The 57,671-nt window shown below is 25.9% G+C and carries 61 protein-coding genes and 1 pseudogene; 7 read left to right on the top strand and 55 right to left on the bottom strand.

What is annotated here, in order from left to right:
* Positions 1–203: 203 nt before the first annotated feature.
* The 3 genes from topA to CLOACE_RS00295 form a co-directional block, all read right to left on the bottom strand.
* Positions 204–2,297, bottom strand: a complete 2,094-nt coding sequence (topA, locus tag CLOACE_RS00305; protein WP_070109046.1) for a type I DNA topoisomerase — start codon at positions 2,295–2,297, stop codon at positions 204–206.
* An 83-nt stretch (positions 2,298–2,380) separates the two neighbouring features.
* Positions 2,381–3,463 carry a DNA-processing protein DprA gene (gene dprA, locus CLOACE_RS00300; RefSeq protein WP_070109045.1) on the bottom strand — a complete coding sequence of 361 codons (1,083 nt, stop codon included), beginning with the start codon at positions 3,461–3,463 and terminating at the stop codon, positions 2,381–2,383.
* 59 nt (positions 3,464–3,522) lie between these two features.
* On the bottom strand, positions 3,523–5,049 hold the full coding sequence (locus tag CLOACE_RS00295; RefSeq protein ID WP_070109044.1) for a YifB family Mg chelatase-like AAA ATPase: 1,527 nt from the start codon (positions 5,047–5,049) through the stop codon (positions 3,523–3,525).
* A 113-nt stretch (positions 5,050–5,162) separates the two neighbouring features.
* On the opposite strand from CLOACE_RS00295, the gene CLOACE_RS00290 reads away from it, so the two are divergent.
* Entirely contained in the window at positions 5,163–5,534 is a 372-nt protein-coding gene (locus tag CLOACE_RS00290; RefSeq protein WP_070109043.1) for a YraN family protein, read from the top strand.
* 53 nt (positions 5,535–5,587) lie between these two features.
* Here CLOACE_RS00290 and CLOACE_RS00285 read toward each other — a convergent pair whose 3' ends face one another.
* The 21 genes from CLOACE_RS00285 to CLOACE_RS00185 all read right to left on the bottom strand — a co-directional run bounded on the left by CLOACE_RS00285 (position 5,588) and on the right by CLOACE_RS00185 (position 22,410).
* Positions 5,588–6,394, bottom strand: coding sequence for a ribonuclease HII (locus tag CLOACE_RS00285; protein WP_070109042.1), 807 nt, complete (start codon positions 6,392–6,394; stop codon positions 5,588–5,590).
* Positions 6,395–6,413: 19 nt separating this feature from the next.
* The gene (gene ylqF, locus CLOACE_RS00280; protein WP_070109041.1) at positions 6,414–7,262 is read right to left on the bottom strand and encodes a ribosome biogenesis GTPase YlqF; all 849 of its coding nucleotides are present in this window, start codon (positions 7,260–7,262) and stop codon (positions 6,414–6,416) included.
* 15 nt (positions 7,263–7,277) lie between these two features.
* Positions 7,278–7,805, bottom strand: coding sequence for a signal peptidase I (gene lepB / locus CLOACE_RS00275; protein ID WP_070109040.1), 528 nt, complete (start codon positions 7,803–7,805; stop codon positions 7,278–7,280).
* A 51-nt stretch (positions 7,806–7,856) separates the two neighbouring features.
* Positions 7,857–8,204, bottom strand: coding sequence for a 50S ribosomal protein L19 (gene rplS / locus CLOACE_RS00270; RefSeq protein ID WP_070109039.1), 348 nt, complete (start codon positions 8,202–8,204; stop codon positions 7,857–7,859).
* A 148-nt stretch (positions 8,205–8,352) separates the two neighbouring features.
* On the bottom strand, positions 8,353–9,072 hold the full coding sequence (trmD, locus tag CLOACE_RS00265) for a tRNA (guanosine(37)-N1)-methyltransferase TrmD (RefSeq protein WP_175429415.1): 720 nt from the start codon (positions 9,070–9,072) through the stop codon (positions 8,353–8,355).
* Positions 9,069–9,569, bottom strand: coding sequence for a ribosome maturation factor RimM (rimM, locus tag CLOACE_RS00260; protein WP_070109037.1), 501 nt, complete (start codon positions 9,567–9,569; stop codon positions 9,069–9,071). The genes trmD and rimM overlap by 4 nt, the downstream gene beginning before the upstream one ends.
* 42 nt (positions 9,570–9,611) lie before the next feature.
* On the bottom strand, positions 9,612–9,839 hold the full coding sequence (locus tag CLOACE_RS00255) for a KH domain-containing protein (RefSeq protein WP_070109036.1): 228 nt from the start codon (positions 9,837–9,839) through the stop codon (positions 9,612–9,614).
* A gap of 36 nt (positions 9,840–9,875) precedes the next feature.
* Positions 9,876–10,115, bottom strand: a complete 240-nt coding sequence (gene rpsP / locus CLOACE_RS00250) for a 30S ribosomal protein S16 (RefSeq protein WP_070109035.1) — start codon at positions 10,113–10,115, stop codon at positions 9,876–9,878.
* A 34-nt stretch (positions 10,116–10,149) separates the two neighbouring features.
* Positions 10,150–11,505, bottom strand: coding sequence for a signal recognition particle protein (gene ffh / locus CLOACE_RS00245; protein WP_070109034.1), 1,356 nt, complete (start codon positions 11,503–11,505; stop codon positions 10,150–10,152).
* A gap of 10 nt (positions 11,506–11,515) precedes the next feature.
* Positions 11,516–11,872 (bottom strand): putative DNA-binding protein, encoded by a 357-nt coding sequence (locus CLOACE_RS00240; RefSeq protein ID WP_070109033.1) that lies wholly within the window; start codon positions 11,870–11,872, stop codon positions 11,516–11,518.
* A gap of 102 nt (positions 11,873–11,974) precedes the next feature.
* On the bottom strand, positions 11,975–12,886 hold the full coding sequence (gene ftsY, locus CLOACE_RS00235; protein WP_070109032.1) for a signal recognition particle-docking protein FtsY: 912 nt from the start codon (positions 12,884–12,886) through the stop codon (positions 11,975–11,977).
* 11 nt (positions 12,887–12,897) lie between these two features.
* Positions 12,898–16,452 carry a chromosome segregation protein SMC gene (smc, locus tag CLOACE_RS00230; protein WP_070109031.1) on the bottom strand — a complete coding sequence of 1,185 codons (3,555 nt, stop codon included), beginning with the start codon at positions 16,450–16,452 and terminating at the stop codon, positions 12,898–12,900.
* Between the two features lie 15 nt (positions 16,453–16,467).
* Positions 16,468–16,563, bottom strand: a complete 96-nt coding sequence (locus CLOACE_RS00225) for a DUF4044 domain-containing protein (RefSeq protein ID WP_101495350.1) — start codon at positions 16,561–16,563, stop codon at positions 16,468–16,470.
* 165 nt (positions 16,564–16,728) lie between these two features.
* Positions 16,729–16,989 carry a stage V sporulation protein S gene (locus tag CLOACE_RS00220; RefSeq protein ID WP_070109030.1) on the bottom strand — a complete coding sequence of 87 codons (261 nt, stop codon included), beginning with the start codon at positions 16,987–16,989 and terminating at the stop codon, positions 16,729–16,731.
* Positions 16,990–17,052: 63 nt separating this feature from the next.
* Complete coding sequence (locus tag CLOACE_RS00215; protein ID WP_070109029.1) at positions 17,053–18,147, bottom strand: elongator complex protein 3; 1,095 nt, start codon at positions 18,145–18,147, stop codon at positions 17,053–17,055.
* A gap of 1 nt (position 18,148) precedes the next feature.
* Positions 18,149–18,844, bottom strand: a complete 696-nt coding sequence (gene rnc / locus CLOACE_RS00210; protein ID WP_070109028.1) for a ribonuclease III — start codon at positions 18,842–18,844, stop codon at positions 18,149–18,151.
* 119 nt (positions 18,845–18,963) lie between these two features.
* On the bottom strand, positions 18,964–19,209 hold the full coding sequence (acpP, locus tag CLOACE_RS00205; RefSeq protein ID WP_084027497.1) for an acyl carrier protein: 246 nt from the start codon (positions 19,207–19,209) through the stop codon (positions 18,964–18,966).
* A 106-nt stretch (positions 19,210–19,315) separates the two neighbouring features.
* Positions 19,316–20,323, bottom strand: a complete 1,008-nt coding sequence (plsX, locus tag CLOACE_RS00200) for a phosphate acyltransferase PlsX (RefSeq protein WP_070109116.1) — start codon at positions 20,321–20,323, stop codon at positions 19,316–19,318.
* A 128-nt stretch (positions 20,324–20,451) separates the two neighbouring features.
* Entirely contained in the window at positions 20,452–20,634 is a 183-nt protein-coding gene (gene rpmF / locus CLOACE_RS00195) for a 50S ribosomal protein L32 (protein ID WP_070109027.1), read from the bottom strand.
* A 21-nt stretch (positions 20,635–20,655) separates the two neighbouring features.
* Positions 20,656–21,147, bottom strand: coding sequence for a YceD family protein (locus CLOACE_RS00190; protein ID WP_070109026.1), 492 nt, complete (start codon positions 21,145–21,147; stop codon positions 20,656–20,658).
* Positions 21,148–21,213: 66 nt separating this feature from the next.
* Positions 21,214–22,410 carry an acetate/propionate family kinase gene (locus CLOACE_RS00185; protein WP_070109025.1) on the bottom strand — a complete coding sequence of 399 codons (1,197 nt, stop codon included), beginning with the start codon at positions 22,408–22,410 and terminating at the stop codon, positions 21,214–21,216.
* Between the two features lie 200 nt (positions 22,411–22,610).
* Here CLOACE_RS00185 and CLOACE_RS00180 point away from each other — a divergent pair, with 200 nt between their 5' ends.
* Both CLOACE_RS00180 and ylbJ read left to right on the top strand, forming a co-directional pair.
* Entirely contained in the window at positions 22,611–23,825 is a 1,215-nt protein-coding gene (locus CLOACE_RS00180) for a nucleotidyltransferase (RefSeq protein ID WP_070109024.1), read from the top strand.
* A gap of 67 nt (positions 23,826–23,892) precedes the next feature.
* The gene (gene ylbJ, locus CLOACE_RS00175; protein WP_070109023.1) at positions 23,893–25,050 is read left to right on the top strand and encodes a sporulation integral membrane protein YlbJ; all 1,158 of its coding nucleotides are present in this window, start codon (positions 23,893–23,895) and stop codon (positions 25,048–25,050) included.
* Here the strand turns inward: ylbJ and CLOACE_RS00170 are convergent.
* The 7 genes from CLOACE_RS00170 to CLOACE_RS00140 form a co-directional block, all read right to left on the bottom strand.
* A complete protein-coding gene (locus CLOACE_RS00170; protein ID WP_070109022.1) occupies positions 25,033–25,557 on the bottom strand; it encodes an ATPase in 525 nt (174 codons plus the stop codon). The two genes, ylbJ and CLOACE_RS00170, sit on opposite strands and share 18 nt — an antisense overlap.
* A 27-nt stretch (positions 25,558–25,584) precedes the next feature.
* The gene (gene coaD, locus CLOACE_RS00165; RefSeq protein WP_070109021.1) at positions 25,585–26,073 is read right to left on the bottom strand and encodes a pantetheine-phosphate adenylyltransferase; all 489 of its coding nucleotides are present in this window, start codon (positions 26,071–26,073) and stop codon (positions 25,585–25,587) included.
* A 1-nt stretch (position 26,074) separates the two neighbouring features.
* Complete coding sequence (gene rsmD / locus CLOACE_RS00160; RefSeq protein WP_070109020.1) at positions 26,075–26,632, bottom strand: 16S rRNA (guanine(966)-N(2))-methyltransferase RsmD; 558 nt, start codon at positions 26,630–26,632, stop codon at positions 26,075–26,077.
* Between the two features lie 260 nt (positions 26,633–26,892).
* Positions 26,893–27,111 carry an alpha/beta-type small acid-soluble spore protein gene (locus CLOACE_RS00155; RefSeq protein WP_070109019.1) on the bottom strand — a complete coding sequence of 73 codons (219 nt, stop codon included), beginning with the start codon at positions 27,109–27,111 and terminating at the stop codon, positions 26,893–26,895.
* A 132-nt stretch (positions 27,112–27,243) separates the two neighbouring features.
* A complete protein-coding gene (gene recG, locus CLOACE_RS00150) occupies positions 27,244–29,286 on the bottom strand; it encodes an ATP-dependent DNA helicase RecG (protein ID WP_070109018.1) in 2,043 nt (680 codons plus the stop codon).
* A gap of 60 nt (positions 29,287–29,346) precedes the next feature.
* A complete protein-coding gene (locus CLOACE_RS00145) occupies positions 29,347–30,969 on the bottom strand; it encodes a DAK2 domain-containing protein (protein ID WP_070109017.1) in 1,623 nt (540 codons plus the stop codon).
* A gap of 14 nt (positions 30,970–30,983) precedes the next feature.
* Complete coding sequence (locus CLOACE_RS00140; protein ID WP_070109016.1) at positions 30,984–31,334, bottom strand: Asp23/Gls24 family envelope stress response protein; 351 nt, start codon at positions 31,332–31,334, stop codon at positions 30,984–30,986.
* A gap of 187 nt (positions 31,335–31,521) precedes the next feature.
* Between CLOACE_RS00140 and rpmB the strand changes: the two genes are divergently transcribed.
* Positions 31,522–31,713: a 50S ribosomal protein L28 gene (gene rpmB / locus CLOACE_RS00135; protein WP_070109015.1), complete on the top strand. Its 192-nt coding sequence runs from the start codon at positions 31,522–31,524 to the stop codon at positions 31,711–31,713.
* 45 nt (positions 31,714–31,758) lie between these two features.
* Here rpmB and spoVM read toward each other — a convergent pair whose 3' ends face one another.
* The 18 genes from spoVM to CLOACE_RS00050 all read right to left on the bottom strand — a co-directional run bounded on the left by spoVM (position 31,759) and on the right by CLOACE_RS00050 (position 46,983).
* Entirely contained in the window at positions 31,759–31,830 is a 72-nt protein-coding gene (spoVM, locus tag CLOACE_RS12105) for a stage V sporulation protein SpoVM (protein WP_101495353.1), read from the bottom strand.
* 11 nt (positions 31,831–31,841) lie between these two features.
* Entirely contained in the window at positions 31,842–31,997 is a 156-nt protein-coding gene (locus tag CLOACE_RS11685; protein WP_175429413.1) for a hypothetical protein, read from the bottom strand.
* Positions 31,998–32,133: 136 nt separating this feature from the next.
* Complete coding sequence (locus tag CLOACE_RS00125; RefSeq protein WP_070109014.1) at positions 32,134–32,772, bottom strand: thiamine diphosphokinase; 639 nt, start codon at positions 32,770–32,772, stop codon at positions 32,134–32,136.
* Positions 32,769–33,422, bottom strand: a complete 654-nt coding sequence (rpe, locus tag CLOACE_RS00120) for a ribulose-phosphate 3-epimerase (RefSeq protein WP_070109013.1) — start codon at positions 33,420–33,422, stop codon at positions 32,769–32,771. Before rpe ends, CLOACE_RS00125 begins: the two co-directional genes overlap by 4 nt.
* A complete protein-coding gene (rsgA, locus tag CLOACE_RS00115; RefSeq protein WP_070109012.1) occupies positions 33,419–34,288 on the bottom strand; it encodes a ribosome small subunit-dependent GTPase A in 870 nt (289 codons plus the stop codon). Before rsgA ends, rpe begins: the two co-directional genes overlap by 4 nt.
* Before the next feature lie 16 nt (positions 34,289–34,304).
* A complete protein-coding gene (gene pknB, locus CLOACE_RS00110; RefSeq protein WP_070109011.1) occupies positions 34,305–36,221 on the bottom strand; it encodes a Stk1 family PASTA domain-containing Ser/Thr kinase in 1,917 nt (638 codons plus the stop codon).
* Positions 36,211–36,948, bottom strand: coding sequence for a Stp1/IreP family PP2C-type Ser/Thr phosphatase (locus CLOACE_RS00105; protein WP_070109010.1), 738 nt, complete (start codon positions 36,946–36,948; stop codon positions 36,211–36,213). Before CLOACE_RS00105 ends, pknB begins: the two co-directional genes overlap by 11 nt.
* Positions 36,949–36,951: 3 nt before the next feature.
* Positions 36,952–38,001, bottom strand: a complete 1,050-nt coding sequence (gene rlmN, locus CLOACE_RS00100; protein ID WP_070109009.1) for a dual-specificity RNA methyltransferase RlmN — start codon at positions 37,999–38,001, stop codon at positions 36,952–36,954.
* A 10-nt stretch (positions 38,002–38,011) separates the two neighbouring features.
* Positions 38,012–39,337, bottom strand: a complete 1,326-nt coding sequence (rsmB, locus tag CLOACE_RS00095) for a 16S rRNA (cytosine(967)-C(5))-methyltransferase RsmB (protein ID WP_070109008.1) — start codon at positions 39,335–39,337, stop codon at positions 38,012–38,014.
* A gap of 23 nt (positions 39,338–39,360) precedes the next feature.
* A complete protein-coding gene (locus CLOACE_RS00090; RefSeq protein WP_070109007.1) occupies positions 39,361–40,041 on the bottom strand; it encodes a zinc metallopeptidase in 681 nt (226 codons plus the stop codon).
* Between the two features lie 21 nt (positions 40,042–40,062).
* The gene (gene fmt, locus CLOACE_RS00085) at positions 40,063–40,992 is read right to left on the bottom strand and encodes a methionyl-tRNA formyltransferase (RefSeq protein WP_070109006.1); all 930 of its coding nucleotides are present in this window, start codon (positions 40,990–40,992) and stop codon (positions 40,063–40,065) included.
* Positions 40,993–40,994: 2 nt separating this feature from the next.
* Positions 40,995–41,447: a peptide deformylase gene (gene def, locus CLOACE_RS00080; protein WP_070109005.1), complete on the bottom strand. Its 453-nt coding sequence runs from the start codon at positions 41,445–41,447 to the stop codon at positions 40,995–40,997.
* Between the two features lie 43 nt (positions 41,448–41,490).
* Entirely contained in the window at positions 41,491–43,704 is a 2,214-nt protein-coding gene (gene priA / locus CLOACE_RS00075; protein ID WP_070109004.1) for a primosomal protein N', read from the bottom strand.
* Positions 43,705–43,778: 74 nt separating this feature from the next.
* A complete protein-coding gene (coaBC, locus tag CLOACE_RS00070) occupies positions 43,779–44,966 on the bottom strand; it encodes a bifunctional phosphopantothenoylcysteine decarboxylase/phosphopantothenate--cysteine ligase CoaBC (RefSeq protein ID WP_070109003.1) in 1,188 nt (395 codons plus the stop codon).
* A 2-nt stretch (positions 44,967–44,968) separates the two neighbouring features.
* Positions 44,969–45,187 (bottom strand): DNA-directed RNA polymerase subunit omega, encoded by a 219-nt coding sequence (rpoZ, locus tag CLOACE_RS00065; RefSeq protein WP_070109002.1) that lies wholly within the window; start codon positions 45,185–45,187, stop codon positions 44,969–44,971.
* The gene (gmk, locus tag CLOACE_RS00060) at positions 45,168–45,800 is read right to left on the bottom strand and encodes a guanylate kinase (RefSeq protein WP_070109001.1); all 633 of its coding nucleotides are present in this window, start codon (positions 45,798–45,800) and stop codon (positions 45,168–45,170) included. Before gmk ends, rpoZ begins: the two co-directional genes overlap by 20 nt.
* Positions 45,800–46,078, bottom strand: a complete 279-nt coding sequence (gene remA / locus CLOACE_RS00055; protein WP_070109000.1) for an extracellular matrix/biofilm regulator RemA — start codon at positions 46,076–46,078, stop codon at positions 45,800–45,802. The genes gmk and remA overlap by 1 nt, the downstream gene beginning before the upstream one ends.
* Positions 46,079–46,101: 23 nt before the next feature.
* The gene (locus tag CLOACE_RS00050; RefSeq protein ID WP_070108999.1) at positions 46,102–46,983 is read right to left on the bottom strand and encodes a YicC/YloC family endoribonuclease; all 882 of its coding nucleotides are present in this window, start codon (positions 46,981–46,983) and stop codon (positions 46,102–46,104) included.
* A gap of 432 nt (positions 46,984–47,415) precedes the next feature.
* Between CLOACE_RS00050 and CLOACE_RS00045 the strand changes: the two genes are divergently transcribed.
* From CLOACE_RS00045 to thrB, 3 genes are read left to right on the top strand one after another with little or no spacing between them, the layout of a single operon-like run.
* A complete protein-coding gene (locus CLOACE_RS00045; protein WP_070108998.1) occupies positions 47,416–47,853 on the top strand; it encodes an ACT domain-containing protein in 438 nt (145 codons plus the stop codon).
* Between the two features lie 15 nt (positions 47,854–47,868).
* On the top strand, positions 47,869–49,116 hold the full coding sequence (locus CLOACE_RS00040; RefSeq protein ID WP_070108997.1) for a homoserine dehydrogenase: 1,248 nt from the start codon (positions 47,869–47,871) through the stop codon (positions 49,114–49,116).
* A 14-nt stretch (positions 49,117–49,130) separates the two neighbouring features.
* The gene (gene thrB / locus CLOACE_RS00035; RefSeq protein ID WP_070108996.1) at positions 49,131–50,021 is read left to right on the top strand and encodes a homoserine kinase; all 891 of its coding nucleotides are present in this window, start codon (positions 49,131–49,133) and stop codon (positions 50,019–50,021) included.
* 187 nt (positions 50,022–50,208) lie between these two features.
* Here thrB and CLOACE_RS00030 read toward each other — a convergent pair whose 3' ends face one another.
* The 6 genes and pseudogenes from CLOACE_RS00030 to CLOACE_RS00005 form a co-directional block, all read right to left on the bottom strand.
* On the bottom strand, positions 50,209–51,534 hold the full coding sequence (locus CLOACE_RS00030) for an APC family permease (RefSeq protein WP_070108995.1): 1,326 nt from the start codon (positions 51,532–51,534) through the stop codon (positions 50,209–50,211).
* A 291-nt stretch (positions 51,535–51,825) separates the two neighbouring features.
* Positions 51,826–53,304 (bottom strand): stage IV sporulation protein A, encoded by a 1,479-nt coding sequence (spoIVA, locus tag CLOACE_RS00025; RefSeq protein WP_070108994.1) that lies wholly within the window; start codon positions 53,302–53,304, stop codon positions 51,826–51,828.
* Between the two features lie 155 nt (positions 53,305–53,459).
* Positions 53,460–54,458 carry an NAD(P)H-dependent glycerol-3-phosphate dehydrogenase gene (locus CLOACE_RS00020; RefSeq protein WP_070108993.1) on the bottom strand — a complete coding sequence of 333 codons (999 nt, stop codon included), beginning with the start codon at positions 54,456–54,458 and terminating at the stop codon, positions 53,460–53,462.
* Between the two features lie 2 nt (positions 54,459–54,460).
* Complete coding sequence (gene der / locus CLOACE_RS00015; protein ID WP_070108992.1) at positions 54,461–55,780, bottom strand: ribosome biogenesis GTPase Der; 1,320 nt, start codon at positions 55,778–55,780, stop codon at positions 54,461–54,463.
* 2 nt (positions 55,781–55,782) lie between these two features.
* A complete protein-coding gene (locus tag CLOACE_RS00010; RefSeq protein WP_070108991.1) occupies positions 55,783–57,117 on the bottom strand; it encodes a DUF512 domain-containing protein in 1,335 nt (444 codons plus the stop codon).
* A gap of 277 nt (positions 57,118–57,394) precedes the next feature.
* Positions 57,395–57,523 (bottom strand): annotated as a pseudogene (locus tag CLOACE_RS00005) (PhoU domain-containing protein); the annotation flags it as partial.
* Between the last annotated feature and the right edge of the window lie 148 nt (positions 57,524–57,671).

Raw genomic sequence — 57,671 nt, 5'->3', positions numbered from 1 at the left:
CTATTTATTATTATAATAATTTTATATATAATTACATTTAATTATTGCGACTTTTTAAAATATTTAGAATTATTTCTCATCTCTTAACTATAATATCATATAGTTTTTTTAATTTCAACAATCATCACAGTAATTTTCGACATTTTTATTTAACTTTTAAATTTTTATATTATTTTTTATATGCTAATTAAATATAAATAAATTTATTCTTTATTGTTATCATTTTCATATTCCCTATGTTTACATTCTTTATTAGAACATTCTAAATAATTTCCTTTTGTTTTACTATATCTTTTTACCATATAGCTTTCACAATCAGGACATTTTTTTGTAGAAGGTTCAAACCAACTTATAAAATCACATTCAGGATAGTTACTACAGCCAAAAAATTTTCTTCCTTTTTTACTCTTTCTAACTATTACTTTCCCTTCACATTTAGGACAAGAAGCTTCTATTTCTTTTATAATTGGCTTAGTATTTTTACATTCAGGATATCCAGGACATGCTAAAAAATCCCCAAACCTTCCATGTTTTATTACCATATTTTTTCCGCATTTTTCACATTTTACATCTGTTACCTTTTCCTCTATAGTTATTTTTTCTATTTCTTTTTCAGCAATTTTTATTGATTCTTTTAACGGAGTAAAAAATTCATCAACTACATTTATCCAATCTTTTTTTCCATTTTCTACTTCATCTAACTTATTTTCCATTTCAGCTGTAAACTCTGCATCAACTATTTGTTTAAAATATTGGCTTACTATATTATTTACTATGAAACCAAGTTCTGTAGACTTTAAACTCTTATTTTCTCTTTCTACATATTTTCTATCCAATAATGTAGATATTATTGGTGAATAAGTACTTGGTCTACCAATTCCATTTTCCTCTAGAGTTCTTACTAAAGTAGCTTCTGAATATCTTGCCGGTGGCTGTGTAAAATGTTGTTTACCTTCTATAGATTTTTTAATTAATTTTTCCCCTTCTTGTAAATTAGGAAATTTTACAGAATTTTTTTCTTCTTCTGTATTATAATCATATACTTTCATGAATCCATCAAATTTTATACTAGATCCGCTGACTTTAAGACCATATTCTCCATTTTCTATATTTACAGATATAACATTCATTATGCAAGATGACATTTGACTTGCCATAAATCTAGTCCAAATTAAATTATACAATTTAAATTGCTCATTGGATAAATTATCTTTAGCTACTTCAGGAGTTATTTCTATATTGGTAGGTCTTATAGCTTCATGAGCATCTTGTATATTTTTTTTGCTTTTAAAACTTCTTGGAGATTTTGGAATATAATTTTTTCCAAATTTATCTAATATATACTCTTTCGCATTAGATTGTGCTTCATCAGATATTCTAACAGAGTCGGTTCTCATATAAGTTATTAATCCTACTGTTCCATGACCCTTTATATCTATTCCTTCATATAGTTGCTGAGCTACAGACATAGTTCTTCTTGTAGAAAAATTCAACTTTCTATATGCATCTTGTTGAAGTGTACTTGTAGTAAATGGTGCCAATGGATTTTTATTCTTAGTTCCTTTTTTTATATTTTTAACAATAAACTCACCTTGATTTAGCTCATTTATAATTTCATCGCTTTCTTCTTTAGAGTTTATTTCTACTTTTTTACCTTTTTTAGTTGTTAACTTAACATTAAATACTTTGTCCTCTTCTTCTTTTCTAATAGCACATTCTATAGTCCAGTATTCCTTAGGTACAAATTCATTAATTTCATTTTCTCTTGAACATATAATATTTAATGCAACTGATTGAACTCTTCCGGCACTTAGCCCCCATCGTATTTTTTTCCATAAAATTGGACTTATTTTATATCCAACTAACCTATCTAATATTCTTCTTGCTTGCTGAGCATCTACTAAATTTAAGTTTATTTGTCTAGGCGATTTTATGGCGTTTTTTATTGAATTTTTAGTAATTTCATTAAATTCTATTCTGCAATTATCATCTTCATTTAATTTTAATATATGAGCTAAATGCCAAGAAATAGCTTCTCCTTCTCTATCTGGGTCAGTAGCAAGGTATATTTTGTCGCTTTTCTTAGCTTGTTTTCTTAATTTATCTAATATTTCCCCTTTACCTCTTATTGTTATATATTTAGGCTTATACTCATTATCTATATCAACACCTAATTGACTTTTAGGAAGATCTCTAACATGCCCCATAGATGCTTCTACCATGTAATTTTTTCCTAAATATTTTCCTATAGTTTTTGCCTTTGCAGGTGATTCAACTATAACTAATTTTTTTCCCATTATATTATCCCTGAACAATATTAATTTGTCAGAGAACGTCACCCCCTCTGTTGGATTGTTAAAAAATAACCTTATATACTATTTTAAATAGTTTTTTTTATTCTAACATAATAATTTCCACTTATACAAGTTACTAAATTTTTAAACTGCAATTCAAATAATAACTCATATAATTGTTTTATGTCAACCTTACTTTGTGTAATAATATCATCAATATGTATGGGACTGTAATCAATTAAAGAATATATCTTTTTTTCTAAACTATTAATTTCTATATTATCTTTATTAATAGATTTATCTGTATATTCATAATTTAACAGTTCAAAAATATCTTTTATAGAAGTTACAGGGTAAGCACCTTCTTTTATTAATTTATTTGTTCCTTTACTTTTACTAGAAAATAATGACCCTGGCACAGACATAACATCTTTTCCTTGATCTAGAGCAAAATCAGCTGTTATTAGTGATCCACTTTTTTCTCCTGCCTCAACTACTATTACAATATCACTAATACCACTTATTATTCTATTTCTCATAGGGAAATTGCGTTTTAAAGGTTTTGTGCCTAATGGAAACTCCGATATAACACAGCCTTTTTCACAAATTTCATTATATAGATATTTATTTTCTTTAGGATATATAATATCTATGCCTGATCCTAATATGGCACAGGTATATCCTTCTTTTGATAGACAGACTTTATGAGATATGCAATCTATACCTTTGGCTAAACCACTTATTATATTAATATTATTTTTACTAAGTTCTTCACTTATAATGCTACATATATTTTTACCGTATATTGAACATCTTCTTGCTCCAACTATGGCTACATTTTTATTTTTATTTATTTTAGTTATATCACCTTTATAAAATAATATACTTGGGGAACTGTCATAATGTTTTAGTTTTTCCGGATAATTTTTATCATTAAGTTTTACTAGTTTTATATTATTATCCATACAATATTGATACATATTATCTATTTTTTCTTTTTCCCAAGAATTTTTTAAATATAATTTAATTTTACCATCTATTATACTATCTTTATCTCTATTTATAATATCATACCATATATTTTCTGTAGAATTAAAATATTTAAGTAAATACAATTTTTCCTTGTTAGGTAATTTCAATAAACTAAACCATATATCATACTTATTCATTTTTTTCTCCTTAATTAACATTTTATTATATTTACATAATAATAAATATGTATATAAAACTATACTATTTTATTATTAATAAATTTTCTATATTGCAAAGCTTCTATTATATCTTGTTTTAATATATTTTTATTTTCATTTAAATCTGCTATAGTTCTTGCTAATTTTAATATTCTAGTATAAGCTCTATTACTAAGTCCAAATTTAGTATAAATTTTTTCTAACAATTTATTGCTAGTATCATCTAATTCGCAGTACTTTTTTATTAATTTCCCATTCATATCTGAATTGTAATATATATTTTCTTTTTCAAATCTATTAAGCTGCAATTTTCTAGCTTTTTCTACTCTTTTTCTCATGTTTTCTGAACTTTCACTACTAATTTTGCTATTTATCTCTTTATAAGATAATGAATTTACAAATGTAAATACATCTATTCTATCTAATAAAGGACCAGATAATTTAGCTAAATATCTTTTTATATCATAATCAGAACAAGTACACTCTTTTGAGGTTTTACTTAGGTAAAAACCACAGGGACAAGGATTCATAGCACCTACTAACATAAAATTTGCAGGATAGCATACCGTGCCATTCATTCTAGATATCTTTATTTGTTTACTTTCTAAAGGTTGTCTTAACACCTCTAATACATTTTTTTTAAACTCAAGTATTTCATCTAAAAATAAAATTCCATTATGAGCTAAAGAAATTTCTCCTGGCATCAATTTATTTCCTCCCCCTACTAAAGATATTTTGGAAATAGTATGATGAGGATTCCTAAAAGGTCTACAATAGATTAATCCTAATTCTTTATCTAAATTACCAGATACACTATAAATTTTAGTAACTTCTAAAGCTTCCTTATAATTTAATTTTGGAAGTATGGTTGGTATTCTTTCTGCTATCATAGTTTTCCCTGAACCTGGAGGTCCAAACATTAATATATTATGATTACCTGCAGCAGCTATTTCTATAGCTCTTTTACAACTTTCTTGCCCTACTACATCTTTAAAATCTACATTATAATTGAGCTTTTCATATGAAACTTCCTCAAATTCATAGGGCATTAAATCCCTGTATGTTATGTAATTAATAACTTGTTTTAAATTATTTAGAGGATATATATTTGCTTTCTTAACACTAGAACACTCTTTTACATTTTCTAAAGGAACAATAAAATTATTTATATTATTTTCTATACCTTCAATTATTAAAGGCAATGCTCCTTGTATCTTTTTTAATTCACCATTTAATGAAAGTTCCCCCATTAACAAATACTTTTCTACATCTTTAAAATATACTTGTTCAGTGGCTAATAATATCCCTATAGCTACAGGTAGATCAAATAAAGATCCATCTTTTTTTAAATCTGCTGGTGCTAAATTAACTGTTATTTTACTTACTGGAAATTCAAATCCAGAGTTTACTATAGCTGCTCTTACCCTTTCTTTTGATTCTTTAATAGCTGTATTAGCTAATCCCACTATATTAAAACTTGGTAATCCATTACATATATCTACTTCTACTGTAACAATGTTTCCTTTTATTCCAACATATGAAGCTGTATTTATTTTTACTGCCAATGCAAATCACCTCATAACTAATTATTGACACATATTAAATTTATAAACTGTATTGAAAACACTTTTTTGTTAATAATTATATAAATAGAATATAAAATAGGAGGAATAATATTATGCATAAATTTAATAAATATGTAGGAAATTTCGGAGAAAACTTGGCAGAAAATTATTTAAAAAAATGTGGCTATATTATATTAGATAGAAACTTTAAATGTAAAATAGGGGAAATAGATATTATTGCATTAGATAAAGATTATATAACTTTTATAGAAGTAAAAAGTAGATACTCTCTATATTATGGTCACCCTTGTGAATGTATAAAATATAATAAAATAAAAAAAATATATAAAACTGCTCAATTTTATATATTAAAGAAAAAGTTATTTAAAAATAAGTTTAGATTTGATGTTATAGAAATAATATTAAATAAAAATACAGATAACTACTCTATAAATCTTATAAAAAATGCTTTTCAAATTAATTAAAATAAATAAGAATTTACTTTAAGATAACTATTATATTATCTTAAAGTAAATTCTTATAATATATTTTTTAAAAAACTTAATCTATGTATTTTACAATATCCATACTTTTTTATAGCTTCAATATGTTCCTTTGTTCCATAGCCTACATTTTTTTCAAAGCTATATTCAGGATATATTTTACTATATTCCTTCATTAAATTATCTCTATATACTTTTGCTATTATGGAAGCTGAAGCTATACTGGCACTTCTAGCATCACCTTTTAAAATAAATTCATTTCTTATATTTAAATTTTTAACAATATATCCATCGGATAAAACTATATCTGGTTTAATTTTAAGACCTAAACATGCTCTTTTAAGCACTTCATTATTTGCCCAACTTATTCCTTTTTCATCAATAACATCATTATTTATAATAGCTAAGCTATAACTAACAGCCTTATTTAATATAATATAATTTAACTCTTCTCTAACTTTTGAAGAAAGTTTTTTTGAATCTTTTATATTTAATATCAAATCTTCATTACAACTATGTCTTAATATTACAGCCGCAGCTACAATTGGACCTGCTAAAGGTCCTCTCCCTACTTCATCTGCACCTGCTAAATAAACATAGGGTTGAAATCTTTCATCAAAATAGTACATATCTTTTACTCTTTGTAATTCTTTTTCATGTTTGTGAAATCTTTTATGTAAAGCTAAGCTTAAATTTTTTACATTTTTTCTACTATCATTGTTCATTACTTTTATTAAGTATAATAAATCTTTTTCATTTATTAAATTATAATCTATACTATCCACTAGTACTTTTATATCCTTACAAGTCATTTCACTAATATTAAAATTATCAATATTCATTTTTATCTCTTTTCTCAATTTATTTTTCTGGTCTTTCTAAAGATATTTTTCCTAGTTTGCCAGATCTAAATTCATCTAATATCATTATAGAAACTCTATTATAATCTATATTTCCACCAGAAATTATACATCCTCTTTTTTTTGCTATGCTATCCATATTGTCTATAGCACTTTCACTTAATTCTTTTAAATTATATCTATTAATTAAATTACTAGGATAGTATAATTGCAAAACTTCTATAAGTTTTAGTGCTAATTCTTCTATATCCATAATTTCATCTTTAATTGCACCAGTAAATGCTAAATTTAGCCCTACTTTTTCATCTTTAAACTTTGGCCATAAAACTCCCGGCGTATCCATAAGTTCTATACCTATTTTAGTTTTAATCCATTGCTTGTTTTTTGTTACACCAGGTTTATTTCCTGTTTTAGCTATGTTATTTTTAGCTAATTTATTTATAAAAGAAGATTTACCTACATTAGGTATACCTACTACCATAACCCTGTCTATAATATTTTTAAGCCCTTTACTTTTAAGTCTATTGTGCTTTTCTTTTAATAATTCATTTAATGTGATTTTTATTCCTTTTAATCCTTCCCCAGTTAAACTATTACCAGGTATTGCTTTAATATCATTTCTTGATAAAAATTGTATCCATTGATTAGTTATTTTTTCTTCACTTAAATCACTTTTATTTAACAATATTATTCTTGGCTTATTAGCACAAATTTCATTTATTTCTGGATTAGCACTAGATTTTACTATTCTAGCATCTCTTATCTCTATTATGGCATCTACTAACTTTAAGTTTTCTTTTATTTCTCTTCTAGTTTTTGCCATATGACCTGGAAACCATTGAATTGCCATGAATATCTTCCTTTCTTAATTTATTTTACCAAAACTGCTAAAAGGAAATATCCTAAAAGCTGCTCTCCCTACTACCATTTTTAATTTTACAAATCCTACATCTGGATACCTACTATCCATACTATTATTTCTGTTATCTCCCATAACAAATATAGTTCCTTTTGGTATCTCTACATCATTTTGAAAATTATCATCTATTTGACTATCCATAGTTTCAAGAATATATGGTTCTTCCTTTGCTATATTATTTACATACAATTTTCCATCTTCAATTCTAACCTTATCTCCACCTACTGCTACAACTCTTTTAATAAACTTCTCTCTAGGATCTCCTGGATATTTTATTACTACAATATCTTCTGGTTTAGGTTCTCTAAAATAATAAGACACTTTTTCTACAATAAGTCTATTTTTATGTTGCAAAGTTGGATCCATTGAATGTCCATCTACACTTACAGTTTCAAAAACAAAAGTCATAATTAAAAAAGCTGCTATAATAGATATTATTATAGCCTTCCCTAATTCTATTAATTCTTTTAACAAATATAACACCGCCTCTTATAACAAAAAAGGGACTTATTAAAGCCCCATTTTTTATCTTATCATTTCTTTTACTTTTGCTGCCTTACCAATTCTATCTCTTAAGTAGAATAGTTTAGCTCTTCTTACTTTACCTCTTCTTGTTACTTCAATTTTATCGATTATAGGAGCATTTACAGGGAATGTTCTTTCTACGCCAACGCCATAAGATATTCTTCTTACAGTGAAAGTTTCTCTTAATCCTCCATTTTGTCTTTTAATTACAGTACCTTCAAATACTTGTATTCTTTCTCTGTCTTTTTCTTTAATTTTTACGTGAACTTTTACAGTATCACCTGCTTTAAAGTTTGGTAAGTCAGTTCTAATTTGATCAGCTTCTATTGCTTTTATTACATCTAACATGTGCATTCACTCCTTAAATTTATTTGACGTTCTTATCCAGTAAATATATATACAGATAGAGGACCGCCCGTACTAGCACAAAATTTATTTTATCATACAGAATATAGTTTTTCAATATGTAAATTGTTATTTCTAAATTATTTACATATTAATTTTTAATATTATCCCTTAATAATTTTATATCTTCCTTCGTTAATTTTATATTTTTAAATAAATCTGGACGTTTTTTTCTTGTAATTTTTAAAGACTGCGCTCTTCTCCATTTTCTTATATTTTCATGATGTCCAGATAATAAAACTTCTGGCACATTTTCTCCTTCAAAATATTTAGGACGAGTATACTGAGGATATTCTAATAATCCATTATAAAAAGATTCTTCTGTATAACTTTCACTGCTTGATAATACTCCTGGCACCATTCTGCATATACAATCTACAACAGGTATACATGCCATTTCTCCACCAGTAAGCACAAAGTCTCCTAAAGATATTTCCATATCTATATATTTATATATTCTTTCATCTATTCCTTCATAATGCCCACATAGAAATATAATTTCTTTTTCTTTGGATAAATTTTTAGCTAAATCTTGATTAAAAGTTTTCCCCCTAGGTCCTAAAAAAATAACTTTAACATCTTTATTCTTTTTTACATGTTTTATACAATCTACTATAGGTTGAGCTTTCATAACCATTCCAGCTCCACCTCCATAAGGATAATCATCTACTTTTTTATGCTTATCGTCAGTAAAATCTCTAATATTAAATGTAGTTATATTTATAATACCTTTATTTTTAGCTCTACCTATTATACTGTGGTTAAAAATTTCAAACATTTCAGGAAATAAAGTTAATATATTTATATTTATTGCCATACTTCTAAAGGCTTTATTATTATTTCTTCCCTTTCTATATCTATTTTAACCACAACACTTTTTAAGGCAGGTATTAACACTTCTTTTTTTCCTTTAACCCAATATACATCGTTGCTTCCTGTTTTTATTACATCGTATACTTTTCCGAATTCAAAACCATTTTCATCTAATACATTGCAACCTATTATATCTGCTATATAATAACTACTTTCTGGCAGTTTTACAGCATCTTCTCTAGCTACTTCTATATATTTATTTCTATGCTTATTTGCTTTTTCTACTGTATCTATACCTTCTATTTTTAATATAACTTTTTTATTTTGAATTTTGCACTCTAACACATTCATTTCTATGCCATCTATGTATATTCTTTTTAATTTTTTAAATCTATTTATATCATCAGTTAATGGATATACTTTTACTTCTCCTTTAATACCGTGTGTATTAATTATTTGACCTACACTTAAATACTTTTTTTTACTCACTTTCATTACCCTTTCTATTAAAAAAGAGTTAGGTAAGGCCTAACTCCTTTATATTATCTCTACAACAACTCTTTTATTTTCCTTTATTGCCGCTGCTTTTACAACAGTTCTTATAGCTTTAGCTATTCTTCCTTGTTTTCCTATAACTTTACCCATATCTTCTGGTGCAACCTTAAGTTCAAGAATTATTGACTGCTCTCCGCTAACTTCATTAACATGAACCATATCTGGATTATCTACTAATGACTTAGCTATAACTTCAAGTAATTCTTTCATTTACTACACCCCCAGTGATTACTTTAAAAACTTTTTCTATAGTCCTACTTTAGAAAAAAGTTTCTTAACTACATCTGTTGGTTGAGCACCATTTTTAACCCATTTATCTGCTTTTTCTTCATCTATTTTTACAGTAACAGGTTCTGTAGTTGGGTCATAGTAACCTATTTCTTCTATAAACTTACCATCTCTTGGAGCTCTTGAATCTGCTACAATTACTCTATAAAATGGAGCTTTCTTTTTACCCATTCTTCTTAATCTTATTTTAACTGCCATCTATGTCACCTCCTTTTAATGTTGAATTAATGTATTAAAATGGAAATTTTCCAAATAACCCTTTTTTATTAAAAGACTTTTGCATGCCTTTCATTTGCTTCATCATTTTTTTCATAGATTCAAAATCTTTAAGTAGCTTATTTACTTGCTGTATAGTAGTTCCTGAACCTTTAGCTATTCTTTTTTTTCTAGAAGGTGAACTGCTTACCAAAGAAGAATTTCTTCTCTCTTTTAAAGTCATAGAATTGATTATAGCTTCTATTCTAGATAATTCCTTTTCACCTTGACTTAAATCAACATTTTTTAATTCTTTTGTAGACATACCTGGAATCATTTCTATCAATTTATTTAATGGACCTAATTTTTTCATCTGTTGCATAGATGTTAAAAAATCTTCAAAGTTAAATTCTTGATTTAACATTTTACTTCCAAGTTCTTTTGCTTTTTCTGCATCTATGGATTGTTGAGCTTTTTCTATTAGTGATAGTACATCACCCATTCCCAATATTCTAGATGCCATTCTGTCTGGATGAAATACTTCTAAATCACTCATCTTTTCACCTATACCTGCAAATTTTATAGGTTTTCCAGTGATAGATTTTATAGATAAAGCTGCTCCTCCTCTTGTGTCACCATCTAATTTAGTTAAAATTACTCCTGATATATCTAATTTACTATTAAAATTTTCAGATACATTAACAGCATCTTGTCCTGTCATAGAATCTACTACTAAAAGAATCTCATTAGGATTTACTGAATCCTTAATATCAATTAACTCACCCATTAATTCCTCATCTACATGAAGTCTTCCTGCTGTATCAATTATTACTGTATTTAAATCATTTTTTTTAGCATGCTCTATAGCTGCTTTAGATATATCCACAGGACTAGCCTTATCACCCATATTAAATACAGGTATATTTATTTGGCTTCCAACTACTTGCAATTGCTTTATTGCTGCTGGTCTGTACACATCACATGCTACTAATAAAGGTTTCTTATTTTTATTTTTTCTAAGATGCAATGCAAGTTTTCCTGCCATAGTAGTTTTTCCTGCACCTTGCAATCCTACAAGCATAATAACAGTAATACTATTTTGAGAAAAATCTATTTCACTTTCCTTACTTCCCATTAGTTCTGTAAGTTCTTCATTAACTATTTTAATAACTTGCTGTCCTGGTGTTAAACTATTTAACACTTCATTTCCTAAGCATTTTTCACTTACGTTTTTTGTAAAGTTTTTAACTATCTTGTAATTTACATCTGCTTCTAATAAAGCTAACTTTACTTCTCTCATAGCTTGCTTAATGTCTTTTTCACTAAGTTTTCCTTTTCCCCTAAGTTTCTTTATAGTTTCTTGAAGTTTAGAAGCTAATCCTTCAAAAGCCATGATACTCCTCCTATAAATTTTCTATTATTTTTCTTTTCATATTATTTAATAAATTAAATGTGTCTTTAAAATCTTCTTTTTTTATTTTTTCTTCTAAACTGAATATATAATCAATTAATTCACTCTTTATTTCTTTTAATTTCTTATTTTTGCTCATTAACTTTAATTTAGATTCATAATTAAATAAAAGTTTATTACATCGCTTAATAATATCATAAATAGCTTGCCTTGTTGTTTTAGTATGTTCTGATATCTCTGAAAGCGATAAATCTTCATTATAATATAAAGTCATTATATTTTTTTGCTTTGATGTTAAAAGTTCCCCATAAAAATCTAATAAAACACTTATTATAATTCTGTCTTCCATAAAAATTCCCCGTTTACTAAATTATATTATATATGTTTTTAACGAATTCTATAATATCAGAAAAAATATTGGCTGTCAAGTATTTTTACTTAACACCTATTATTAAAATAACGCTTCAACAAATTCCTTAGCATTAAACTCTTGTAAGTCATCTACACCTTCCCCTATACCTATTAATTTAACTGGAACATTAAGTTGATGCTTTATAGAAATAATTACTCCTCCCTTAGCTGTTCCGTCTAGTTTAGTAAGTATTATGCCATTTAAATCACAAACCTCCATAAATTGTTTAGCTTGCTCTACAGCATTTTGACCTGTAGTAGCATCTAATACTAAAAGCGTTTCTTTTTCTGATTCTTTAAACTCTCTATCTATTACTTTATTTATTTTTCCTAGTTCATTCATTAAATTTTTTTTATTATGTAATCTGCCGGCAGTATCACATATTAATACATCTACTTTTCTTGCTTTTGCTGCTTGTATTCCATCATAAACTACTGCTGCCGGATCAGAACCTTCTTGATGCTTCACTAAATCTACTGCTGCTCTTTTACTCCAAACTTCTAATTGATCTATAGCAGCTGCTCTAAAAGTATCTGCTGCTGCTAAAAGAACTTTATATCCATCATCTTTTAATTTATAAGCTACTTTTCCTATAGAAGTGGTTTTACCAACACCATTCACTCCAATAACTAACATAATCTTTGGAGTTTTTTCTGGTTTAATACTTTCTTTACTATCTCCAAGTAAATCTACTATTACTTCTTTTAAGCAAGGCTTAATTTCATTAGGATCTTTTATTTTTTTCTCATTTATTTTTTCTTTTAACTTATCTATTATATATAAAGAAGTGTCTACTCCAATATCTGCTGTGATTAATATTTCTTCTAATTCTTCATATAAATCATCATCTATTTTAATAGCTGTTCCTAATATATCACTTACTTTATCTGTAAAATTATCTTTTGTTTTTGTTAACCCTTCCTTTAATTTATTAAAAAATTCTCCAAACACTGCTATTCCTCCTAACTTAAATTAATAGAAACTACTTTAGATATTCCTTTTTCTTCCATAGTGACACCATAAATATTGTCACTAACTTCCATAGTTCCTTTTCTATGAGTAATTACTATAAATTGAATTTTTGATGAAAATTTTCTTAAAAAACTAGCATATCTAGATACATTTATATCATCTAGTGAAGCCTCTATTTCATCTAACATACAAAAAGGAGTAGGTTTCATTTTAAGTATAGCAAAAAGTAGTGCTATAGCCGCTAGTCCTTTTTCTCCTCCAGACATTAAATTAATATTTTGAAGCTTTTTTCCTGGGGGCTGAGCATTAATTTCTATTTTACTTTTAAGTTCATCCTCCCCACACAATATTAAATCTGCACTTCCTCCATTAAATAATTCTTTAAAAGTTTCATTAAATAATAGTTTTAATTTATTAAAATTATTATTAAATATATTTTTCATCTTTTTTGTCATTTCCAATATGACTTTTTCTAGTTCTTCCTTAGCTCTAACCAAATCTTGCTTTTGTGAGTTCATAAACATAAACTTTTCTTTTAATTCTCTATATTCTTCTACAGCACCTACATTTACAATTCCTAAAGATTTTATTTCATTTTTTAAATAATTAGCCTGTTTTTTGTATTTTTCAATATTTTCAATATTCTCCTTATATTTTAAAGACTCTTCATAATTTATTCCTATATCTTCTTTTAATTTTAAAAATAAAGATTTAACTTCTGAATTATACTTTGTAAGTACAATATCATATTTATGAAGTTCTTTATCTTTTTTTTGAAGTACATTGTTTATATCTTCTAATTTACTTTTAATAGTGCCTATTATACTATTTAATTCAATTTTTCTAACATTACACTTTTCTATATACTGCTCTAATTCTTTTAAATCATGACTAATTTTTTCTTTATTAACTTCATTACATTCTATTTTTTCTTGTATACTTTCCTTATTATCATAAAGTTTTTTTAAATCTTCATTTAAATATACAATATTTTTACTTAATTCTTCAATTTCTAAATTTAATTGTTCTATTCTTTTTCTTTTATTTAAATTACTTTCTTTAATTTCAGCTTTTTTAATTTTAAAATCTGTTAATTTTTTTCGTATATCCTCTAAATCTTTTCTTTTTACAATTAAATTTTTTTCTATATGGTTTATTTTGTCAATGTTTTTATATTGACAATTATGAACATTACTTAATAATTCCTGTTTTTCTTTTAGTTCAGTATTGCTATTTAAAAGCTTATATTCAATTAATTTAATTTCATTATTAGATATGTATATGCTTTTATTTAATTTTTCCACTTCTTCTTTTAAAAGATTTATTTTATTTTCAAACTTTGCCATTTGTATACTTTTAATTTGCATTTGGTTTTTATTATTTATATTTTCTTTTTCCAAGATATCTATATTATTATTTAAAAAATTATTATTATGACTTATTTTATTTATACTTTCCTTTGTTTTATAAATACTTTCATCTATATCTTTAATTTTTCTTTTTCTGCCTATTATATTAAAATTTTTTTTAGATAAACTTCCTCCTGTTAAAGCTCCTCCTGCATTTACTATTTCCCCAGATAAAGTTACAATTTTATAATTATAATTTATTTTTTTGGCTATTTCTAGTGCATTATCTATATTATCTACTATTATAGTTCTTCCTAAAACATATTCTATTGCATTTTTTATATTATCATCATATTGTATTAATTCACTAGCCAATCCAATAAATCCTTGGGTACTTTTTAAATATTTAGGTATATTTATTTTTTTTCCTTTTATTATATTAAGAGGTAAAAAAGTAGTTCTTCCTAATTTATTTAACTTTAGATATTCTATTAATCTTTTAGCAATATTATCATTTAAAGTTATAATATTAGAAATACTTCCACCTAAAGCAATTTCTATAGCTATTTCTAAATCCTTGTTTACGTTTATTGATTCTCCTAATAAAAAACACTTTCCTATAAAATTAGGTATTTTATTATTATTTAAATGTTCTACTAATTTTTTAGATGTTTTGCTATATCCCTCATAATGTTTTTCCAAATTTAAAAGTATACCTTTATTTGTTTCTAACTTATTTAAAAAGTAATTTTCATTTTTTAATTTTACATCATTTTCTTTTATTTTATTTTTAATATTTAAAATTTTATTTTCATTCTTATTTATAATAATTTCATATTGTTCTATATGCTTTAACAAACTATCAATTTGTGTTTTTGCATTTTCTTTTTCATTTAATTTTAATTTTAAAAATTCACTACTATCCTTTACATAATTAGAAGTTTCTTCTCTTTTACATTTTAAACTTTCTATTTCATTCTCTATTATATTTATTTTATTTTTTACATCAGATACATTACTTAAAAATTCTATTTGATCTTCTTTTAAATACTTTAATGAATTTTCTTCATTTTCTATATTTAAATTAATATTATTAAATTTATCTTCATAAAAATTTATATATTCTTTAGTTTTTAAATTTAAATCTATAATTTCCTTAACTTTATTTTCTTCATCTAATTTAATTCTTTTTAATTTTATTATTTTATCATTTTGTTCCTTTATTAATTTATTATATTTATTTATATTTTCTAATGTATATTTAACTTTATCTTTTAAAAATTCTATCTCTGAAATAGTTTTTTCATAATTACTTTTATTATCATAGTAACTTTGCTTTAATACTTCTATTTTTTTTTCTAATTTATATAAATCATCATTATAATTATTTAATTTACTAGCATAATTATTTTTTTGTTCTAATAGTTTTTCTTTTTCATTTTCTAATATATTTATTGTACTTTTGCATTTTTGTATTTGCTTTTCTATATTGTCTATACTATAAAGTATTATATTTATATCTTTAGAATTTAACATTTCAGATAAGTGAATAAACTTTTTTGCCTTTTCACTTTCTATTTTTAAAGGATTTAGCCTCTCTTCATAAGTATTTAATATATCTTGTATCCTTATTAAATTTTGTTCTGTAGTTTGAAGCTTTTTTTCTCCTTCTTCTTTTCTCAACTTAAACTTTACTATACCAGCAGCTTCTTCAAGTACAGATCTTCTATCTTCTGGTTTACCGCTTAATATAGCATCTATTTTTCCTTGACCTATTATAGAATAACCTGCTTTTCCCAATCCAGTATCCATTAATAATTCCTGTATTTCTTTTAATCTGCATTTGGTATTATTTATATAATAGTCACTTTCACCTGATCTATATACTTTTCTTGTTATTTTTATATCAGAATATTCTAAAGGAAGCTTTTTATCAGCATTATCTAATATTAATGATACCTCTGCCATTCCTAAAGATTTTCTGTATTGGGTTCCAGCAAATATAACATCTTCCATTTTATTTCCTCGTAAGTTTTTAATACTTTGTTCCCCTAAAACCCACATTACTGCATCTATTACATTACTTTTTCCACTTCCATTAGGACCTACTATAGCTGTAACACCTTTATCAAATGTTAGTTCTATTTTATCTGCAAAAGATTTAAATCCTCTTAGTTCAATAGATTTTAAGAACATATATTACACTCCTAGTTAAATAAATATCATTGGCAATAATCCTGCTATAAACATTATAACTAAAAATATTATCAATATTTTCATCATTTTATCTCTTGTTTTTTTCTTCATAGCAATCTCTCCTTTAATCTAAATATGCATGGAAATAACTAATAATAGTTTATATTATATATAAAAAAATATCAATTAAAATAACGCTCTTTTCATGTACTAGTTAAATTTTTAGACAAAATTAAAACCGTGTTTTTATAGCACGGTTTTAAAACTTTTCTAAATTTATCTTGGTTCAACAATAAACTTTATAGCTGTTCTATTCTCTCCTTCTATATTTACATCTGAAAAAGCAGGAATAACTATTAAATCTATTCCATTTGGTGCCACAAATCCTCTTGATATTGCTATAGCTTTAACAGCTTGATTAACAGCACCTGCTCCTACTGCCTGAATTTCAGCAGCAGAATTTTCCCTTAAAGTTGCTGCTAAAGCCCCCGCTACTGATTTTGGTTGAGATTTAGCTGATACTTTTAATATTTCCATAAATAAATCCTCCCTTTTTTACTTTATATTGGCTGTATATAATTCCCTACTATAAAACTATTTCTATAAAGCCTTTGAATATCCTTTTATATATTTACTTTTAGTATAATCATAAATATCTATATTAACAAATTTATTTTCATCTTTTATAATAATATTAAATTTATCTACATGGTTTTTTTGTATTACTTTAATATTTTTTAAAACTAATTCTTTCTTAACTTCATTAAAAAACTCTTTTTTATTAGCATATAATTTAGATATATCTTTGGGATTAACCTCTAGTATAACATGCTCACTTTTCGTAAATTCTTCTTTTATTTTTTCTTTTACTACATCATTTATAATACTTCCTTCTACTAATTCTCTAAAAGCAGGATGAAAAGGTCCAGCTACTAAATCTTTTCCTATGTTTATTTCTTCTGTAGGTTGAAGACCTATTCTAATTACTTTTATGTTATTAGCTAAAAACATTTGATATACTATTTTTGTTATTTCAATGGCTTTTTTTAATGAATAAGGTGTATATAAATTATTATAATACATATCTTCCATAGGTGTATTTTTCACTACTAAAGCAGGATATATCCTACATATATTAGGTTTTATTTTTATAACTTTTTTAGCTGTTTCTATATCCTTTTTAAAATTATCTCCTGGAAGTCCTAGCATAATTTGATGCCCCAAAGTAAATCCATATTTTTTTATTAAATTAGATGCTATCTCCACATCTTCTATTGTATGCCCCCTTCCAGATTTTAATAACACTTCTTCATCTAAAGATTGAATACCTAACTCTATTATATCTACAGAATAATCCTTAAGATTTTGAAGTATTTCATGGTTAATATAATCTGGTCTAGTAGACATATGTATATAATCAACATAGCCTTTATCTTTATATTCTTTAGCTACAGATAATAGCTCTTTTTGTCTATTTATATCTATAGCCGTAAAAGTTCCTCCAAAAAAAGAAACTTCTATTGTAGCATCTTTGTTTTTTATAGTATCTAAATATTCTTCTATAATATTCTTAGTGTAATATTTATCTACTTTATTTTCATTTCCTGTTATTGAATTTTGATTGCAAAATACACAATTATGAGGGCATCCCTCATGAGGTACAAATATTGGTATTATATAATGTGTTTTTCCCATATTAATCCTCCAAAATTTCTAAAGCTTTTTTAGCAGCATTTTGCTCTGCTTCTTTTTTACTAAATCCACATCCATATCCTATTACATCTTTATTGGCTATTACTTGTATATAAAACTTTCTCCTATGCGGTGGTCCTTCAAATTTTGATAAATTATACTGTATATATGCATCACCATTTTCTTGTAATGTTTCTTGCAACTTTGTTTTATAATCAAATACTATTTCATTTTTCTCTGCTTTTTCTATTATATTATTAAAATTGTAAACAATAAATTTTTTAGCAGCTTCATATCCTTCATCTAAGTATATAGCTGCAATAATTGCTTCTACACAATCTGCTAATATGGATACTCTTTCTCTTCCACCTGTTAATTCTTCTCCTTTACTCATATTAATATATTCTCCTAGATTCCATTTTAAAGATATATTATACAAAGAAGTTTCACAAACAATTAAAGATCTTAATTTAGTAAGTTCACCTTCTGATTTATCTTTATATTTTTTAAATAATAATTCTGATATACATAGTTGCAAAACAGAATCTCCTAAAAACTCTAATCTTTCATTAAATTGTACATGTTTCTTTTGATTAGCAAAAGAACTATGAGTAAGTGCAATATCTAAAAGCTCTATGTTATTAAATTTTAAATTCAATTTATATTCTAACTGTTTAAGTATAATATACCTGTATTTCATACTCACTACTCCCTTTAAAGAGTTTATTATTCAAAGTACTTTTAAATAAATACTTTCAATAATAAACTCATACTATTTTAAATTTAAAAGTCCCGTAAATTTATAACGGGACTTAATTTTTATTCTTCAGTATGATTTTTTATGTATTCAACTACATCTCCTACTGTTGATATTTTTTCAGCTTCTTCATCTGGAATTTCTAAATCATACTCAGTTTCTAAAGCCATTATTAATTCTACTATATCAAGAGAATCAGCACCTAAATCATCAACAAAAGAAGAATCCATATTTATTTCTTCAATTTCTAGACCTAATTGCTCTGCTATTATTCCCTTTATTTTTTCTAATATACTATTTTCAGCCATGGATTTCACCTCCTAAAATAATGCATTATTCTAAATAAATAATATTACATTAATTTTTTTTAGTCAATATAAGTTATAAAATCATTATTTTTTTATTATTACCATTTTATATTTTATTATTATTTATTTTGCTTAATTCCTCTACTATATTATCTATAATTTTATTTTCATAACAATTAATTGCCTGTTTTATAGCATTTTTAAATGCCTTAGCATTAGAACTTCCATGAGCTTTTATGCATATGCCTTTAGCTCCTAAAAAAGCTGATCCGCCATACTCTGCATAATCAAATTTCTTTTTAAATTTATTAAAAACAGGCTTTAATAGCACTCCACCTACTTTTGTTTTAAAAGAACACATTATTTCTTGTTTTAACATTTGAAAAATATTAGAAGCTACACCTTCATACATTTTTAATATAGTATTTCCAATAAAGCCATCACATACTAATATATTTACATCTCCATTTACAACATCTCTAGGTTCTATATTCCCTACAAAATTAAAATTTGAATCTTTTAATAATTTATACACTTCTTTTGTTAATTCATTACCTTTTTCTTCTTCAACTCCTATATTAACTAACCCTACAGTTGGATTTGTTATTTTTAATATATTTTCAAAATATATTTTGCCCATTAATGCAAATTGAACTAAATAAGAAGACTTGCAATCTACATTTGCTCCTGAATCTATTACCATAAATACTCCATCTTTTCCAGGCATTACTGGAGCTAATGCTACTCTATCTATGCCCTTTATTCTTCCTATTATAAAAGTAGCTCCTGCCATTAAAGCTCCTGTGCTTCCTGCAGAAACTATTGCTTGAGCTTTTCCATCTTTTACACAATTTAAGGCTTTTACTAAGCTAGAATTTTTTTTTCTTCTAACAGCCATAACTGGAGGCTCATTAGTATTTATAACTTCTTCTGCATCTAATACTTCAATTCTATCTTTATTATATTTATATTTGCTTAATTTGTATTTTAGTACTTTTTCTGGACCTGTTAATATAATACTTAAATTATTACTTTCATTAATTGCTTGTATACATCCATCTATTACTGCATCTGGAGCAAAATCTCCTCCCATTCCGTCAACTGCTACTGTAATCAAAAGGAACTCACTTCCCTTCTAAATTTAAATAATTACAAATTCACTTCAAAAGTATATACCAAAATATTACCAAATGCAATATTTAAATTAAAAATAAAAGAAAGTCATATGACTTTCTTTAGAAATTAATTTTCATTTGAAATAACTTCCTTACCTTTATAATATCCACAAACCTTACAAACTCTATGAGCAAGCTTGGGTTCATGACATTGAGGACATTCAACTACTCCAGGTAAAGTTAATTTAAAAGTTTGAGCTCTTCTTGAATCTCTTTTTGATTTAGAAGTTTTTCTCTTTGGATTTGCCACAGTAAACACCTCCTTAATTCTTTAAAAGAAATCTTTTAATTGGGCCAACCTTGGGTCTACATCATCATCTTTACAATTACATTTAGAATAATTTAAATTTGTACCACACTGCTGGCACAATCCCTTACAATTTTCTTTACAAAGTCTCTTAATTGGTAAAGCCATTATTATGTTATTCATAATTACTTCAGCGATATCTATCTCATCACATTCTATTGAGATGACATCTTCATCTTCACACTTTTTACAATTTGAGAACTCTTCTACAATATTTAAATCTATTTTATAAGGAAATTTGCTAAGACACCTTGAACAACTTAATTCTACATTAGTATTAATTTTTGCTTCTAAATGTAGTAAATTTCCCATTTTACTTACGGAGCCCTTTAATTTTATAGTGTCTAAAAATTTTATATTTTCACTACCGTCAAAAAGAATATCTTTTTTTAATTCTAAATCAATATCCTTTTTCAATACTTTTTCTTGTACTAAATCCTGTACATCTATTTTCATAATGCTTCACCTCTATACATTAGACACGATTTATTATATAAATATGAAGATTAAAAGTCAAGTTTTTTATTTTATTTCAACAATTGTCTTAGTTTCTTTAGCTATCATAAGTTCTTCATTAGTAGGAATTACAAATACTTTTACCCTTGATTCTTTTGAACTAATATCCATAGCTTTTCCTCTAATTTTATTTTTTTCCTTATCTACATTAATCCCCATAAACTCTAAATTCTCGCACACTTTTTCTCTTGTTTCTGGAGAATTTTCACCAAGACCTGCCGTAAATACTATACAGTCTACGCCTCCCATTGCCGCTATATAAGCTCCTATAAACTTTTTAACTCTATAACAAAATACTTCTAAAGCAAGTTCTGCTCTTTTATTTCCTCTACTAGCTGCTTCTTCTATATCTCTAAAGTCACTGCTTACTCCTGATATACCTAAAACCCCAGATTCTTTGTTTAATAAATTATCCACATTATCTATTGTTAATTCACCTGTTTTCATTAAAAATGGAATTATAGCTGAATCTATATCACCACATCTAGTTCCCATAGCTAATCCTTCAAGAGGTGTAAAACCCATACTAGTATCTACGGATTTTCCCTTATCTATTGCACACAAACTAGCTCCATTCCCTAAATGACAAGTTATTATTTTTAAATCTTTTTTATTTTTACCTAACATTTGTGCTGCTACATCAGAAACATATTTATGAGATGTTCCATGAAATCCATATTTTCTTATAGCATATTTAGTATATAACTCATATGGTAAAGGATATATATAAGCATAATCTGGCAAAGTTTGATGAAAAGCTGTATCAAATACAGCTACCATAGGAATATTAGGAATTAATTCTCTACAAACATTAATTCCAACTATATTTGCTGGATTATGTAGAGGTGCTAATTTTACACACTGTTCTAAAACTTTTATAACATCTTCATTTATCAAAACTGAACTTGAATATTTTTCTCCTGCATGTACAACTCTATGTCCTACAGCAGATATTTCATTCATATTTTTTATAACTCCATATTCTTCATGAGTAAGTGCTTCTACAACTAATTTTATTGCTTCTTTATGATCTTTCATATACTGCTTAATTTCATATTTACTATCATTTATTTTTTGAGTTAGTACAGAACCTTCTATACCTATTCTTTCTACAAGCCCCTTAGCCATTACCTCCTCATTTTTCATATTTATCAATTGGTACTTTAAAGATGAACTCCCACAATTTATAACAAGTATTTTCATATGTATTCTCCTTTCAATATTACTATATTTTTTAAATTTAAAATCTTATATACCTAGTTTAACCAATTGCTAAAAATTTATATAACACATTTGAATATATACTTTTAAAAAAGAAACAATATGGTAGTATGTAGTATAATATAGACATATTATATCATTAAATTTATAAAAAAAATACTTTTTACAAAATGGAGGATAAAATGAATATTACAGGTTTAATAGTTGAATATAATCCTTTTCATAATGGTCATTTATACCATATAAATAAATCAAAAAAAGTCACAAAAGCAGATGGTATAATTGCTGTAATAAGTGGTAATTTTACACAAAGAGGAATACCTTCTATAATAGATAAATGGACTAAAACTAAAATAGCTCTTTTAAACGGTATAGACCTTGTAATAGAATTGCCAGCTTTATATAGTTTATCTTCTGCTGAATTTTTTGCCCAAGGTGCCATAAGTTTATTACAAAATTTAAATGTAGTAAATAATATATGCTTCGGAAGCGAAATTGAAAATATTAATATTTTAAAAGAAATATCTGAAATACTAATAGAAGAACCTGAAATTTTCAAAGAAACCCTTAAAAAAAATTTAAATAAAGGATTTTCTTATCCTTACTGCAGAAATAAAGCATTAATTTATTATTTTAATAATATAAAAAAATCAAATATAAATTTAGACACTATACTAAATTCTCCTAATAATATATTAGGAATTGAATATTGTAAAAATATAATAAAGCTTGGAAACAATATAGTTCCCTTTTCTATAAAAAGGATAGGTAGTAATTATAATAGTTTAAACTTTACCAAAGAATTTTGCAGTGCCTCTGCTATAAGAAATTTTTTAAAATACAATAATAATCTCAACGAAATAAAAAATTATATACCTAATAACGAATTTACTATATTTAATAATTTAATTAATTCTAGTTATAAATTTTGTTTTGAAGATTCAATGATTCCTTATATAAAATATAAATACTACAATTCAATAAATAGTTTGAAAAATTTACCTGACATATCAGAAGGCTTAGACAATAGAATATACAAATTTTTAGATAACTGTTCATCTTATGAAAATTTAATAAAGTCAATAAAAAGTAAAAGATATACTTTTACTCGTATAAGTAGGATACTTTGTCAGTTTTTTTTAGGATTTGACTTATACAATACTAGTGAATTAAGAAAATTTTCCTGTCCTTATGCTAGAATATTAGGTTTTAATAATACAGGTGCTACTATTTTAAAAAATATAAAAAATAAAAGCCAAATTCCTTTATACACTAAACTTCCAAAAGAAAAAAATGACATTTTAAATTTAGATATACAATCTACAAAAATGTATAGTTTAATAAACAATGCTATTAATCCCAATAGTGATTATTTAACTAGTCCTATAATTATATAAATAATATAGAATAAATTACCTACTACATTAATATAAATTTATTAAAGCAATATTAGGAGAAACATAATTGATAATATTAATATTTTTGTTGTGTATTTCAATATTTTGCATTATATTCTTTTTATTTAAAAAGAAAAACATACTTATAACTATACTATTTTCATTATCTTTATTGTACTTTATACTTAATCCTGAAATATGTATAAACTCTACATTAAATGGAATAAAGATATTTTTTAATAAAGTATTTCCCTCTTTATTCCCATTTTTAATAATTTCAAATATAATAATTTCTTATGATGGTATTTCTATATATTCTAAACTTTTGGGTAGTATACTTTGTAAACCCTTAAGATTGCCTAAAGAATGTAGCTTCGTATTAATTATAAGTGCCTTATGCGGATATCCTCTTGGTGCAAAATATTGCTGTGATTTATATGAAAAAGGAATTATAGACTTTAACACTACTGAAAGGCTATTGAACATAGCATCAAATGCTAGTCCATTATTTATTGTTGGTGCAGTAGGTACTTCTATGCTTCAAAATCCTTACTTAGGATATTTATTGCTTATTTCTAACTATATATCTTGTATAATAATGGGTTTAATTCTTCCAAGTAAGATTACAAGTACAATAAATAAAAATTTTACAAATAAAGTGTCTGTTAATAAAAACATAGGAAATATATTGAAGGATAGTATTGAAAATTCTATAAAGACATGTTTATCTATAGGTGGATTTATAACTATTTTTTCAGTATTAAATACAATAATAAAAAATAATTTTTTATTTAATACACTAGTAAATAATATTAGTTTACTATTAAATATACCTAAAGAAGCAATTGAGGGTTTTTCTTTAGGATTAATAGAAATAACAAACGGCTGTAATATAATATCTTTAAATTACATAAACACATATTATAAACTAATAATAATAAGTTTTTTAATTGGTTTTAGCGGTATATCAATTATATCTCAAGTTTATTCTTTTACGTATAAATTTAATTTTTCTATAAAAAAATATACTTATAGAAAGTTAATTCAAAGTTTTATATGTGCTTTTACTACTATGCTATTATATACTTTTGGAATATTTAATTCATATATTCAAACTTTAAATACCAGTTATAAAAGCATATCTTGGCTTCAAAACTTGCTATTAATATTAATTGTATTACCTTTTATACTACATAACATAAAAAATTTATTTCATATTTCTTAAATCATTTATATTACTTTTTAAAATTTTAGAAGTTTCATTAAAATCTTCTTCCAGTGAATAAATCAAACTATCCATTTGATTTTTAAAATTTTCAATTATTATTTTGCTTTTTGAATTTATTTCTTTTTCTAATTCATTTATTACTTCTTCTGCATAATTTTTAGCACCATTTCTTATATTACTTGCATCCTTTTGAGCTGAGGTAACTATTTCCTCAGCTCTAGTAACCGCTTCCCTAGCAATATCATGATTTTCTATTTCTCTTCTTAACTTTTCTATATTTTGATTTTTAATAATTTCCGCTTCTTTTATAGCATCCTTTAATATTCTATCTTTTTCTTCTACAATCCATTGAGCTTTTTTAAGTTCATCTGGTAGTGAATTAATTATTTGATCCAATACACTTAAAATTTCTTTTTTATTTACTTTTACTTTGCCGCTAAAAGGTGCTTTATTAGAAGTCTCTATTATATCTACAAGGTATTCTATTAACTTTATTACTCTCATTACTTTTCCCTACCTCACTACTTTTTATCACCTTTTTTGTTCATTTACCCTTAAAATAATATTATTTTCTATGTTTTCAGGAACTAATCCTTTAATACATCCACCAAAAATAGCCACCTGTTTTACAGAAGATGAACTTACAAAAGAATACTTAGGATTAGTCATCATAGCTACAGTTTCTATAGTTGGATCTAATTTCTTATTCATTATTGACATTTGAAATTCATATTCAAAATCTGATACTGTTCTTATTCCTTTAATTATAATATTAGCATCTTTTGTTTTCATAAAATCTACTAATAGACCGCTAAAACTTTCCACCTTTACATTATGTATTCCATTAGTAACTTTTTTTATTAATTCTACTCTTTCTTCTATATCAAATAGTCCTTTTTTATCTGGATTTACAAGTACTGCAACTATTACTTCATCAAAAATCTTAGCTGATCTTATTATTATATCTAAATGTCCATTAGTTATAGGGTCAAAACTCCCAGGATAAACAGCCGTTTTCATTTTATTCCTCCTTATGCTTATAAAACACAATAGTTGTATTTCCGTATTTTCTATAATCGGTTAATGTTATATTTTCAGTACCTTTGTATAATTCTTCTTTTGAATCTATTTTAGTAACAATTATACCTTCTTCATCTAATAAATTCCCTTTGTCAATCATTTCTATAGCTAGAGGTATCATGTCTTTTAAATAAGGTGGATCTATAAAAATCAAATCAAAAATCTTATTATTGTTTTGAAAATATTTTAAAGCTTCATAAGAATCCATATTTAAACACTTACATATATTTTCAAACTTTAAATTTTCAACATTCTTTTTTAATAATTCAAATGTTTTTGTTCCTTTATCTACTAAATAACATTCTTTTGCTCCTCTACTAGCTGCTTCCAATCCCAAGCTTCCAGTGCCTGCAAACACATCCAATACTGTTGAATCATATACTCTAGTTTGAATAATATTAAATATAGATTCTTTTACTCTATCTAATGTAGGTCTTGTTTCCATTCCTTCTGGGGGTAAAAGTTTTCTCCCTTTAGCAAGACCTGCAATTATTCTCATTTTTGCTCCTGCCTCCTTTATAATGCTAAATTTATCACTAATTATTTTCTATTACATTTTAACACATATATTTATAATATACAAAGTTATTTATAAAAATTCATAGATTTAACATTTATATTATATAAATACTTTTACTTAAAAAATTAACACATTATTAAATAAAGAAATTAATTTAAATAAAAGTATTAATAATTCAACTATATTATTTACATTAAAAAAAGGAGCTAAATGCTCCTTTTTTTTATATTTTCTATTCATTATTGACTATCTATAAGCTGTTGTTCTGCCATTTCTACCATTCTTTTAACCATTTGTCCTCCAACAGAACCACATTCTTTTGAAGTCATATTACCCCAATATCCATTTTCAGGGATTTTTACTCCTATATCGTTAGCAACTTCATATTTAAATTGTTCTAATGCTTGCATAGCTTCCGGAACTGCTTTTTGATTTTTTGAACCTATATTATTATTCATTATAAAGCACCTCCATTAAATATTTTTTGATTTTTCTATATTTAATTTTGTACTATTATATTGCCCAATTATATGTCTTATAAACATGCAGTATAATGAATAATATATATTTTAATACTTTAATTATATATTTTAATTAAAGCAAATAAATTTTGAGGTTTCTTCTACATTTTTTAAAATTTTTTCTCTTAAAATTATATCATCTTCTTTTTTACTATGAATAAGTTTTTTAGCTTCAAAACTAGCTAATTTAAATAAATCTATATCCTCAATTATATTAGATAATATAAATTCCTTATCTCCATGTTGCTTATATCCAAATATTTCTCCACTACCTCTTATTTTAAAATCTTCTTCTGAAATATAAAAACCATCACTACTATTTTTCATTATATCTAATCTTCTTTTTATAATGCCAGTATTTATATTTGCTATTAATATGCAATAAGATTTATATTTTCCTCTTCCAACTCTTCCTCTTAATTGATGAAGTTGAGCTAATCCAAATCTTTCTGCATTTTCTATTATCATTAAAGAAGCGTTAGGAACATTTACACCAACTTCTATTACTGTAGTAGATACCAAAACTTTTATTTCATTATTTTTAAATTTATCCATTACTTCTTTTTTTTCTTTTCCATTCATTTTACCATGCAAAATAGCCATAGATATTTCACTAAAATACTTTTCTTTTAGACTATTATATAAATTTTCTACTGAAACTAAATTTGTATCTTCTTTATCTTCTACCAAAGGACATACTATGTATATTTGCCTTCCTAAATTTATTTGTTTTAAAGCAAATCTATATACTTTATCTTTTTCAGAAGATTTTACATAGCTAGTTTCTATACTTTGTCTTCCTGGTGGTAACTCATCGATAATAGAAACATCTAAATCGCCATATAAGTATAACGCTAATGTTCTGGGAATTGGAGTAGCTGTCATTACTAATACATCTGCATTATTGCCTTTGTTAAATAATTTATTTCTTTGCAAAACTCCAAATCTGTGTTGCTCATCTGTTACTACCATTCCTAAATTTTTAAACTCTACATCATCTTCTATTAAAGCATGAGTTCCTACTATTATGTCTATTTTACCTTCTCTTAAATTTTGCTTTATTATTTTTTTGTTTTTATCTGTTGTACTTCCACTTAATAATTCTACTTTTATATGAAAATCTTTTAAAATGTTATTAATTTCATTAAAATGTTGTATGGCTAATATTTCTGTAGGCGCCATTAAAACTGTTTGATATCCATTTTTTACTACATTAAACATTGTTATAATAGCTACTATAGTTTTTCCACTTCCCACATCACCTTGAACTAATCTGTTCATAGGAAATGGTTTTTTTTCATCTATTAATATTTCTCTAATAACTTTACTTTGAGATTTAGTAAGTAAAAAAGGTAATTTATTTTTTAAAATTTTTAGCTCAGAGGATATTTGGAATGATATTCCTTTTATGTTTTTTCTTAAATAATATTTAAGCATCAATACCTTTAAAGAATATGTAAATAATTCTTGAAATTTTAACCTTTTTCTAGCTTCCCTTAATTCCTTCATATTTAATGGATTGTGTATATTTCTAATAGCTTTATCCAAAGAACATAATTTATATTTATCAATTAATCCTTTAGGCAAATTTTCTTCTATATGTACTTTACTTAAAATTTCCTGTATTAATTTTACTATTGTATTATTTTTTAATCCTGCTTTTAATGGATACTTAGGTACAATTTTTGTACTATTATCTTGTACCTTATAAGCATTATTTATTACTTTAGCATTTAATAAATTTATTTCTCCCCTATATTCTTGAATTTTACCAATAACTGTATAATTATTGTTTATTTTAAAACTTTTTTTTATGTAAGGTTGATTAAACCATTTTCCTTTTATAATATTTTCTCCATTAGAAAATATTATAGTAGATAGTATTTTACCACTTCTAGTCCTATAATCTCTTTTTATTTCTAAAACTTTACATTTTATAATTACCTTATTATTACTGCCGCTTCTTAAATCTTTACATAAATATATATTTTCATAATCTCTAGGAAAATATAAAAGTAAATCTAAAATATTGAATATACAACATTTTTCTAATAACTCTTTTTTTTTAGGACCAACTCCTTTTATAGAGCTTACATCACTATAAATATCCATTTTATCACTCCTGCTAAAAAAAGTTATAATAAAAGAATAAAAGCCCTCTAAAGGCTTTTTTTATTCTACAGAAATAATAAAGTAATATAGAGGTTGTTTTCCATTATAAAACTGCACATCTATTTCATCATACTTTTCTTCTATTTTATTTAAATAATTTTCTACTTCCTCTTCTTTACAATCTTCTCCATAAAATACTGTTATTAATTCACTTTCTTCTGTTATCATATTGTCAATTAACTTATCACATATATCATATATATTATTACCTACTTCTTTTATTTCTCCATTTAATATACCTAATATATCTCCTTCTTTTATTTCTCCAGTGTCTATTTCAGTATCCCTTACAGCATATGTAACATAAGCTGTTTTAACATTCTTTATAGCATTCTCCATATTAATTACATTTTTATCTAACTCTAACTGGCTATTAAAAGTTGTTATTGCTGTTATTCCTTCTGGTATAGTTTTAGTAGGTAAAACCACTATATTTTTCTCTGTAAGTTCCTTAGCTTGGTTAGCAGCCATTATAATATTTTTGTTATTTGGAAATATAAATATATTCTTTGCATTTATTTTATTTATAGCATCTAATATATCTTGAGTACTTGGATTCATTGTTTGACCGCCATGAATTACAAAATCTACATTAAGATCTTTAAATATATTAGTTATTCCCTCACCTAATGCAACAGATATAAATCCATATTCTTTTTCTTCTTTTAAATTATTTTTAGAATCACTATTATTTTCATCTACTATATGCCTATGTTGTTCTCTCATATTGTCAATTTTTATTTTAGATAATTCTCCTAATTTTATAGCTTTTGATAATACTAATCCTGGATCATTAGTATGTATATGTACTTTAACTATATCTTCTTCTCCTACTACTATCATGGAATCTCCATGATGTGATAAATCATTTCTTAATTTATCTATATCAACTTCAGAAGAGCGAATAAAAAATTCAGTACAATATCCATACATTATATTTTCAATATCTAAATTCTTAGTTTCTATTTCTTTTATATCAGAAGTATCTTCTTTTATAGATACAGATTCTTTTCCATCCTTTAATATTTCATACATACCTTTTAAAATAATTAAAAGCCCTGCTCCTCCTGCATCTACAACTTTAGCCTTTTTTAAAACTGGAAGCATATCAGGAGTTTTGTTTAAAACAGTTTCACTATAACTGCAAATTTCCGCCATTAATTCTTCTATATTTTGTTTATTACTTTTAACAGCTGCTTCTCCTGCTGCTTTAATTATAGTAAGTATTGTACCTTCAGTAGGTCTCATTACTGCTTTATATGCAGATTTTGCCCCTTCCATTATACTATCTGCAAATTCTATAGAGTTTGCTTCTTTTTTATTTTCTAATGCTTTAGCTATTCCTCTAAAAATTTGAGATAATATAACACCTGAATTACCTCTTGCACCCATTAAAGCCCCTTTTGATAATCTTTTAGCCACTTCTCCTATAGATTTATCTTTTACGTCTTTTATTTCTAATACTGCAGCCTTAAAAGTCATAGACATATTAGTTCCTGTATCCCCATCTGGCACTGGAAAAACATTTAAGGAATTAACATAATCCTTATTTTCTTCTAATTTATTACTGGCATTTATAAGCATATTATATAACATTTGTCCATCAATATTTAAACACTCCATTGAATAATTACCTCCTAAACTCTGACACCTTGAACATTCACTGTAATACTTGAAACTTTTAATCCTGTATAATTTTCAACATTATAGCGTATTCTTTGTATTATATTATTAGCTATAACAGATATTTTAGTACCATATTCTACTATTATATATAAATCAATGTGTAACTTATCTTCTTTATAACTAATTTTTACTCCCTTACTATAGCTTCCACCTCTTATTAGCTCCCAAAATCCATCAGTAGCATTTCTAGAAGCCATTCCAACTACTCCATAACATTCCATAGTTGAAACTCCAACTATATTAGCTAATACTTCTTCTGAATAGTTTATATATCCATATTCATTGGTAATATTTCCTACCATAATACCCCTCCTTTTATAAACTATATATGTATTTTATCTTAAATGTTAAAATTATTCAAGAAAATAATATTAATAGTATCATATTTGTACTTGCAAAAAATATATTTTATATGATACAATAATATTTGTTTGAATTGAAAAAATTGGGGAAATTATTCTTCACAATTTTTAAGGAGGTGTTTTCAAAATGTCAAGAAAATGCGATATATGCGGAAAAGGCGTTATATCTGGTGTACAATACAGCCATTCTCATCGTCAATCAAAAAGAAAATGGGCTCCAAATATTAAAAGAGTAAAAGCTATAGTTTCTGGAACACCTAAAACTATACATGTTTGTACAAGATGCCTTCGTTCAGGTAAGGTTCAACGTGCTATATAAAGATAAAAAATGCAGTTGTAATTTAAACAATTGCATTTTTTATTTTTACTTACTTTTCTTAAATATTTTTAGGATATTAGATAAAAATTTAGGTAATTTTATTGCTAATATCTTCATTGTCTACCTCCTTAACTATGCTCCATTAAGTACCAACCACAATATATTAATCCTCCACCTAATGCTAACATCCATCCCCAACATGGGATAATAATAGATACTACTATTCCTACTCCTATACAAATAACAGCTATTCCTAATTTTTCTTTTTTACTTTTTTTAGACATATTATTATCCCCCAACAATTACTCTAATATTAGTATATGAAGTTTATATGATTTTGTTACTTAAATAATTATTAAAATGAGCTAAATTTCAACATTTATAAAATATTGAAATTTAGCTCATTTTAATTTTTCACAATTAATTGTCTTTACTAAACATTATTAAAATAATACCTGTTTTAAAATCTATATGCACTAGGTCATCTAAAAATTGATTAGATATAGTTAAAGGATCACCTATTTTTAAATTATAGTTTGTAAGTTCATACTTGCATCCTCTTAATGTTAATCCTTTAACCTCATTACAATAAGCTTGAATAGAAAAATCCTCACCTTTTTCGCCTTTTACACTTAAAGGTTTATTTGAAATAAATATTATATTATTATTATCCCTTATACTAGCCTTTATATTTAAATTAAGACATCTTAATAATAATCCTATATTCCCTAAAATATGGTCTAATCTAGATCCTGTACAACCTAATAAAACAATTTCATCTGAAAATAACTCTATAGCCTTTTTAATACAAAGCTCTGTATCTGTATCATCTTTGTCTTTTGGATACATTTCTATAATACAACTTTCTTTTTTATAAAAATCAAATACATTTTTATCTATAGAATCAAAATCACCTATTAAATAGTGTGGCTTTATATTATAATTATATAAACAATTTGCACCACTATCAGCACAAACTAAATATGTAGCATCTTCTAGTTCTTTGTTTATTAAATCAAAAGAAGGAGGACTGCCACCAGCTACTATAACTGTTTTCATACTAATGCACCTCTTAATTGTTTTATATTACTTTCAATATGATTATTTTTAAATACAGCTGAACCAGCTACTATAACATTTGCACCCTTACTTACAACTTCTTTTATATTATCTTTTGTTATTCCTCCATCTACCTGTATCATAAGATTAGGATTAAATTTATCTGCTAAATCTTTTACTTCTTCTATCTTCTTAGAACAATAAGAAATATATTTTTGTCCTCCAAATCCAGGATTAACAGACATTATAAGTACCATATCTAAATCTGAAATTATATCCTTTATTAAATTTACTGATGTACCTGGATTTAAAGCTACTGATGCTTTAATTCCAAAACTTTTAATATAATTTATAGTTCTATCAATATGTTTATCTGCTTCATAATGTACAGTTATAATATCTGCTCCTGCTTTTGCAAAATCTTCTATGTATCTTGAAGGATCTTCAATCATTAAATGAACATCAAATGGTATTTTAGTTAAAGTTTTAATTGACTTCATTATAGGAGTTCCAAAGGATATGTTTGGAACAAACATACCATCCATAACATCTATGTGTATTAATTCTATATTATTCTTTTCTAATTCTTTAATTTCATTACCTAATTTAGAAAAATCTGCGGATAAAATTGATGGTGCTAATTTTATCATTTTATACTCCTCCTGTTCATAATCTTTTCTAATGTGTCTATATAAAAATTGTATCTAATTTCACTTATTTTTTTCTTCTTAACTGCTTCTTTTACAGAGCATACTGGTTCTTTATAGTGTAGGCACCCTCTAAATTTACATAAATTTAGATAGTCTGTAAACTCAGGAAAGCAAAATTGAAATTCATTTTTATCTATAAATTGTATGTCTAAAGAAGAAAATCCTGGGGTATCCACTATAAATCCTTCATCTATTTCAATTAACTCGCTATGTCTAGTAGTATGTTTTCCTCTTAATATTTTTTCACTTATACCTCCTGTTTCCATTAATTCTTTTCCCACTATCTTATTTAATATAGTAGACTTTCCTACTCCTGAAGGACCGCAAAAAACAGTTATATTATCCTTTAGTTTATCTTTTATCAAATCTATTCCTTCATTATCTTTAGCTTTTAAAAATATTAATTCATACTTTGCACTTTTAATCATATCTGCTATTTCACTTATTTCACTTTCGGAAGTTACTAAGTCCATTTTATTCAAACATACTATAATTTTTAAATTATTAAATTCACAAGAAACCAATATTTTATTTAACAAGTTTAAATTTATTTCCGGATTTTTAGCAGAAAATACTACTACTGCTTGGGTAACATTTGCTACTGCAGGTCTAATTAATTTATTAAATCTAGATTGTATTTTGTCAATTACTCCTTTTCCGTTATTTACAGTTATTTCTACTTTGTCACCTACCATAGGGGTAAGCTCATTGTGTCTAAACTTACCCCTTGCTTTACATTCAATTACTTTATCTTCAACTTTTACATAATAAAATCCACCTATACCTTTTAATATAACACCTTCCATATACTTTCCCCTTTATTTAATTTTTAGAAGTTTTTTCATTTTTGTTAGTCTTACTTCCATTAGTGTTATTATTATCTCCACTATTTTTATTATTATTTTCACTGCCTGGATCATTTTTTATATTACTTTCATCCTCAGAAGGCTTACCTATATTATCATCACTTGGTTTTTCAATAGGATTCTTTGGAGGAATATTTACAGGTTCTTTATACTTATAATATGTTATATTTACAGAACTGCCTTCTTTAACTGTTGTAGAAGCATCAATACTTTGAGATTCAATTTTTCCATCTAAACTTTTATTATTTGTATCTACTGAAGATATATTTCCTATTTTTAAACCAGCATTTATAATAGCTGATTTTCCTTCTTCTAAAGATTTTCCTTGAACATTTGGAACTGCAACATCTTTTTTTCTAGGACCACTACTTACAACTAAATCTATACTTAGCCCTTTTTCCACGTCTTTTATAGGTTTAGGTGATTGTGAAATTACAAGATTGCTAGCTACAAAATCACTATTATTATAAGTTATATTTCCTACTTTAAATCCACTAGAAATAATAATATCCTTAGCCTCTTTTAAATTCATTCCTTCCACATTAGGCAAAGTAACCTTATCTCCACCACTTACTATTACTCTTACATCTGAATTCTTTTTTATTTTAGTACCTTCCTCAGGATAACACTTTAATACTATTCCTTCTGGTTTATCGCTCTTCTGATTTTCAATTACTACAAATTTTAACCCTTTTTCTTCTACTTTTTTTCTAGCTTCACTTTGATTTAATCCTACTATTTTAGGAATTTGTACTTCTTTAGCTGATGTATTATTAACTGCTAAAAATCCTGCAATAGCTCCTATTACAATTATTAAAACAGATACTATTCCACTTATTAATTTTTTCTTATTTAATCCTTTTCTTTTACCTAAAGTCTTGTTTTTATCTTTTTTATCATATTCATCATAATCAAAATCTTCAAAATCATCATCGTCATCATCATTATTATCATCATTTTGAGAATTTAAAAAATCTTTTTTGTTTTCTACTATAATAGGATCCATTATTCTAGTCATATCATTTTCTAAATAATTTGTATTTATATTTAATTTTTCATTATGCTTTATTTTTTTTAAATCTTCAATTATATCTTTAGCGTTTTTATATCTTTTAATAGACTCTTTTTCTAATGCTTTTAATATTAAACTATTTAAGTCTTCTGATATATTTTGATTTAATTTCTTAGGCGGAATAGGAATTTCTTGTATGTGTTTTAATGCAATTGATACTGGACTTTCTCCATCAAAAGGAACTTTTCCTGTAACCATTTCATAAATTACTACTCCTAAAGAATATATATCTGTTTTAGAGTCTACATAACTACCTTTAGCTTGCTCTGGTGAAAAATAATGAGCTGAACCCATAACTTTGCTAGAATTAGTAATTGTTACAGAATTAGAAGCTTTAGCTATGCCAAAATCAGTAACCTTAACTATTCCATATTCATTTACAAGAATATTGTGAGGCTTTATATCTCTATGTATTATATTATTTTTATGTGCACAATCTAAAGCTTTAGCTATTTGCATAGCTATTTCTACTGCTTTTTGAGAACTAAGCCTACCTTCTTGTACTATAATTTCTTTTAGAGTCTTTCCTTTTACATATTCTAATACTATATAATTTATATCTCCCTGAGAACCTACATCGTATATATCTACTATATTATCATCTGAAAGACTTGCTGCTGCAGTAGCCTCTCTTTTAAATTTTTTAACAAATTCTGCATCTTGCGAAAATTCTTTTTTTAATATTTTTACTGCTACAAAACGATTTAACTTATGGCATTTAGCTTTATAAACTTCTGCCATGCCACCTTCTCCTATTTTTTCCAACAACTCATATCTGTCTCCTAATAAACTACCTATCATCTTTACACTCTCCTTCAAATACAATAACAGATATATTATCTCTTCCGCCTTTTAGTTTACTTAATTTTATTAGTTCTCTACAAGATTTTTCATTATCATTATTAGTAACAATGTTTTCTATTTCTTTTGTAGTAACTTCATTTGTAAGTCCATCTGTACATAAAATTACTTTTTTTATGTCTTTTAAATCAATTTTATATACATCTATATCTACAATTTTATTTGTTCCTAGTGCTCTAGTTATTACATTTTTATTAGGATGATATATTGCTTCTTCTTCCGATATACTTCCATTATCTACTAATTGCTGAACTAAAGAGTGATCTTTTGTTACTTTTACTATTTTATTATCTTTAATTACATAGCATCTGCTATCACCTACATTAGCTACTAACATAGTGGATTCCTTTATTAAACAAGCCGTAATAGTTGTCCCCATTCCTTTTAAACTTTTATTGCTCTGAGCTAAATCATATATCTTTTTATTAGCACACTCTATTCCTTTAATTAATATATATTTCATATCTTTTACACTTTCATCTTTATATTGAGTTTTTATATAATTAATGGTAGTATCTACTGCTATTTTACTAGCAACTTCTCCAGCATTATGACCACCCATGCCATCAGCAATTACATATATACTTTTATTATCACCTTTAAAATATCCAACTGAGTCTTCATTTATAGATCTAACATTTCCTACATCTGATAGTATCCCCACCATACTCTACACTCCTTTTAATAAATTGTTATTGGAATTTATATAGCTTCTTCTAAGTTGACCACAAGCAGCATTTATGTCTGAGCCCATTTCTCTTCTTATAGTAGTTTCTATGCCATTTTTAATTAAAATATGGCTAAATTCCTTTATACTTTCGGTGGTAGATTTCTTTAATTTATTTTCTTTCACTTCATTAATTGGTATTAAATTAACATGGCATAAAATATTTTTTAACAAATTACTTAATTTTTCAGCATGTATTTTGCTATCATTTAATCCTTTTACTAAAGCATATTCAAAAGTTATTCTTCTATTTGTTTTATTTATATAATATTTACAAGCTTCTAGTATTTCTTTAATAGAATATTTATTAGCAATAGGCATAGTTTTTCTTCTTAGTTCATCATCTGGAGCATGTAAAGAAATTGCCAATGTTATTTGCAATTCATTTTCTGCCAATTTTATAATGTTAGGTACTATTCCACAAGTAGAAAGTGTTATATGTCTTTGTCCTATATTAAGCCCATATTTTTCATTTATAGTATGTATAAATTTCAACGTATTATCATAATTATCTAATGGTTCACCACTTCCCATCATTACTACATTAGATATTCTTTCACCTATGCTCTCAGATGCTTTAATAATTTGTCCTAAAATTTCTCCAGATGTTAAATTTCTAACCATACCATCTATTGTAGAAGCACAAAATTTACATCCCATTCTACAACCTACTTGAGTAGAAACACAAATGGTATTTCCATGTTTATATTTCATAACTACTGATTCTATTAAGTTATCATCTTTTAGCTTAAATAAAAATTTGTAAGTATCTTTATTTTTAGATTCATACTTTTTTATTATACTAGGAAGTCCTATATAAAATGCTTTATTTAATTTATTTATAGTAGTTTTAGGCATATTTTTCATGTCTTCAAATTTTTCTGTATATTTATATATCCAATCAAATATTTGTTTGGCTCTAAAACTATTTTCTTTATTTTTTGTCATCCAATCTTTTAATTCTTCCATATTATAATCCAAAATATTCTCCATCAATTCACACCTACCAATTTCTTATAAACTTAGCTATAAAAAAACCATCCATATTATTACCAGGTATTATTGTAGCAAATCCCTTTTCATCATATATTATATTATCTAACTTCCCATAATAAACTGGTACTAATTTAAACTGAGGAAAATTATCTAAAAACCATTTTATATTCTTCTCATTTTCATTTTTATTTAATGTGCAAGTAGAATATACTAATATTCCTCCTAATTTTGTGTATTTTGCTGCATTAGTCATAATCTTTCTTTGTATATCAATTAATTTATTTGTATTTTGGGAATTTTTATTCCATTTAATTTCTGGTTTTTTCCTAATTATTCCCAATCCAGAACAAGGCACATCTATTAGAATTCTATCTGCTCTATTAATTAATTCTTTATTTAAAATACTAGCATCCATTACACTACATACTATATTGTCAATACCTAATCTTTCTGAATTTTCTTTAATAAATCTCATTTTACTTTTGTGTACATCGTAGGCATAAACTCTTCCAGTATTATTCATAATTTCTGAAATATGAGTGGACTTTCCTCCAGGAGCACTGCATAAATCTAACACATTAAAATTTTCCTCTAAATCTAAGCTAGGTGCTACTAACATAGCACTTTCATCTTGTACCGTTATCATTCCCTCTTTGAATAATGGATTACTCTCTATATTTTTTCCTTTTATTATTTTAATAGCTTCTGGACACACACTACCCTCTTCTATTGTGTATCCAAATTTACTAAGACTATGCCATGCTTCTTCATAATTAGTTTTTAAATCATTAACTCTTACCGTTACAGCCGGAGTCTTATTTGATTCATTAAGAATTTTCTCTGTAATTTCTTTTCCATATTGTTTATTAAACATTTTTACCATCCAAGGATGAAAAGAATATTTAAAACTAAGTTTTTCTACTATATCTTTAGAATTACAGTATGTTATTTTTTTATTTCTTAAATAATTTCTAAGCACAGCATTCACAAGTTTACTTAATTTAGGATTTTTAATTTTTGTTAATTCTACAGACTCATTTACTGCTGCAAAATCAGGTATTTTATTTAAATACCTGATTTGATATATAGCAGTTCTTAAAATATTCAGTATATATCCATCTATACTATCAGTTTTCTTTATATAATAACTAATAATTTTATCAATTGAATATTTGTATTTTAAAGTTCCATAAACAATTTCTGTAACTAAACCTTTATCTTTATCATTTAATTTACAGTTTTTAAGTTTATTATTTAATTCTATATTAGAGTAAGCTCCATCATATATAACTTGTTGCAAAACATCTATAGCTATTTTTCTTGCACTATCCATAAATATACCTCTTTATTTTAAATTTAATCATTTCTAGCTCTACTTATAATTATTAATCTTAATAATTGTGATATTGCAGTTATTGCAGCAGCCACATAAGTCATAGCAGCAGCTCGTAAAACTGCTTTAGCGCCTTTCAGTTCATTATCATAAAGTATAGCTTTTGTAGATAAAATTTTAAGTGCTCTACTAGAAGCATCTAATTCTACTGGCAATGTTATTAATTGAAAAAGTACTACTGCTGTAAAAAGTAATATTCCCACATTTACAAGACTTCCTATTCCAAATAATATTCCTAAAAAAAATAATATCCAAGATGCATTAGAACTAAAATTTACTATAGGAACAATTGAATTTCTTATTATTAAAGGAGAATATTTTTCTTTATGTTGTATTGCATGACCTGTTTCATGAGCTGCTACACCAATTGATGCTACTGAAGTACCATAAAACACTTCTTGCGAAAGTCTCATGACTCTATTAACAGGGTCATAGTGATCTGTTAATTTCCCGCTCACTATTTCTACTGGTACATCAAATAATCCACTACTATCTAATAAATTTCTTGCTACTTGAGCACCAGTATATCCATTTGCACTATTATAATTAGAATACTTATTAAAAGTAGAAGATACTTTTAATTGAGCCCATGAAGCTATAATTAAAGCTGGTATTAGTATTATAAATGTAGGATCCCAAAACATAATATACCTCCTTTTACAAAACTATTTTAATACTATATCTGTTTTTATTTCATGTCCATTTATATAATCTTTAACTTTCATAGATTTACTTCCTGGAAACTGTAATTTTGTAATTAAAAGCATTCCCTGTCCACACTGAACTTTTACACCATCTTTAGATACACTTACTATATGTCCTGGATTAAATTTACTTTCTTCATTAATAACACAAGCTTCATGTATCTTCATATTTTTATCAATATATTGAGTATATGCAATTGGCCATGGATTTAATCCTTTAATTAAATTATTTATTTCCATATTAGTTTTATTCCAATTTATTTTAGCCATTTTTTTATCTAACATACTAGCATAACAACTTTTACTATCATCTTGTTTTTCAGGTTTTATACTTCCTTCAGCTATTGATTTTATAGTTTTAACCAATAATTTTGCTCCATCCTTCATTAAAATATCATGAAGTTCTCCTGCTGTCATAGTTTCATCTATTTCAAATTCGCTTTTCAAAAGTATATCTCCCGTATCCAATCCTTCTGCCATAAACATTGTAGTATTTCCACTTTTCTTTTCTCCTTTTATTATAGCCCAATTTATAGGAGCTGCTCCTCTATATTTAGGTAAAAGTGATGCATGCAAATTGATACATCCATATTTAGGAATATGTAAAATCTCTTTAGATAATATCTGTCCATAAGCTACTACTATTATAAAATCTGGACACATATCCTTTAATATTTTTACACATTCTTCATCTTTTTTTATATTAACAGGTTGATATACAAGTATATTATTTTTTAATGCAACTTCTTTTATAGGAGAAACAGACATTTTTTTGCCTCTTCCTTTAGGTCTATCTGGTTGAGTAAATACCGCCTCTACCTTAAACTCTTTAATTAACTCTTCTAAAGATGGAACCGAAAACTCTGGTGTGCCCATAAAAACTATTTTCATATTTATTCATTCGCTCCTTTTGCTATTTTATCTATAAAAAGTACACCATTTAAGTGATCTATTTCATGACAAAATGCTCTAGCTAACAGACCACTTCCTTCTAAAATAACTTCTTTTCCTTCTCTATTTAAAGCTTTTACCTTTACTTTTTCAGGCCTTTCTACAAATTCTTGCCTTCCTGGTACACTTAAGCATCCTTCTGCATCTAAATAACTACCTTGTTTTTCTATTATTTCTGGATTTACTAAGTAAATAGGACCTTGACCTACATCAATTACAACTACTCTTTTTAGTATACCTACTTGAGGTCCAGCTAATCCTACTCCTTGATTTTTATACATTGTTTCAACCATATCATCTAATAAAGTTAATATTCTATCATCTATTTCCTTTATTTCTCTACTTTTTTTTCTTAATATTTCGTCTCCGTATTTTCTTATATTTCTTAAAGCCATTTATTAACCCTCCATATAATTAATTTTCAATTTATAATAATTTTTATATTAAACTATTAGGATTAATGTCTATTGATACCCTTATATCATTATAGACATTTTTTATCAATTTATAAATAGTGTTTTTAATATTCATAGCAAAATCTTCTTTTACATCTCCTTTTAATATAATTTGCCATCTATAATAATTTTTTATTTTCGAAATTTCACAAGGGCAAGGACCCAGCATATTAATTTTATCATAATTTTCAATAATATTTCTTAAATAAATCCCAACATTCTGTATATTTTTTATTAATATTTCTTCATTCTTACTACTCATATTAATTAAAAGAATTTTAGAAAAAGGTGGATAATTCATATTTTTTCTTATTACTATTTCTTCATTAAAAAATTTCTTATAATCATTGTTTACTGCATACTTTATGCTAAAATTATCCGGATTATAAGTTTGAACTATTACATTACCTCTTTTTTTGCCTCTACCTGCTCTACCAGAAACTTGAGTAATCAATTGAAATGTTCTCTCTGATGCATGGAAATCTGGTAAATTTAAAGATAAATCTGCTGCAATAACACCTACTAATGTTACATTTTTAAAATCTAATCCTTTTGCTACCATTTGTGTACCTATTAATACATCTGCTTTTCCCTCTTTAAAATAATTATATATATTTTCATAAGAATGTTTTTTTCTTGTAGTATCAAAATCCATTCTTATAGTTTTAGCTTTAGGAAAATACTTTCTTACTTCATTTTCAACTTTTTCAGTACCAACTCCAAAATATTTTACGTATTTACTTCCACATTTAGGGCATTTTTTTGTTATATTTTTTTTACTTCCACAATAATGACAAGATAAAATTTTGCTACTGCTATGATAAGTCATTGCTATATCACAATTTTCACACTTAAATACATAACCACATTTTCTGCAAGAAACAAAAGTTGAAAAACCCCTTCTATTCAAAAAAAGAATAACTTGCTCTTTTTTATCTAAGCTATTCTTAATTCCATTATAAAGACTTTTGCTAAAAATAGATAGATTATTATTAGATAATTCTTCCCTCATATCTACTACTTCTATATTTGGCATAAATGCTCCATCTGCTCTGTTTTTTATATTTATAAGATTTATATTTCCTAAATCACATTGATAATAAGTTTCAACAGAAGGAGTAGCTGAGCCTAAAACTAATTTACAATTATATAAATTACACTTAATTTCAGAAATTTCTCTTGCATTGTATTTAGGATTACTATCAGATTTATAACTTCCTTCATGTTCTTCATCTATTACTATCAATCCCAAATTTTTAAAAGGTAAAAATACTGCTGAACGAGCTCCAATAGCTACTTTTACCTTTCCATTTTTAACTCTAAGCCACTCATCATACTTTTCTCCATCAGATAATTTGCTATGAAAAACAGTAATATCTTTGCCAAATCTACCTTTAAATCTCTCCACCATTTGCGGTGTTAAAGCTATTTCTGGCACTAATATTATGGACTCCTTGTTGTTTTTTAACATCTCACTTACTAAATTCATATATATTTCTGTTTTACCGCTTCCCGTAACACCATGTATCAAAAATATATTTTTATTAGAATTTAATATATTATTTACTGCCTTTTGCTGTTCAAAATTCAAATTTTTAGCAGGATATTTTTTATATTCTCTTATATTGTATCTATTTATTATCTTTTCTTTTTGAATAAGAAATTCATGTTTTATTAAAGTATTTATAGAAGATGTTGAAAATCCAAATAATTTATTTAACTTATTTTTATTATACACACCATTATTTTTATAAACACTTTTCCAAATACTTGTATAAGGTTCTTTTAAAAATTTACCACTTAACTTCTTTTTACCTACACATACTACATAATTTATTTTATTTTTTACTCCTTTAAGTATGCCAGGAGGTATTATACTTTTTATACATTCTAAATATGTACAAATATACTTTTTTTTCATTACTTTTATTAAACTTAAATCTTCATAAGACAAAACTTTAAACTCATCACTTAGACCTGTTATATATTTCAATTTATTAACATTATAACTTTCATCAATTTCCTTATATAACTCCATTACAAATCCATATATTTTTTTATTTCCTTTTCCAAAAGGAATACTTACTCTATATCCTACATCTATACAATTTACTAATTTTTCAGGAATTTTATATATAAATATTTTATCTAATTGTATTGATTCATTATTAACTATAATTCCTGCATATTTATACACTTACAATAACCACCTTTTAATAAAAATAGGGCTTCTCACATTATTTAAAACGTAAGTTTGCCCTTTTAAAATAGTTATACATTTTCATTAATTAAATCAAATAATCGTCTAGCTACTTCCCTTTTAGATATTTTTTCAATAGGAATTACTCTTCCATCTCTACAAAGTATTGTAACTTTATTATCATCTGATATAAATCCTGTATCAGGTGCTGTTATATCATTGGCAACTATATAATCTAAGTTCTTTTTTTCTAATTTGCCTGTTGCATTTTTAATTAAATCATTGCTTTCTGCTGCAAATCCAACAAGAATTTGATTTTTTTTCATTTGTCCAAGTTTCCTTAATATATCATTGTCTTTAACTAATTCTAATGTGAATTCGTCATTTTTCTTTTTAATCTTTTGATTTGAATAGTTCTTAGGCTTATAATCTGATACTGCTGCTGCTTTAATAATTATATCCTGTTTATCAAAATTTTTCAAAACAGCATTTAACATTTCTTCATTTGTATTTACACTTATTGTCTTAACTCCAAAAGGCGGCTCTATTTTAGTTGCCCCATGGACAAGTATTACTTCTGCACCTCTATCTCTAGCTTCTTTAGCTATTGCATATCCCATTTTTCCACTAGATTTATTTGTAATATATCTAACTGGATCCATTGGAGCAATAGTAGGACCTGCAGTAACTAAAACTTTTTTTCCTACTAAATCTTTTTTATCATATAATTCCTTTAATACACTATCTACTATAACATCTGTATTAGCTAATTTGCCTTCACCTACATCACCGCAAGCAAGTCTTCCACTATCTGGTTGTATAAACTTATACCCATATTCCTTTAATTTACTTATATTATTTTGAACAATAGGATTTTTAAACATGTTAGTATTCATTGAAGGTGCAAAAATTACTGTAGCTTTAGTTGCCATTATTGTTGTTGATAACATATCATCTGCTATTCCATTGGCTACTTTGCCAATTATATTTGCTGTAGCAGGAACCACAAGCATAACATCTGCTTTTTTTGCTAAAGATATATGTCTTATTTCCCAAGATTTAGGTTCATCAAATGTATCTATGCTAACTAAATTTTGACTTAAAGACTGAAAACTTAAAGGTGTTACAAATTTAGCTGCTGATTTAGTCATTATAACATTTACTTCTATATCTTGTTTTTTCAATTTGCTAACTACATCTAAAGCCTTATATGCAGCAATTCCACCTGTTACACCAATAACAACACTTTTGCTTACCATGATTATTTGATACCTTCCTTTACTGTTTCATAAGATATTTTTTCTTGGTTAATTTCATTTATAGATACTGTAACAGGTTTAGTAGAATCAATATCTATCAATGCTTCTTCACCTCTTATTAATTGTCTAGCTCTTTTAGCAGTCATTGTAATTAAAATATACCTATTATTTATTTTTTTCATTAAATCCACTATTGATGGATTAATCATAGAATTGTTCATGTATTAGTCCCTCCTTAGAATCTAATATGCTATCTTTTATTCTATCAACCCGACATTTCTCTGCTACTATTATACTTTTGATTTTATTAACTGCATTTTCAACAACATCATTTACTACAGCATAATTATATTTTGACACATAATTTATTTCTTTATAAGCAGATTTAAATCTTGTCATAAAAGATTCTGGTGTTTCACTTTTTCTATTTATAATTCTTTTCTTTAATTCTCCCATTGAAGGCGGAAGTATAAATATAAAAACTCCTTCTGGATAACATTCCTTAACCTTTAATGCACCTTGTATATCAATTTCTAATATAACATCTATACCTTTATTTAACATTTCCTCTACTTTAGATTTAGGAGTACCATAATAATTTCCGTATACTTCTGCATATTCTAAAAAATCTTTATTCTTTATTCTTTGCTTAAATTCATCTTTAGTTAAAAAATAGTAATTAATTTCATTTAATTCTCCTAATCTTGGAGACCTTGTAGTAGCAGACACAGAAATCCAAAATTCATTATTTTTATTTAATTCTTTACAAACAGTACCTTTTCCTGCACCAGATGGCCCTGATATCACCATTAATAATCCTTTGCTTGGCTTCATTATTCATCAACCTCTACTATTGCTTCATCTTCTTCATCTTTTGAAGATAGTCTGTGAGCTACTGTTTCTGGTTGAACTGCTGAAAGAATTACATGGTCACTATCTGTTATTATAACTGCTCTTGTTCTTCTTCCATAAGTAGCATCTATAAGCATTCCTCTATCTCTTGCTTCTTGTATAATTCTCTTTATTGGTGCTGATTCTGGACTAACAATAGCAATTAGTCTATTAGCAGAAACTATATTACCAAATCCAATATTTATTAATTTTATACCCATGGTCACCTTATCCTCCTAATAATTTATTCTATATTTTGTATTTGCTCTCTAATTTTTTCTACTTGATTTTTAATTTCTAACACTAAATTTTCTATTTTCAAATCATTTGCTTTTGAAGCAATGGTATTTGTTTCTCTATTCATTTCCTGAATTATAAAATCTAGTTTTCTTCCTACAGGTTCATTCATATTAATAGTATCTTTCATTTGATCTATATGACTATTTAACCTTACTATTTCTTCATCTATACAAGCCTTATCTGAAAAAATAGCTACTTCCATAGCTAATCTACTTTCATCTACTACACAGCTACCTTGAAGTAATTCTTCTATTCTCGATTTTAATTTTTCTTTGTAGTTTTTAACTACCAAAGGAGAATGTTCTTCCATTTTACAAACTAATTTTCTAATAAAATCACATTTTTCATTTATGTTAACTTTTAACTTTTCTCCTTCTTTAATTCTCATTTCTAATAAAGAATTTAATGCCTCTTCTATAGATTTGGAAAGCACACTCCAAATTTCATCCATATCTTGTTCTTCATGTTCTACATTAATTACATCCGGAAATTTAGCTACAAGTGATACGGAAATATCATCTTTAACATTATATTCATCTCTAATTCTTTTCAGGCACTCTAAATAATTTTTTAGCAACCCTTCATTAATGTTAACTTTTAAATTTTCATCTTTATAATTAGTTTGACTTATAAATACATCTACTTTTCCTCTATGTATTTTTCCCTTTATTAAATTTCTTATTTTATCTTCTAACTCCATTAAAGTTTTAGGCATACGAACATTTAAATCAATATACCTATGATTAACACTTTTGATTTCTACAACGAAATTTTTTCCACATTTTTCAAAACTTCCTCTACCAAATCCAGTCATACTTTTAATCATTATAATTTCATCCTCCAAAGCATACTACCTATAGTAAATTCATTAGCCATTATCATTATACATAAATATTTATAAAGATTTCAAGAGATTTAAAGAGATTTTTAGATATAAAATAATTATAACACTAAATATTAATTTTTCTAGAACAAATTAAAAAATTCATAGTTATATAAGCAAAATATAACTGGATTATTGAATAAATTCTAAAAAATTTATATTAAATTTAAAATAAAATTTTATTTTTTTATATTTATTTATCTAATAATTTTAACATTTTATAATTTTAATAAAATTTTTTGATTTTAATAATTATTCATGGAAATTTTTTCGAAATTATATTGAATATTTCCTAATTATATGTTAAGATTAATGCTATAGTATTTTAAGCAAATACAATTGTTTTTGCCCTGTGTACACACGAGGTGATGTTCTTTGAAAAATAAATATCTTATAGTTGACTCATCTGCACTACCTGAAGTCTTCTTTAAGGTAGTACAAGCTAAAGAAATATTAAAAACAGGTTTAGCCAAAGACATAACTGAAGCAGTAAAAATTGTGGGAATTAGTAGAAGTTCCTTCTACAAGTATAAAGATTGTGTTTTTTCTGTATCAGATGGAATGACTAATCATAAAGTTACTATTTCTTTAATGTTAAAACATAAACCGGGTACTTTGTCATCGATACTTAATACAATTGCACAAAATCAAGGAAATGTACTAACTATAAATCAGGATATTCCTATAAATGATGCTGCAAGTGTAACTATAACTTTCGATGCTTTAAAATTAACTAATGATATAAATAATTTAATAAAAGATATTCAAAATATGCATAATGTTTTGAAAGTAGAATTATTAGCTATGGAATAAAAGGGGGAAATTATTATGACTTCTATTGCTGTTTTAGGTTATGGAGTAGTAGGAACTGGTGTTGCTGAACTAGCAATGCGAAACAAAGAAAAAATTAAAAAGAGTTTGGGAGATGATTTAGTAATATCAAAAATCCTTGTTAGAGATTTAAATAAGCATCTAAACAAAGGAAATTCTAATTTACTAACTAAAAATATAGATGATATTTTTAATGACAATGTGGATATTGTTGTAGAGGTTATGGGTGGAATAAATCCTGCTTATGAATATATTAAACAGGCTTTAAAACTAAAAAAACATGTTGTTACAGCTAACAAAGATTTAATTGCAGAACATGGAGTAGAATTATTAAATATAGCTAAATCAAATGGAGTAACTTTAAAATTTGAAGCAAGTGTTGGTGGTGGAATACCTGTAATTAAACCTTTAAGTGAATGTCTTGTAGGAAATGATATAAATTCTATTAAAGCCATATTAAATGGTACAACTAATTTTATATTATCAAAAATGTATTCTGAAAACTTAGATTATGATACAGCATTAAAACTTGCTCAAGAAAATGGATTTGCAGAAGCTAATCCTGAATCTGATGTTTGTGGTTATGATGCTGCAAGAAAATTGGCTATATTATCTACTATTGCCTACAATAAAAATATTGATTGGAAAAATATAAATACAATTGGTATTACAGATATAGATAAAATAGATTTTGAATATGCAAAAAAAATAGGTTGCAATATCAAATTATTAGGTTTAAGCCAACAATATGATAATGAAAAAATATTTGCTTCAGTACAACCAGTTATGGTGAAAGATTGTCTAAAATTAAGTAATATAGAAAATGAATTTAATTCAATTGTTATAGATGGTGATGCAGTAGGAGAAGTTATATTTTATGGTAAAGGTGCCGGTATGCTTCCTACAGCAAGTTCTGTATTTGGAGATATTTTAGATATAATAAAAAATAAAAATGAAGCACCATTAACTTTTAATAGTGAAAAAGCTGATTTAAAAAATTCTTGGGACTATAAATCTAAATGGTTTTTACGTATAGATTCTCCAAATAGATATGATGCAATAAGTTTATTAGCAGATAAATTTATTAATTGTTATATAATAACTAATAATTTAAATGATTCTAATGAAATATTTGCTGTAGTGACAGCTAATAACGAAAAAGAATTAGATGATAATTTAAATTTTATATTACAATCTTGTAATGCTAAAAAATACAAAAAGATGATGATAATGGGCAACAACTAATCGGAGGTTTTACTATGATAAAAATTAAAGTCCCTGCAACAACTGCAAATGTAGGACCTGGTTTTGATAGTTTCGGTATAGCACTAAATTTATACAACGAAATTGAAATAGAAGAAACTAATAAACAAACTGAATTGTTACAAGAAGGAAATGTATCTGATATACCTAAAGAAAAAAACTTAATATATACTTCTTTAACTAAAGTTTTAGATGAGCATTCCTATAAATATAAGGGTTTTAGAATTAATATTTCTAAATGTAACATTCCTATATCTAGAGGACTAGGAAGTAGTGCGTCTTGCATAACAGCTGGAGTAATAGCTGCTAATAAAATTTTAGGAAATACACTATCTGAAGAAGATGTATTAAAAACATGTACAAAAATAGAAGGTCATCCTGATAATATTGCACCTGCTCTATTAGGAGGAATGGTAGTTTCATTAATGGATAATGATAATGTAATATTTTCAAAAGTAAAAGTTCCTAATAATGTAAATTTTGCAATAATGATACCAGAATTTAAAGTAAGCACAGAAGATGCAAGAAAAGTTCTTCCATCAAGTTACTCTAAGGAAGATTGTATATTTAACATTAGTAGAGCTTCTATGCTTATAGCTGCTATGAATAATGGAGAAATAGAAAAATTAAGAATATGCACGGAAGATAAAATTCATCAGCCTTATAGAAAACATCTTATTAAAAATATTGATAATATTTTTAATAAATGTAAAGAGTTAGGATCTTTATGTGAGTTTATAAGTGGTTCTGGTTCCACATTAGCAGCTATAGTAAAAAAAGACAACAAAAAATTTATAAATAATTTAAATAACTATTTAGCTACTTTAGATGGAAATTGGAAAGTTCATTTATTAGAAGCAGATTATTCAGGAGCAAAAATATTATAATTTAAAAAAGGTAGAAATTTATTGAATAAATTTCTACCTTTTTTAAATTTATTTTTTATTTTTAGAGTGTCTTAATGAAATAACTTATTTACAAACTCTTTTTATGTTGCTGTCTTATTATTTTTATATAGCTTATTTTTAATTATTTTTTTCTAAAATTATATCAATTTAAAAACACAATATTTTTTTAGTTATTTACTGTAAATTTATTTTTTCTAATAATATAAATAGGAAGCCCTATTATTGTAATCCCTATTCCTAAAAAAGCATTTATAGGTTGAGTAATCAAAGTATTCATAATTATATATAATCCACCCAATATAGCTATTACAGGAACTATAGGATAAAATGGAACTTTATATGGTCTATGCAAGTTTGGTTGTTTTTTTCTAAGAATGAACACTGAGAAGAATGTCATAACATAAAATATCCAAATTACAAATATCAACAAATCTGTTAATTGATCAAATTTTCCTGTAAATATTAATATTATTGAAATTATTCCAAGTAATACTCCTGAATATATAGGAGTTTTTAACTTAGGATGTAATCTACTTAATATATTGCTTCCTGGTAGTTTATTTTCTAAAGCCATTACATAGGGTATTCTCATTCCTGTTAAAATATATCCATTTAATGTACCAAATATTGATACTAAAATACCTATGGTAATTATTTTTCCACCGGCAGCTCCAAATATTATTTTAGCCACATCAGCTGCTGGTGTACTTGTTCCTGCAAGTACATTAGCTGGCAATACAAATAAATAAGCTACATTTATAAGTAAATACACCGCCATAACTAAAAATAATCCACCAACTATAGCTTTAGGCAAATCTTTAGATGGATTTTTCATTTCTCCTGCTATTGCACCTACATTTATCCATCCATCATAAGCAAACATGGTAGCTACAAGAGCTGAACCAAGGCTTGTAGTTACTGGATGGTCTACCGCTGTTATTGGAAATAATCTAACAACTCCGGCATTTCCTTTTGTTAAACCAAAAATTATAATAGCAAAAAGAGGTATTAATTTTCCTGCTGTAGCAATAGTTTGAATTGCTCCACCGGTTTTTGAGCCTAATGAATTCATTATTATTAAAAATATAGTTACTATTATAGCTATTGGTATTATAGCACTATCATTTAAATTTAATAAAGATACAGCTTGTGTAGAAAATATAATTGCTAAAGCAGCTATATTAGCTGGAAAATAAATAACTGTTTGTGCCCATCCTAAAAGATATGCCCACATATCTCCATAAGTTACTCTTAAATATTCTACCATGCCACCTGTTCTTGGTATAGCTGCTGCTACTTCTGCAGCTGTTAATCCTCCAGCTATTGATATAATTCCACCTAACAACCATGCAATCAATCCAAGTCCTGGGGCTCCAGTTACTTTAAATATAGCTGTAGGTTTAAAAAACACACCAGAACCAATAACCATTCCTACAACTATAGAAAGAGCAGATATAAGTCCCAATTCTTTTTTTAATTCATTCTTACCCATATTTCCCTCCCATTGTTAACTATTTATTATTTTATTATGTCTTTTTTCGACATTTTTTATTCTATCATGCTGCTTACATAAATTCAACATCATTTTTATACTATTTTGAGTATTTTTTATATTTTATTATATTTTTTTACACAACTTTTACTATTATATGTTTTTTAAAATAATATTAGTTACACATAATTTAATTTTTTTTAAAATAATTAAATTATGTGTAACTAATATTATTTTTTAAACAAAAAGAATACTGCTTAATACGCAATATTCTTTCCTTAATTTAACATTTTAAAGTATTATACAAATTAGTCCTCCATTACCTTCATTTATAATTTTTTGAAGTGTTTTTTGTATTTTAATTTGTACATCTTCAGGCATCTTATATAATTTATTTTGTAAACCCTCTTTAACCATTTCCTCTAGAGACTTTCCAAACATATTGCTTTGCCAAATTTCTGATGGATCATTTTCAAACTGTTCTAAAAGTGATTTTATAAGTTCTTCACTTTCACTTTCTGTTCCCATTATAGGTGATATTTCAGTTTGAATATCTGCTCTTATAAAGTGTAGAGATGGTGCACTAGCCTTTAATTTAACTCCAAATCTATTTCCTTGCTTAACTATTTCTGGCTCCTCTAATCGCATTTCAGAAAGTTCTGGTGATACAAGTCCATAACCAGTTTCTTTCACATCTTTAAGAGCTTCTTCTATTTTATCATATTCACATTTAGCAATATACATTTCATTTACTATATTCAACAAATCACTTTCTCCACTAATTTCACAATCACAAACTTCCCCAACTATTTTATAAAATAATCCTGATTTAGGCATTAGTTGAATTCTTGCTGTACCTTCACCCATATTTACTTCATTTAAATTACCCTCTTTTAAAAATTCAACTTCTTTAAATCCCTCTAAAGATTTTCTTACATCTCTTACTTTATAAATATTTTCACACATTTCTTTTACTAAATTTATGAAATTTACTTTTAACCAATGCTCTGAATTCAATTTTTCTATCCATTCAGGCATATCTATGTTTATTTCTTTAATAGGAAACTCTTTAAGTATTCTACTAAAAATAGTAATAATATCTTCTTCTTTCATGTTAAGTATATCTATAATTTGTACAGGAACATCATACTTTTCTTCTAGTTTTTTTCTTAAAGCTATAGTTTCTGGATCATATATATGGGATGAATTTAATATCATAATAAATGGCTTATTAATTTCTTTTAATTCTTTTACTACTCTTTCTTCAGCTTCTATATACTCTTCCCTTTCTAAATCTGTAATAGATCCATCTGTAGTTACCAAAAGCCCTATTGTAGAATGCTCATTTATTACTTTTCTAGTTCCTATTTCTGCAGCTTCCTCAAAAGGTATTTCATAATCATACCATGGAGTAGTAACCATTTTAGGTTTTTCATCCTCCATATATCCTAATGCACCCTTAACAATGTATCCTACACAATCAACCATTCTCACTTTAAATTTTGTGCCTTCACTTATTTCAATTTCTACCGCCTCATTAGGAATAAATTTAGGTTCTGTTGTGTGAATAGATTTTCCAGAACCACTTTGAGGAAGTTCATCTTTAGCTCTTTCTTTTTTATATATATTTTCTATTTTAGGTATAACCATAAGCTCCATAAACTTCTTTATAAAACTTGATTTTCCAGTTCTTACTGGTCCTACAACTCCTACATAAATATCTCCCTGTGTTCTATCTGCTATATCTTTATATATATCAAAGTTTTCCAAAATATATACCCTCCCTAGCTTACTAATATTAACAATATATATATATTTTATAAAAGCTAAAATTATTACAAAAATAAAATATTGATATTATTAAATGCATTTTAAATAAAAAAAACAACACATTATATTAGTGTTGTTTTTTATTTAAAATACATTTAATAAATTTCATCTTTTTTATTTCTTGTCATAAGCTCATATACCCCATATTTAGGATCTTTTCCTTCAAATAAAGCTTTGTATAAAGTATCTGTTATAGGCATAGACACACCTGTCTTTTCTTTTAAGTTATAAAAAACCTTACAAGCTTTAATACCTTCAACCACCATACCTACTTCCTTAATTGCCTCTTCTAAACTCATACCTTTGCCTATATAGATTCCAGCTCTCCTATTTCTACTATGCATACTTGTACAAGTTACTATTAAATCTCCCATTCCTGTTAATCCAGAAAAAGTTTCTGGTTTTCCACCTAGTTTAATTCCTATTCTTATTATTTCACTCATACCTCTAGTCATTAAAGCTGCTTTTGCATTATCACCATATCCCATTCCATCTAATATTCCTGCAGCAAGAGCTATTATGTTTTTTACTGCTCCGCCTATCTCTATTCCTATTAAATCATCATTAGTATAAATTCTAAATTTATTTGTCATAAATAAATCTTGAATTTTTTCTGCATATTCCATATTTTCTGATGTAACAACAACTACTGTAGGCATATCTCTTGCTACTTCCTCTGCATGAGAGGGACCTGATAAAATAACTATTGGATTATTTTTAATTTCTTCTTTAATTACTTGAGATAATCTTTTATTGCTTTCTTGTTCTATTCCCTTAGCTATACTTACAATTATTTGATTTTGTGTTATATACTTTTTAGCCTCTTTACAAACTTCTCTAATTGCATGAGAGGGAACAGCTAAAACAATACATTTACTATTTTCTATAGCTTCTTTCATATTAGTAGTAGCCACAACCTTTGATGGTATAACAATATTAGGTAAATACTTTATATTTTCTTTTTTTACATTAATATCATTAACTAATTGCTCTTTCCTAGTCCATATGCTAACATCTATACCTTTTTTAGAAAGCATTACAGCTAATGCAGTGCCAAAACTTCCTCCGCCTAGGAAACAAACTTTTGAACACATAATTATTTCTTCCTTTCTCTAAATTCTAGCTTTATACCAGTACCACTAAAATCAAAATTTTCTCTTAATTGATTTTCTAAATATCTTTCATAAGAAAAATGCAGTGCTTGAGGATTATTTACAAAAAATACAAACGTAGGCGGCTTAGAGCCTATTTGAGTAACATAATATATTTTTAATCTTGTTAAACCTACAACTGGAGGTTCTTTCATAAGTACAGCTTTACTTATAACATCGTTTAACACTCCTGTTTTTATTCTCTTATTATAATTATTATAACATTCTTTTGCTAGTTTTAGAACTTTATTGCTTCTTTGTCCTGTCTTTGCTGATATAAATAAATAAGGAGCATATGTCATAAAAGATAAATTCTTTTTTAATTTATTTTTAAATATATTCATAGTCTTATCATCTTTTTCTATTAAATCCCACTTATTAACAACTACCATTATTGCTTTATTTATCTCATGAGCATATCCTATTATTTTTTCATCTTGATCAGTTATACCTTGAGAAGCATCTACCATTAGTATACACAAATCTGCTCTTTCAATTGCAGCATAAGTTCTTATTACACTATACTTTTCTATTTCTTCTTTTACTTTACTTTTTCTTCTTAAACCTGCAGTATCTATCAAAACAAATTTTCCATAATCTTCTGTTTCTAAATAACTATCTATAGCATCTCTTGTAGTACCTGGTACATCACTAACTATAACTCTATCTTCTCCTAATAATTTGTTTATTAAAGAGGACTTACCTACATTGGGTTTTCCAACAAAGGCTATTTTTACATATTCTTCTTCCTCTTCATAGTCTCCTTCTTTTCCAAAATGTTTTACTACTTCATCTAACATATCTCCAAGTCCAAGTGCTTGAGAAGCTGAAATAGATATAGGCTCTCCTATTCCTAAATTATAAAACTCGTAAATATTATTTTCCTGAGATAATCTATCTATTTTATTTACTACTAAAACTACTGGTTTTTTACTCTTTCTCAACATTTGAGCTACTTCATTGTCCGCTGGTGTTAAACCTTCCTTACCATCTACTATAAATATTATAACATCTGCTGTTTCTATAGCTATTTGTGCTTGCCTTCTCATTTGAGCAAGTATTATATTTTCATTTTCTGGCTCTATACCACCAGTATCAATTATAGTAAAATTATACTTAAGCCACTCAGCTTCTGCATATATTCTATCTCTTGTAACACCTGGTGTATCTTCAACTATAGATATTCTTTTTCCTGCTAGTTTATTAAATAAAGTAGACTTACCTACATTGGGTCTTCCTACTATAGCCACTATTGGTTTTCCCATTTTTATTCCTCCTTAGAATATTTATTTATTATATCTATTAAATCTTCTCCTGTATAATCGCACAACAAAATTTTTCTATTTAATGCTTTTTCTATATCTCCTATAGTTAAATCATCTAATAATATTTGTTCTGATGTTTTTCCAAGCTCGTAACCTTTTTTAATAACATTATTAGATAAAATTATATATTCTCCTACTTCTTTATCCTTTAATTGTTCTATTATATCTTTTCCTGTTAATAATCCTGCTACTGTTATAGTTTCTCCAAAAAAGTAATTTATTATCTTTATAACATTTATATCTAATTTATTATTATTTTCTTTTATATAGTTAGCTGCACTGAAAATTTCATTATATGCAGAAACTCCTGTTACCATTGTAAAAGTTCCTCTTGCATTTTTATTTAAATTTTTTACAGAATTTTTAATGTTATCTCTAAATATTCTAATCATTCCTACTCCATCTTCTAGTTGATTAAACTTACCATAAAAATCCGATTTTGGAACTTCCCTTTCTGCCATAACATAAAATTCATCAGATAATCTTACAAAAGGTACTCCTATTTCTTTTACAAATTTTTCTTGAAGCTTTGCAACATTATCTATTTCTTTGGCTGCACTTTTTTTATTATATAATTTTAATGGAAATAATCCTTCTCTAAACTTTGTAACTCCTATAGGCACTGCTGCCAAACTATTTACAGATGGATATAATTTATATAAATCTTTTATAGTTCTTTCAAATTCTAATCCGTTATTAATACCTGGACATAAAACTACTTGACAATTTACTGTTATTCCACCTTTTGCTAACTTTTTTAACCTTTCATATACATTGCCAGCAAATCTATTATTTATCATTTTAATTCTTAATTCAGGATTAGTTGTATGTACAGATACATTTATAGGACTAATTTTATATTTAATAATTCTATCTATATCTTCTTCTTTCATATTAGTAAGAGTAACAAAATTTCCTTGTAAAAAAGCTAATCTAGAATCATCATCTTTAAAATAAAGAGTTTTTCTCATGCCCTTAGGTAACTGATCTATAAAACAAAATATACATTTATTATGACAACTTTTAGGTTTATCCAGTATGGAATATTGAAATTCTATACCCAAATCTTCATCATACTCTTTTTCTATTTCTATTTCCCAAATTTCGCCATAAGGTTTTTCTATTTCTATTACTATATATTCATCTGTAATTAAAAACTTATAATCTATAATATCTTTAACAGGATTTTTATTTATACTTATTAATTTATCTCCTTTTTCTATATCAACTTCTTCAGCTATACTTCCTGGAAGCACTTTAGAGATTATATTTTCCATACTTTCCAACTCCCATATTTTATATACTATATTATACATTAAGTTATAATACATTAATAATCTAACTTAGTCAATGCAATTTAATAATTGCATTATATCTAATTACTATTTATATATTACATTATATTGGAATTTTATTTAATTACTTTAATACTATTTTATAATACTTAAAAATTGATTTATATTATTTATAATCAATAAATGAAAATTTACATAATCATTTTTGGTAAAAAAATAACCCTATAAAAAGGGTTATAAATAAACATATTATTAAAAATTATTCATTTAAATCTATATTTTCACCTGTAACTAAATATATTATACATTCACAAATATTTGTTACATGATCACCTATTCTTTCTAAATATTTACATATAAATAAAAGTTGAGATGCTTGATTAATAATGCCATTATTTTTTATCATTATGAGTAAATTTCATATTTTATAATCATTGATTTTACTAACTTTTTTATTATTCAAAAAGGAAATTCACCCCAAAATGTCGAATATTTAAGTACCACCAAAAATACACAACAAAGAGGAGTGAATACTT

The organism is Clostridium acetireducens DSM 10703 (assembly GCF_001758365.1).
GTDB lineage: Bacteria > Bacillota > Clostridia > Clostridiales > Clostridiaceae > Clostridium_C > Clostridium_C acetireducens.
This window is presented reverse-complemented; position numbering and strand designations above follow the sequence as displayed.

Excerpts from the sequence above, each read along its gene's own strand:
- topA (WP_070109046.1), bottom strand. The coding sequence starts at position 2,297 with ATGGGAAAAAAATTAGTTATAGTTGAATCACCTGCAAAGGCAAAAACT.
- dprA (WP_070109045.1), bottom strand. The coding sequence starts at position 3,463 with ATGAATAAGTATGATATATGGTTTAGTTTATTGAAATTACCTAACAAG.
- CLOACE_RS00290 (WP_070109043.1), top strand. The coding sequence starts at position 5,163 with ATGCATAAATTTAATAAATATGTAGGAAATTTCGGAGAAAACTTGGCA.
- CLOACE_RS00285 (WP_070109042.1), bottom strand. The coding sequence starts at position 6,394 with ATGAATATTGATAATTTTAATATTAGTGAAATGACTTGTAAGGATATA.
- ylqF (WP_070109041.1), bottom strand. The coding sequence starts at position 7,262 with ATGGCAATTCAATGGTTTCCAGGTCATATGGCAAAAACTAGAAGAGAA.
- rplS (WP_070109039.1), bottom strand. The coding sequence starts at position 8,204 with ATGTTAGATGTAATAAAAGCAATAGAAGCTGATCAAATTAGAACTGAC.
- rimM (WP_070109037.1), bottom strand. The coding sequence starts at position 9,569 with ATGAAAGTGAGTAAAAAAAAGTATTTAAGTGTAGGTCAAATAATTAAT.
- CLOACE_RS00255 (WP_070109036.1), bottom strand. The coding sequence starts at position 9,839 with ATGAAAGAATTACTTGAAGTTATAGCTAAGTCATTAGTAGATAATCCA.
- rpsP (WP_070109035.1), bottom strand. The coding sequence starts at position 10,115 with ATGGCAGTTAAAATAAGATTAAGAAGAATGGGTAAAAAGAAAGCTCCA.
- ffh (WP_070109034.1), bottom strand. The coding sequence starts at position 11,505 with ATGGCTTTTGAAGGATTAGCTTCTAAACTTCAAGAAACTATAAAGAAA.
- CLOACE_RS00240 (WP_070109033.1), bottom strand. The coding sequence starts at position 11,872 with ATGGAAGACAGAATTATAATAAGTGTTTTATTAGATTTTTATGGGGAA.
- smc (WP_070109031.1), bottom strand. The coding sequence starts at position 16,452 with ATGTTCTTAAAATCTATTGAACTAAGAGGATTTAAATCTTTTGCAGAT.
- CLOACE_RS00225 (WP_101495350.1), bottom strand. The coding sequence starts at position 16,563 with ATGAAGAAAAAAACAAGAGATAAAATGATGAAAATATTGATAATATTT.
- CLOACE_RS00220 (WP_070109030.1), bottom strand. The coding sequence starts at position 16,989 with ATGGAAATATTAAAAGTATCAGCTAAATCTCAACCAAAATCAGTAGCG.
- CLOACE_RS00215 (WP_070109029.1), bottom strand. The coding sequence starts at position 18,147 with ATGGGAAAAACACATTATATAATACCAATATTTGTACCTCATGAGGGA.
- rnc (WP_070109028.1), bottom strand. The coding sequence starts at position 18,844 with ATGAAATACAGGTATATTATACTTAAACAGTTAGAATATAAATTGAAT.
- acpP (WP_084027497.1), bottom strand. The coding sequence starts at position 19,209 with ATGGCTGAAAATAGTATATTAGAAAAAATAAAGGGAATAATAGCAGAG.
- CLOACE_RS00190 (WP_070109026.1), bottom strand. The coding sequence starts at position 21,147 with ATGAAAATAGATGTACAGGATTTAGTACAAGAAAAAGTATTGAAAAAG.
- CLOACE_RS00185 (WP_070109025.1), bottom strand. The coding sequence starts at position 22,410 with ATGAAAATACTTGTTATAAATTGTGGGAGTTCATCTTTAAAGTACCAA.
- CLOACE_RS00180 (WP_070109024.1), top strand. The coding sequence starts at position 22,611 with ATGAATATTACAGGTTTAATAGTTGAATATAATCCTTTTCATAATGGT.
- CLOACE_RS00170 (WP_070109022.1), bottom strand. The coding sequence starts at position 25,557 with ATGAGAGTAATAAAGTTAATAGAATACCTTGTAGATATAATAGAGACT.
- coaD (WP_070109021.1), bottom strand. The coding sequence starts at position 26,073 with ATGAAAACGGCTGTTTATCCTGGGAGTTTTGACCCTATAACTAATGGA.
- rsmD (WP_070109020.1), bottom strand. The coding sequence starts at position 26,632 with ATGAGAATAATTGCAGGTCTTGCTAAAGGGAGAAAACTTTTACCCCCA.
- CLOACE_RS00155 (WP_070109019.1), bottom strand. The coding sequence starts at position 27,111 with ATGAATAATAATATAGGTTCAAAAAATCAAAAAGCAGTTCCGGAAGCT.
- recG (WP_070109018.1), bottom strand. The coding sequence starts at position 29,286 with ATGGATATTTATAGTGATGTAAGCTCTATAAAAGGAGTTGGTCCTAAA.
- CLOACE_RS00145 (WP_070109017.1), bottom strand. The coding sequence starts at position 30,969 with ATGGAGTGTTTAAATATTGATGGACAAATGTTATATAATATGCTTATA.
- CLOACE_RS00140 (WP_070109016.1), bottom strand. The coding sequence starts at position 31,334 with ATGGTAGGAAATATTACCAATGAATATGGATATATAAACTATTCAGAA.
- rpmB (WP_070109015.1), top strand. The coding sequence starts at position 31,522 with ATGTCAAGAAAATGCGATATATGCGGAAAAGGCGTTATATCTGGTGTA.
- CLOACE_RS11685 (WP_175429413.1), bottom strand. The coding sequence starts at position 31,997 with ATGTCTAAAAAAAGTAAAAAAGAAAAATTAGGAATAGCTGTTATTTGT.
- CLOACE_RS00125 (WP_070109014.1), bottom strand. The coding sequence starts at position 32,772 with ATGAAAACAGTTATAGTAGCTGGTGGCAGTCCTCCTTCTTTTGATTTA.
- rpe (WP_070109013.1), bottom strand. The coding sequence starts at position 33,422 with ATGATAAAATTAGCACCATCAATTTTATCCGCAGATTTTTCTAAATTA.
- rsgA (WP_070109012.1), bottom strand. The coding sequence starts at position 34,288 with ATGGAAGGTGTTATATTAAAAGGTATAGGTGGATTTTATTATGTAAAA.
- pknB (WP_070109011.1), bottom strand. The coding sequence starts at position 36,221 with ATGATAGGTAGTTTATTAGGAGACAGATATGAGTTGTTGGAAAAAATA.
- CLOACE_RS00105 (WP_070109010.1), bottom strand. The coding sequence starts at position 36,948 with ATGGTGGGGATACTATCAGATGTAGGAAATGTTAGATCTATAAATGAA.
- rlmN (WP_070109009.1), bottom strand. The coding sequence starts at position 38,001 with ATGGAGAATATTTTGGATTATAATATGGAAGAATTAAAAGATTGGATG.
- rsmB (WP_070109008.1), bottom strand. The coding sequence starts at position 39,337 with ATGGATAGTGCAAGAAAAATAGCTATAGATGTTTTGCAACAAGTTATA.
- CLOACE_RS00090 (WP_070109007.1), bottom strand. The coding sequence starts at position 40,041 with ATGTTTTGGGATCCTACATTTATAATACTAATACCAGCTTTAATTATA.
- fmt (WP_070109006.1), bottom strand. The coding sequence starts at position 40,992 with ATGAAAATAGTTTTTATGGGCACACCAGAGTTTTCGGTTCCATCTTTA.
- def (WP_070109005.1), bottom strand. The coding sequence starts at position 41,447 with ATGGCTTTAAGAAATATAAGAAAATACGGAGACGAAATATTAAGAAAA.
- coaBC (WP_070109003.1), bottom strand. The coding sequence starts at position 44,966 with ATGGTAAGCAAAAGTGTTGTTATTGGTGTAACAGGTGGAATTGCTGCA.
- rpoZ (WP_070109002.1), bottom strand. The coding sequence starts at position 45,187 with ATGAACAATTCTATGATTAATCCATCAATAGTGGATTTAATGAAAAAA.
- gmk (WP_070109001.1), bottom strand. The coding sequence starts at position 45,800 with ATGAAGCCAAGCAAAGGATTATTAATGGTGATATCAGGGCCATCTGGT.
- remA (WP_070109000.1), bottom strand. The coding sequence starts at position 46,078 with ATGGGTATAAAATTAATAAATATTGGATTTGGTAATATAGTTTCTGCT.
- CLOACE_RS00050 (WP_070108999.1), bottom strand. The coding sequence starts at position 46,983 with ATGATTAAAAGTATGACTGGATTTGGTAGAGGAAGTTTTGAAAAATGT.
- CLOACE_RS00040 (WP_070108997.1), top strand. The coding sequence starts at position 47,869 with ATGACTTCTATTGCTGTTTTAGGTTATGGAGTAGTAGGAACTGGTGTT.
- thrB (WP_070108996.1), top strand. The coding sequence starts at position 49,131 with ATGATAAAAATTAAAGTCCCTGCAACAACTGCAAATGTAGGACCTGGT.
- CLOACE_RS00030 (WP_070108995.1), bottom strand. The coding sequence starts at position 51,534 with ATGGGTAAGAATGAATTAAAAAAAGAATTGGGACTTATATCTGCTCTT.
- CLOACE_RS00020 (WP_070108993.1), bottom strand. The coding sequence starts at position 54,458 with ATGTGTTCAAAAGTTTGTTTCCTAGGCGGAGGAAGTTTTGGCACTGCA.
- der (WP_070108992.1), bottom strand. The coding sequence starts at position 55,780 with ATGGGAAAACCAATAGTGGCTATAGTAGGAAGACCCAATGTAGGTAAG.
- CLOACE_RS00010 (WP_070108991.1), bottom strand. The coding sequence starts at position 57,117 with ATGGAAAATATAATCTCTAAAGTGCTTCCAGGAAGTATAGCTGAAGAA.